Below are 54,184 nucleotides of genomic sequence, written 5' to 3' on the forward strand. Positions count from 1 at the left end.
GTGACGTCCTCACCGCCGCTGTTGGCCCAGCCGTTGTTCAGTCCCTGGGGCGCGACGAAGATGGTGCTGTTGTTCGCCAGCCGCTGCAGTCCGTAGTAGGCCCAGGTGCCCGTCTCCACGGTGCGGCCGGTGGCGACGTCGGTGGCGGTACCGCCGAGCCAGTGGAACCCGAAGACCAGCCGGTAGGGGTGGTTGCGGTCGTAGTTGTCCGGGACCTTGACGATGTAGCTGCGGGTCTTGCCGCCGCTCTGGATCGTGTACGTGCCGCTGGCGAGCGAGGGAGCCTTGCCGCAGCCGGCCGTCGCGGCGGCGGCGTTGCCCGCCGTCGGCGACGCGTCGGCACCGAAGGCGCCCTGTGTGGCTGTGACTCCCATGGCGAAAGCCAGGAGTGTCGCGATCATGACAGACCATAACCTGGACCTTGACATCGGTACTCCTCCGGTCGGTCGGTGTCAGCGGTAGCCGGCGGCCACGACGTTCGCCTGCACGGCGTTCTCGGTGGCGTCGGAGGGGTAGCCGGAGACGATGGCGCCCTCGTAGAACGTGCCGGCGCTGAGGTTGGTGTTTCCGTTGCAGCAGTCCCCGCCGCTGCCGAGGATGATCGCCCCCTGCTTCTTCATGGGGCTGTACCCGCCCGGCAGGGAGCCGTCGTACAGCGTGGCCAGGCTTCCGGACTGGGCGTTGGCCCCCTTCATCGCGAACCGTGACGTGCCGTTGTTCTTCAGCGTCGCGGTGACGAACTTGCTGGTGAAGGCCCGCTGGTTGGGGTTCCAGGAGCTGCTGCCGCCGGGGTACAGGCCCCACTCCAGGTCCGCCTGTACCCAGGGTCCGGAGCCCGAACAGCCTCCGAACCAGCACGACGTGCTGAAGTTGATCGCGTCCATGGCTCCCGGGCCGTCGGCCTTGCGGGTGGTCTCGCTGTTGCCGTAGTCGAAGCAGCAGCCGCTGTTGACGTGCGTGCCGCTGGTCACCATGTACATTCCCTCGGGTGCGCTGCCGGTGGGCACGCCCGTCAGGTGGCCGTCGCGCCAGTAGCTGTTGCCGGGGTTGATGTACAGCGAGTACGCCTTGCTCCCGGCGACGGTGAGCGACTCGCTCGTGGCCTTGGCCGCGGTGTCGGACCCGCCGACGCCGCCCGGGCCCTGGTAGCCGAGCTTGTTGCCGTGCCCGGACTGGTCGTAGACCCAGGTGATGACACACGTGGTGCCGGCGCAGAACGAGTCCTGGGCCGCGGCGTTGGCCGCCCCGCCGGCAGCCACGACGCCGATGTCCCTGGTCGCGTTGTCCGAGGAACGCCGGACCTGGTACAGGGCGCCGTTGTACGACGAGTAGAGGGCGCGCACCGTGCTGTGAGCCGCGATGCAGGGCGTACCGCCCGAGGCGTACAGGTCGCAGGGGCCGGCCCCGGCGGCCGACGCCGGCACCGGCCAGGTCAGTGCGGCCAGCATCAGGGTCAGGACCGCCGCGACGCACGCGGCGGCGGCGGCCACCGGGCGCCGCAAGGCGGACGGGAGTCGCGGTGAGAGGACGGATGAGGGCGGCATCGGTTCGCTCCTTGTCGCTGGATGTCCTGTGGGGGAGGGCATGGCGGTGCCCGGCGGCGTCAGACCGCGGTGATGGTCCACTGCAGGTTGGTGCTGCCGTCGGCGGACCAGAGCTTGACGGCTGTGCCCGAGCTGACGTTGCCGCCCGAGTCGAGGCACGTTCCCGTGCTCCGGTTGGTGATCGTGTAGCGGCCGTTGCCGACACCGTTGATCTTCCACTGCTGGCTGTTGCCGCCGGTCCAGGCGGTCTGCTTCGCGGTGGCGCCGACGGTGGCGTCCCCGAGGCTGTCGGCCACCATGCCGTTGGTGCGGTTCACGATCCGGTGGTAGCCGGTGCCCAGGTCGACCAGCTGCCACTGCAGGTTGGTGGATCCGTCGCTGAAGGTCCACTGCTTCAGCACGGACCCGGAGGCGACGTTGCCTCCGCTGTCCAGGGCCAGGCCGCTGGTGACGTCGCCGATCTTCACCCAGCCCGTGGGCAGCGAACCTGCGTTCAGGGGCGGGATCTGTCCCGAGAACGTCAGCTTGACCACGTATGCCGGGGCGTTGAAGGGTGCGGTGCCCGACGGCATCGAGATGTGCAGACCCGAGCCGTCCTGAGTGCGGTTGGGCAGGTTGACGTAGGAGCCGGCCGTCGAGTCGAGCAACTGCACCGATGCCAGCGTGGACAGGTTGAACCGGCTCGACGTCAGCGTCGTGATGTTCAGGGTGCTGCCGGGCCAGCCGAGGACCGTGGCGTAGAGGACAGTGTTGTCCTTGCTGCGGGTGAACCGGATGTCGGTGTTCTTGCCCTCCACGGGCGTGGTGAAGGAACCGCCGCCCATCTTGGTGGGTCCCTCGCCATAGGCCACCCAGGCTCGCGTGGCGTAGACGGATTCGCCGAAGCGCCGGAGGTAGTCGCCGAATCCCTGGAGGATGGACTTCTGTCCCGCCGGGATGGTGCCGTCGGCCATCGGGGCGATGTTCAGCACCATGGTGCCGTTCTTGCTGACGCGGTCGAGCAGGGCGTGCAGCAGGGCCTTCAGCGAGTAGTAGCCGATGCCGGTGGTGTAGCACCAGCTGGAACTGGAGACCGAGTCGTCCGTCAGCCAGTAGGGGGTCTGGATGTCGGCCGGGCCGCCCCGCTCGAAGTCGTAGACCTCACCGCGGTTGTTGAAGCCGTCCTTGTACGTGGCGACGACGTCCTTGTTCCAGGAGACGGCCTGGTTGTAGTAGTGGGCGAGGAAGTCCAGCCGCTTCGACTCGTCGATGTTGTTCAGGTCGAAGTCCTGGTAGAGGATGTCGGGCTGGTACCCGTCGACGACCTCCTTGAGCTTGTCGAGCCACAGCTGCTGCTCCGCTGCCCGGTCGAGCTGGCCGTAGAGCTTCTTCAGGCCGGCGTCCGACTGCGCGGGCGCGCTGTCGAAGTAGCCCAGGAAGTTGTAGGCGTGGTGCAGGGAGACCCACAGCTTGAGGCCCTTTCCGCGGATGGCGTCGGCGTGCAGCCGCAGCAGGTCGAGCTTGGGCCCCTTGGCGACGGAGTTCCACTCGTTGACGGAGCTGTTCCACAGGGAGAACCCGTCATGGTGCTCGGCGACCGGCCCGGCGAACTTCGCTCCGGCGTCGGCGAACAGCTGCGCCCATTCGTCGGGGTCGAAGTTGCCGCCGGCCGACTTCAGTCTGGGAGCGAACTGGACGAAGTTGCCGGCCTTGTCCCGGGCGCCCTGGATGAAGTTGTGGTACGGCCATGCCGAGGGATCGCCGTACGTCGCCTTGTGATGGGTGTTGCACCCGTCGCCCGCCTTGTACATCAGGCGCGGGTACCACTCGCTGCCGTACGCCGGGACGCTGTAGGCGCCCCAGTGGTAGTAGATGCCGAACTTGGCGTCCTGGAACCATTCCGGCGCGGGCGGGTGCTGGTCGACGGAGGACCAGCTGGGAGTGTAATTGCTCGGACCACTGGTGGCCCTGGCGACACCGCCGGGCAGGAGCCCGGCCGCCGCCGCCCCGGTGAGGCCGCTCAGGATGAGCATGCTGCGACGGCTTGGTCCGGAAGAAGACACGGTGGAAACCTCTCAGGTGAGTGGGGAATGCTTCGATGCGCCCCGGGCGACGTGCGGACGCGTGCGACGCCGGCGGTACGGAGCAAGGGGAGGGCCGGGCGGCCGGGGCGCCACGGAGCGGCCGCACGACAGGTGCGGCGGGTCCCGGGCGGGGGTGTCGGCATGCCGAACTCCAGGCGGTCAAGGGCTGTACGGACGCTCATGCGGTGGTGATGCGTGGTGCCGTCGTGCTTGTACCGCCACACGGGGTGGCTCGGGCGGCGCACGGGCAGCATGTGACCTCGGCTCGCGTTCGTGATATCGAACGATGCCCGGCGCTCCGGACAACTAGATAGCAGCGAGTTGTGGGTGGCCGTCAATACTTGTTACGCGATTCATCGGACCTGTGGGCGCTGTCGATGTCGCTGTGCGCGAAGTGTTGACACGCCTGGGTGGACCCCTAACATCAACGTCTGTCCGGTGAGCCGCCCATTGGTCGAAATATCGAACCGAGGCTGGGGCTTCTTTGGGGTTCCGGCCTGGAACGAAGCGTGAGCGGGTGCCGGAGGAACGCCGGGCTTCCCGTCTGCCGCCCGTCCCGCTCTCAGCTCAGGGTTCCGCCGGCCGTGACATCTCCCTACCCATTCCATGAGGAGAGACCATGTCGTTGATCTTGAGCCGCTTACGGCGGGGGAGAACCCTCGCCGTGCTGGCGTCAGGACTCGCTCTGACCGCAGCGGTGTTCGGTGGCCAGGCATCCGCCACCGGGGCGAGCGCACCGTCCACGACGCAGCACGCCGACGCCCGGACGGCTGCCGTGGCCGCGTCCTCCCAGCCCTGTGACATCTACGCAGGCGGCGGCACCCCCTGTGTGGCGGCGCACAGCACGACCCGCGCGCTGTACGCCTCCTACACCGGCCCCCTGTACCAAGTCCGCCGCGCCTCCGACAACGCCACCCGGGACATCGGCGTGCTCGGCGCCGGGGGATACGCCGACGCCGCCGCGCAGGATTCGTTCTGCGCCGGCACGACATGTCTGATCACCGTCATCTACGACCAGACCGGCCGGGGCAACCACCTCACCCAGGCGCCTCCGGGAGGGTTCTCCGGGCCGGCGGCGGGCGGCTACGACAACCTCGCCGACGCCACCGCCGCGCCGATCACCGTGGGCGGCCACAAGGCCTACGGCGTCTACGTGGCGCCGGGCACCGGATACCGCAACAACCACACCAACGGCATCGCGACGGGTGACCAGCCCGAGGGGATGTACGCGGTCCTCGACGGCACGCACTACAACGGCGGTTGCTGCTTCGACTACGGCAACGCCGAGACCAACAGCCGGGACAACGGCAACGGCACCATGGAGGCCATCTACTTCGGCAACATCAAGGTCTGGGGCTACGGCACCGGCAACGGCCCCTGGGTGATGGCGGACCTGGAGAACGGCCTGTTCTCCGGGGTCAACGCGGGCTACAACGCCAACGACCCCAGCGTCAGCCACCGGTTCCTCACCGCCATCGTCAAGGGTGAGCCGAACCACTGGTCGATCCGGGCGGGCGACGCCCAGTCCGGCAGCCTGTCCACCTTCTACAACGGGCCGCGCCCCAACGTCGCGGGCTACAACCCGATGAAGAAGGAAGGCGCCATCATCCTCGGCATCGGCGGCGACAACAGCCACGGCTCAGCCGGCACCTTCTACGAAGGCGTCATGACGTCCGGCTACCCCTCGGACGCCACCGAGAACGCCGTGCAGGCCAACATCGACGCGGCCGGCTACGCGACGTCGTCGGGCCCCGGCGGACTCACGCCGGGCTCGAAGATCTCGCTGCGGGCGACCACCCCGTGCTGCACCGACGACTACATCGTGCACGACGACGCCGACAGCAATGTCGTCATCGCGCCGGTCTCCGCGTCCAGTACGTCCACCACCAAGGGCGACGCCACCTGGACCGTTCGAGCCGGACTGGCCAACTCCGCGTGCGTCTCCTTCGAATCCGTGAACAAGTCCGGTCAGTACTTGCGCCATTCGAACTTCCAGCTGCACCTGGGCGCCAACGACGGCACCTCAGGGTTCGCCCAGGACGCCACGTTCTGTCCCGAGGCGGGCCACAACGGTCAGGGCTACTCCTTCCGCTCGGTCAACTACCCGAGCGACTACCTGCGCCACTACAGCTACACGGTCTACATCGCCAGTCAGGGCGGGTCCCACACGTGGGACAGCGCCACCTCCTGGAGCGACGACACCAGCTGGGCCGTGGGCCAGCCCTGGGCCTGAACCCTCGCACCACGCCACGCTTCACGGTGACGCCGCGCCGGCGGACCAGCCGGCGCGGCGGAACCTGTTCCCGACGTCGTGACCGCTCGTGTCCAGGGCGGACAGGGGGCGGCGGCCCGGAGGGCGGTCCGGCCGGAAACATGCCGTCGGGTCCGGCCGGCGGGGCATGATCGGGGCCAGAGCCCGTGACGGTCCGACCCTGGGTGGCGCGATGTGCTGGAGTGCGACGGCCGACCTCGTGGCGGGGACCGGGATCGCCGCCGTGGGGGTGGCCTCGGTGGCGCGCACGCGCCGGGCCCGCGACCTGCCGCCGGCCGCGCTGCCGTTGCTGCTCGGCGCCCACCAGCTCGTCGAGGCGGCGGTCTGGCACGCGGGCGGGGGCACCGGCCCCGCCACGTCGCCTGGGCGGTGATCGCCCTGCCCCTGCCGGCGGTATGGGTGCCGGCCGGCGTGCTGTGCGCCGCGCCGCGCCGGGCCCCGCGCCGGCTGATCGTCCCGGCCGTGATCGGCGCCGCGACCGCCGCGGCCCTGGCGTACGCCCTCGCGACCCGTCCGGTGCGGGCCGAGATCCGCGGGCACACCGTCGGCTACGCCCTCGGCCTGCCGCACCCGCAGCTGCTCGTCGCGCGGTACCTCGTCGCGACCGTGGGCGCGCTGCTGCTGTCCGGCGACCGCCGCCTGCGCGTCCTCGGTGTCCTCGCGGGCGCCGGCGCGGCCGTCTGCTGGGAGCTGTGGCGTCTGGAGTTCGTCTCGACCTGGTGCGCGTTCGCGGCGCTGTGCTCGGTGGTCCTGTGGGGATGGACAGGCGGGCGGCGGCCGGCGCGCTGACCGACGGTCCGCCGCCGCGGCAGCCGGGGACCCGGCGGGTCTCCGTCAGCCCTCGGTGTCGCTGCCCAGCAGCCCGACCCAGCTGTCGGCGAGCACCTCGATCAGCTGCTCACGCTCCGTGCCCCAGCGCTCCCGCGTCCAGTTGCGTGCCGCGTGGTCGAGCTGGGCGATCGCGAGTACGCCCCGCGTGTGGCGGCTCTCCGGCGCGAAGCGTCCGGCCTGGTCGAGGCCGTCTTCGACATCGCCGATGGCCTCCTCGATCCACGCGTCCACCAGCCCGCGCAGCTCCGGGTCGGCGGCCGCCGCCTCGAACGCGGCGTTGAGGTAGGGGCGGGCCGTGTCCCAGCGGCTGGAGATGTCCAGCAGCCACCGGGTGATCGCCTGACGGCTGCCGTCGGCGACGACCGCGACCAGATCACGCGCGGTGGAGCCGTGGGTGGGGGAGGCGATCCGTTCCAGCAGCTCGTTCAGCTCGCCGATCAGTGCCCGCATCAGGTCGCTGCGGGACGGGAAGTACGCGTAGAACGTCACCCGTGTGGTGCCCGCCGCGGCCGCGATGTCGTCGACCGTGGTGGCCGCGTACCCCTTTGTGCGGAACAGCTCCAGTGCCGTGCTCAGCAGGAGCTTCCGCGTCATCTGCTTCTGGGCTTCGCGCAGACCGGCCATCTCAGGCCACCCCCTGCCCGGAGGAGGACAGTGCGGCAGGGCGTGAGGGGGCCGGTCGGTGCGTCATGCCCAGATCCTAGCCCGGTGGACAAGAGACCTGGCAGTGCGATTGTCCTGCGTATGTTTCGGATGTTTTATTGATGTGTCGTAAAGGCAGTCCCGGTCCCGGGTGCGGCGGCGACCGGGGTGCGGCGGCGACCGGGGTGCGGCGGGGACCGGGGTGCGGGGGAGAGCGCCTACCGGTCCGGGCCGCGCTCGACGACAGCGGCGAGGTACCCGCGCAGCATGACCTTCGCCTCCTCCAGGAGGCCCGCGTCGCCCTCGGCGTCCCGGCGGAAGGCCTCCTGGGAGAGCGCGTCGGCGGCGAGCACCGCGGCGTGGCAGGCGCGGACGAGGGCCTCGCCGTCGGCGACGCCCAGCGCGAGCAGCACCCGGCGGAGCCCGTCGGCCATGCGGCGTTTGTGCTCGCGGTCCGCCGCCCGGGTCCGCTCGGTCAGGCCGCTGCCGAACCACAGCGCCCGGAACCCGTGCTCCGAGCGGTAGAGCGCGGCGAAGGCGTCCACCAGCACCCCCACCGGGTCCTCCCACCGCTGCGCGGCCGCGGACTCGGCGAAGCCGTCCATGACCGACTCGAGCTTGGTGAAGTACCCGGCCGCGAGGGCGTCGATGATCGCGTCACGGTCGGGCAGGTACTGGTACAGCGACCCGATGGACACCTTCGCCTCCGCGGCCACCCGGGTCGTGGTGAGCGCCTCGACGCCCTCCGCGACCAGGACGCGCTCCGCAGCCTGCAGCACCCGGGCCAACCGCGCTCTGCTGCGCGCCTGTTGGGGTCTGCGGCGCAGCGGAGCGCCCCCTTCGAGTCCGTCGACTCCGTCGAGACCCGCGGTGGGCTCTGCCACGAGAACAACCTCCGAACGTGAACGTGACTTTGTTTCAGGTTTAGGCTACGGTCGCGCTCATGACCGACTCAAGCGCGGCCCCCGACCGGGAGCGGGCCGCCGTGGCGGCCGCCTGCCGCCGCCTCGGGGCCGAAGGTCTGCTCATAGGCACGGCCGGGAATGTCAGCGTAAGGGTGGGGGAGCGGGTCGCGGTCAGCGCGACCGGAGCGGTGCTGGCCGGCCTCACCCAGGACCAGGTGACCGTGGTCGACCTGGACGGCAGGGTCGTGGCCGGGGCCCTGGAGCCGACCTCGGAGCTGGACCTGCACCTCGGTGTCTACCGGCGCTACGGCACCGGTGCCGTCGTCCACACCCACGCCCCGATGGCCACCGCCCTGTCCTGCGTCCTCGACGAACTGCCCTGCATCCACTATCAGTTGCTCGCTCTCGGCGGTTCCGTGCGGGTCGCGCCGTACGCCACCTTCGGCACCCCGGAGCTGGCCGCCTCCGTGGTCGCCGCGCTGGAGGGCCGCAGCGCCGCCCTCATGGCCAACCACGGCGCGCTCACCCACGCGCCGAGCCTCGACAAGGCGGTCGAGCACGCCCTGCTGCTGGAGTGGGCGTGCGGGGTCTACCAGCGCGCGGCCGCGCTCGGCCGGCCCCGCGTCCTCGACGAAGGGCAGCAGCTCGCGGTGATCGAGGCCGCGCTCGCCCGTGACTACGGCACCACCCACCCCGTACCACCCGCGCAGGAGGGACAGCGATGAACGTCGTCACGATGGGCGTGCACGTACTGGACGTGCTGGTGCGGCCGGTGGAGGAGATACCCCAGGGGCAGGGCGCGACCCTCGTCGAGGACATCAGGCTGACCGCCGCCGGGACGGCCGCCGGGACCGCGCTCACCCTCGCCAAGCTGGGCGCCTCGGTGCGCACGGCCGGGGCGATCGGCACCGATCCCACCGGCGACCTGCTGTTGCTGCTGCTGGAGCGGGCCGGCGTGGACACCGGGCTCCTGGTCCGCCGCCCCGACACCTCCACCTCCGCGAGCGTGCTGCCCATCCGCCCCAACGGCGACCGCCCCTCCCTGCACCTCCTCGGCGCCAACATCACCTACGGTCTCGACGACGTGCCCTGGGACGCGGTCGCCGGGGCCGGCCACCTCCACCTGGGCGGCCCCGAGCTGATCGGCGCCGACGTCGCCGCGCGCGTCCTGGCGCACGCCAAGGAGCACGGCGTGGTCACCTCCGTCGACCTCCTCGCGCCCGGCGAACTCGGCACCTTCGACCAGATCGAGGCGGTGCTGCCGTACGTCGACCACCTGCTGCCCAACGACGACCAGGTCCTCGGCTTCAGCGAGGAGACCGACGTCGTGACCGGCGCGAAGAAGTTCCTGGACGCGGGCGCGGGCGCCGTCGCGGTGACGTGCGGCGCGGACGGCGCGCTGCTGGTGACGGCGCAGGGCGCGCGGTCCGTGCCGGCCTTCGACGTCGACGTCGTCGACACCACCGGCTGCGGCGACGCGTTCTCGGCGGGCTACCTGCGCGGGGTGAGCCTGGGGCGCCCCCTGGGCGAGGCCGCCGTCCTCGGCAGCGCCGCCGCGGCCCTCGTCGCACAGGGACTCGGCAGCGATCACGGCGACTTCGACCTCGCCGCCGCCGACGAGTTCGCCGCCACCCACAAGCGCCGCGCGTGAGCCGACGTCACGCGTGAGCCGACGTCACGCGTGAGCCGACGTCACGCGTGAGCCGACGTCGCGCGGGCAGACGCGGGGTGAGCGGACGCGGTATGGGGCGATGGCGCGTCCGCCCGCCCCTGGCCGTGAACCGCTGAATTCCCTAAAGGGCGTGCTACCCTGCCTAAAAGTATTAGGCAGGCTGCCGTCGACCGAAGGGATGCCCATGGCCCGCGCGGGGCTGTCCGCGGAACGCCTGACGCAGGCCGGCGCCGAACTGGCCGACGAGGTCGGGTTCGACCAGGTGACCGTCTCGGCGCTCGCCCGCCGGTTCGACGTCAAGGTCGCCAGCCTGTACTCGCACGTGCGCAACTCCCAGGACCTCAGGACCCGGATCGCCCTGCTCGCGCTGGAGGAGATGGCCGACCGCGCGGCCGACGCGCTCGCCGGACGGGCCGGCAAGGACGCCCTGACCGCCCTCGCCGACGTCTACCGCGACTACGCCCGGGAACACCCGGGCCGCTACGCGGCGGCCCAGCTCAGACTCGACCCGGCGACGGCGGCCGCGAGCGCGGGCGTGCGGCACGCGCAGATGACGCGGGCCATCCTGCGCGGCTACGACCTCGCCGAACCGGACCAGACCCACGCGGTCCGCCTCCTGGGCAGCGTCTTCCACGGCTACGTCAGCCTCGAACTGGGCGGCGGGTTCAGCCACAGCGCCCCCGACACCCAGGAGACCTGGACCCGGATCCTCGACGCCCTCGACACCGTGCTGCGCGACTGGCCGTCCGCCACCTGACCCGGGCCAGGACCCGGCACCTCTTTCCCGACGCGACCCACAGGCTGAGGCAATGGCGATGCACACCACTGACAACTGGACCACCACGCCCATCACGGCGGACCTCCTGCGCGGCGCCCTCGACCTGGAGCGCACCGAGCACGGCCTGCTGCCCCACCGGCTGCCCGCCCGGGCCCGCGCCCAGAACACCGACGCACAGCTCGCCATGGCCGAGTCCCAGCCCTCCGGCGTCCGGCTGGCCTTCCGCACCCGGGCCACCGCCGTCGAACTCGACGCCCTGCGCACCAAACGCGTCTACGTCGGCGCTCCGCCCCGCCCCGACGGCGTGTACGAACTGCTCGTCGACGGCCGACCGGCCGGCCGCGCCGAGTCGACGGGCGGCAACACCCTCACCGTCGACATGGTGACCGGTACGGCCGAGCACCGGCCCGGAACGCCGGCCACCCTGGCCTTCACCGGCCTGCCCGGTCACGACAAGGACGTCGAGATCTGGCTGCCGCACAACGAGACCACCGAACTCGTCGCCCTGCGCACCGACGCGCCCGTCGAACCCGTACCGGACCGCGGCCGTCGGGTGTGGCTGCACCACGGCAGCTCGATCAGCCACGGCTCCGACGCCGCCGGTCCCACCGGCATCTGGCCCGCGCACGCCGCCCGGCTGGCCGGCGTGGAGCTGATCAACCTGGGCCTGGGCGGCAGCGCCGTGCTCGACCCCTTCACCGCCCGCGCCATGCGCGACACCCCCGCCGACCTGATCAGCGTCAAGCTGGGGATCAACCTGGTCAACCTCGACCTGATGCGCCTGCGCGCCTTCGCCCCGGCCGTCCACGGCTTCCTCGACACCATCCGGGAGGGCCACCCCACCACCCCGCTGCTGGTCGTCTCGCCGATCCTGTGCCCCATGCACGAGGACACCCCCGGTCCCGCCGCGCCCGACCTCGCCGACGGCCGGCTGCGGTTCGTCGCCATGGGCGACCCGGCGGAGCGCGCGAGCGGGAAGCTGACCCTGAACGTCATCCGCGAGGAACTGGCCAGGATCGTCGCGCAGCGGACGGCGGAGGACCCCAACCTGCACCACCTCGACGGCCGCGCGCTCTACGGCGAGGCCGACGCAGCCGAACTCCCGCTGCCCGACCAGCTCCACCCGGACGCCGCCACCCACCGCCTGATCGGCGAACGCTTCGCCGCCCTGGCCTTCACCGCCGACGGCCCCTTCGCAGCCCCCGGCGCCTGAGCCAGCCCGTCGGCCGCCGGGCCAGCCCGTCGGTCGCCGGGCCAGCCCGTCGGTCGCCGGGCCAGCCCACCGGCCGGCCGCCCTTCGGGCACCGGCGGACGGCTTTCCATGACAGCCGCCCTAACAGGGCAGCGACGGCGCCGGGATCAGGCCGAGCCGCTGGGCGCGCAGCACCGTGCTGATGCGGTCGCGGGTGCCGAGCTTGCGGTAGATGTTCTCCACGTGCTTGTGCACCGTCCGGTCCGAGATGCCGAGCCGTCGGCCGATCGCGGCGGCGGTCAGGGCGTCCGCGAGCAGCAGCAGGACGGTCGTCTCGCGGGGTGTCAGGGCACAGGACTCGGCCGCCTCCCGCGGGGAGCCCGCGGTGCCGCCCCGACCGGCCGACCGCTGCCAGTGTTCCAGCAGCTGCCGCTGCTGCTCGACTGCCGACAGCAGCGGCTGTATCTGACTGGCGATGCGGAGGTGGTCGTCGGTGAAGTCCGTGCCGGAGCGGTAGACCATGCACCCGGTGATCGGGTTCGACGTTCCGGGCAGCGGGATCGCCAGGACGTGGTCCATGTCCATGACGTCGTCGATCAGACGCGCGGTCCGGCTCGACGACCAGGCGCGGCCGGCCGCGCGGCGGGCGGTGAGCGGCGACCGGTCGGGACCGCTTTCGTAGTGGTGCGCGAACGGGAACCCCGCCCGCAGGACGCCCATGTCCTCCTCGCCGAGCCGGTCGAACTCGGCGGCGACCCCGGGCGACGTGCCGACCGTGCCCGCGCGCTCGCTCCAGTCGTCCAGCTTGTAGACCAGGGTCTCGCCGCCGCACAGGCCGGGCAGCGCGGCCGTCAGCAACGGCCACAGCCGCTCCGGCTGCCGCTCGTGCAGCGCGGCGACCGCCACCGACAGCATGCGCTCGTAGGCCCTGGCTTCGCCCAGCCCCTGTGCCACGTTCCCTCTCCGCTCGTCCGCCGCGTACGCAGTTGTACCCATACCGGCGTCGTCAAGCATTGCTCAGACTTCAACCGAGCAACAGCGACGTTCTCGGATGAACTCCAGCACATCGGCGCTGCGGCGGCCACGGTGGGGGAGGCCGGGCGGGAGGGGGCCCGGCCTCCGCCCCCGGACCCGACGGCCGGTGGGCGACATCCAGAACGCGTCATCACGCCTCGCGGACACGGCTGCGGCGTGGGCGATTGCCGTCCGCGCGCGGCTGCGCGGACCCCGTGCGGGCCGCCGGCACGGGGGACCGGCGGCCCGCACGGCGCGGGAGGGTGTTACGCCGGGCGCACGGCGATGCGGATCGCCGACTCCCCTGCGTAGAAGACCGATTCCTCGCGCACGTAGGTGCCCGGACCCGGCGCGTGGATCATCGTGCCGCCGCCGGTGCAGAGGCCGACGTGGGTGAATTGGTCGTTGAAGAAGATCAGGTCACCGGGCCGGGCCTCGGCGAGCGGAACCACCGTGCCCGCGTTCGCCTGCTCGGACGCGGTACGCGGCAGGGCCACCCCGGCGGCCTTCCACGCGGCCTGGATGAGGCCGGCGTCGTCGTACGACCCCGGGCCTGCCGCTCCCCACAGGCAGGGCCTGCCGATCTGCGCGCGGGCGAAGGCGACCGCCCGCTCGGCCTTCGTGCCGGGACCGCTGTCCGGGGTGGCGGCGACGGGCAGGACACCCGTGTCGAGGACGCTGGGCCGCAGCAGCCGCCGGTCCTCCTCCACGCGGCGGGCCTGCTGCGCCGGGTCGGTCCATGGGGCCGCGGCGGGTTCGGACGTGATCGCCGCGACGGGCGCGGTCTGCGGGACCGCGTACCCGGCCAGCGACTCGCGGGCCGCGGCGAGCTTGCGCCGGTTCCGCTCCTTGGCCACGCCCAGCCCGGCCTGCCGCACCCCGGCCGCCGCGCCGCCCGCCCCGGCCTGTCGTGACGCGGCCGACGCGGCGCCCGTCCAGGCCTGCGGTGACGCGGCCGACGCGATTCCGGCCATGGCCTGCGGTGACGCGGCCGGCGGGGTACTCAGCCAGCTCTGCTGTGTGCCGGTTGTCGGGGTGTCGGCCAGGGGCTGCTGTGCGCCGGCGGGGGCGGTGTTCGGCCAGCTCTGCTGTGTGCCGGTTGCGGTGGTGTCCGTCCAGGGCTGCTGTGTGCCTACCGGGGTGGTGGCCGACCAGCTCTGCTGTGTGCCGGTTGTCAGGGCGCCGGCCCAGGTCTGCTGCGTGCCGGTCGTCGTGGTGTCGGTCCAGGTCTGGAGCGAACCGGTGGCTGTCGGGTCTGGTGAGATCCCCAGGGAACCGGTGGCTGTCGGGTCTGGTGAGATCCCCAGGGAACCGGTGGCTGTCGGGTCTGGTGAGATCCCCAGGGAACCGGTGGCTGTCGGGTCCGGTGAGATCGTCAGCGAACCGGTCGCCGTCGGGTCCGGCCACTGCTGTCGCGTGCCGCCCGTCGAGGGCCGGGCCGCGGGCAGGGCGGGGGTGGCTTGTGTCCGGGGCCCGGGCACGGAGGGAAGCGCGGCCGTGGGCCCCGCGGTCAGTTCCGCCGCCGGACGGGAGGCCGGTCCGGCGGGGAGCTCCGTGACGGGCCGCTGCTCACGCCCGCGCTCCAGGGCGGCCGCCGCCGGACGCGCGGGCCTCGACTGCACCGGGCGGGCCGGCGCCCGCCCGGCCGGCAGGGCCGCCGGCACCGTCGGACCCAGTGACGCACGCGCCACGTCGAACCACTTCCGCGCGACCTCGTCGAGGGAGGGATCGGTACGCCTGCGGCCCTCGCCGCCCGCAGAGGCGGCACGCCCGCGCGTCCGCGCCGTCATCGCGCGCGTCGCGTTGAAGGTTCCGGTGTCACTCTCGGCCCGGTCGTACAGCATGCGTACCCGCTGCTGAACCTCTTCGCGGCTCGGGCCGTCACCGTCGGCTCCGGGCGCGGCGTCGGCGGCCTGCGAGAACAGGGCCACCGAGGTCGAGTCGGCCGTCGCGACAGCGGAGTCGCGCATGCCCGGGAGGCCGAGGCCGCCCGCGCGCGGGGTGCGTTCCGGCGCCATGGGAGCCGTACTCCTTCCGTACTCCGCCTACCGGGTCAGCGGCGGGGGTTCCCAGGCCGTCAGGCCCTGGGAGAGGGTTCGGGCGGTCGATTCGGAAGGCTTGCCCTACGGCCCTGCCCCTACGGGCGGTCGGGCCGATCCACCCCAGTCGTTCGGTCGGGTTCCCGGCTCCGGCTGCCACGTGGCGCACCGGACTCGGCGGAGGCCGCCCGACCCGGCGCGGTTCGCCGGAGGCAGTCGAGCAGCCTGGGCGTCAACTTAGCCAACTTGTGCACCTCGTGTGAAGATTGGAGTGCGGAATGTCCGATACGCTTTTGTGACCTTTCCGTTGACGAACCGTCAGGTGCACGGGAGGTGCCTCGACGGTGACGGAACGTGGTTGCGGGCGGTGTCAGGAACCGGCGGCGCGCTCGGCGTTCCGCTTCTTGATGCGGGCCGCCTCCTTGCGGACCTCGGCCTGGGTCGCCCGCTCCTTTTCCAGCCACTCCGGGCGTTCCCGCTTGAGTTCTTCGATCTGCTCGGTGGTGAGGGGCTCGGTGACGCCGCCGCGGGCCAGCCCCGCGATGGACACGCCCAGCTTCGCCGCGACCACCGGACGCGGGTGCGGGCCCTTGGCCCGCAGCTCGCGCAGCCACTCGGGCGGATCGGCCTGCAACTCGTCGAGGCGAGCGCGTGAGACGGGCCCCTCCCGGAACTCGGCAGGGGTGGCCTCGAGGTACACACCCAGCTTCTTCGCCGCGGTGGCGGGCTTCATGGTCTGGGCGGTCTGGTGCGACTTCATGACGCCCAGGGTATCGATCGGGTGCGGGACCTCCGACCACGGCCGGTAACCTGGCTGGCGTGACAGGCACCGAAGCATCCCCTGAGTTCCGGCTTGCGTACGTCCCGGGGGTGACGCCCGCCAAGTGGGTGCGGATCTGGAACGAGCGCCTGCCCGACATCCCGCTCACCCTCGTCGCCGTGGCGGCCGCCGAGGCGGCCGGCGTCCTGCGCGCCGGTGAGGCCGACGCGGGATTCGTCCGACTCCCGGTCGACCGGACGTACTTCAGCGCGATCCCGCTCTACTCCGAGACGACGGTGGTCGTGGTCCCCAAGGACCACGTGATCACGGCGGCCGACGAGGTCACCCTCGACGACCTCGCCGAGGAAGTGGTCTTCCACCCGCTCGACGACGTCCTCGGCTGGGAGCGGCCGCCGGGGGAGCCCGCGTTCGAGCGCCCGGCCACCACCGCCGACGCCGTCGAGCTGGTCGCCGCGGGCGTGGGCCTGCTCGTCGTCCCCCAGTCGCTGGCCCGCCTGCACCACCGCAGGGACCTCACCTACCGGCCGGTCGTCGACGCGCCCCGCTCGGAGGTCGCCCTGTCCTGGCCGGAGGAGGCCACCACGGACCTGGTCGAGGACTTCATCGGCATCGTCCGCGGTCGTACGGTCAACAGCTCCCGGGGCCGCAGGACCGCCGAGGAGTCCCCGAAGGACAAGCGCGCCGACAAGCCCGCGGCCCGCCGCAAGCCCGCGCCGGCGAAGGCCACGGGCAGGACGGCGGGCCGCAACCCGAGGACGGGCACAGGCGGCGCGAAGACCCCGAAGCGCGGAAAGCCCCGCCGCCGCTCGTGACCCCGCGCGACAGGCCCCGGCCTGCGCACCGGCCGCCCCGCCGCCACACCCCCGGCGCACCCGCGCCGACGGGCCGGACCCGCGTCGGCGCGCCTGCGTCGGCGGTCGGACCCGCGCCGCCGCGCCTGTGCCGCCGCCGCGCCCGCACCGCACCCAGCCGTAGTCCCGCTGTCGTCACCTCACCACGTGTCGACGAAGGGGCGGTGCCCCGGCGCCGGGCCCGCGAGTCGGCCGGATCGATCACCGCGCCCGGAGCCCGAGTACCGGGTCACGGGGACGAAACGGACCGTGCCAGCCACTCGTACGCCCCCTGGGCCGTGAACTCCGACTGGCCGCCCCGCAGCAGCAGTCCCGCGGTGGCGAACTCGGGGGCGTCGGCCTGCGCGGCGAGGTAGGGCACCGCGATGCAGCGCATCCCGGCGGCGTGCGCGGCGGCGACACCGGGCGCCGCGTCCTCCACCACCACGCAGTCGGCCGGGGGCGTGCCGAGCCGTCGGGCCGCCTCCAGGAACACGTCCGGCGCGGGCTTGCCGGCGGCGACCTCGTCGGCCGACACGACGGTGCGCAGCCAGGCGTCGAGCCCGGTGCCGGCCAGGACCGCCTCGATCGCGCCGGGTGAGGACCCCGAGGCCACGGCCATCGGCACGCCCTCGCCGGCGAGCAGCTTCACGAACGTGCGCATCTCCGGGTAGGCGGGCGTGGAGAGACGGGCCAGCTCCAGGTAACGGGCGTTCAGCTCGTCGAGCAGTTCGGTACGGGGCGCGCGGATGCCGTAGCGCGTCCGCAGCAGCCCGAGCGTCTCCCACGTGCTGAGACCGACGTACCGCTCGTGGTCCGGCCAGGTGAAGCCGGGGACGCCGTGCGCGGCGAGCAGCCGGCGTGACGCCTCGTAGTAGTTCGGCTCGCTGTCCACCAGCGTTCCGTCGAGGTCGAAGATGACCGATACGCCGCCCAGGCCGCTCATGGGGCCAGGATGTCAGAACGTCTGGTCTAGACCTGAACCGGCCGGCTGCTACCGTCACCCCGGACGGCACAGGACCGAGAGGGGACACAGCGGTGGTGGACGGCAGCACGCGGCGGGCGTTCATCGGGTCGTTCACGGCGGCCGGAGGTCCCGGGATCGTGACGGCGGCCGTGGCTCCGGACACCGGCGCGCTGACCTGCCTGAGCAGTACGGCCGGCCTGTCCGACCCCTCGTACCTGGCGGTGGCGCCCGACGGGGAGACGCTGTACGCCGTGAGCGAGACCACGCGCGGCGCGGTGGCCGCGTACCGGGTGAAGGGCGACCGGCTCGAACAGGCCGGGCCGCCGGTGCCCGTCGACGGGGGCGGGCCGACGCACCTCAGCCTCTTCGCCGGTCACGTCCTGACCGCCAACTACGGTTCCGGCAGCGTCACCGCCGTTCCGGTGCGCGCCGACGGCACCCTCGCGCCGGCCGCGTCCGGGGTGCTCCGGCACACCGGCTCGGGTCCGCACGTCCACCGTCAGCAGGGCCCGCACGCCCACCAGGTGCAGCCCGACCCGAGCGGGCGGTGGGCCGTCAGCGTCGACCTCGGCACGGACTCCGTCCGCGTGTGCGCCCTGCGCCACGGCCGCCTCGAACTGCACCGGGAGATCGCCCTGCGCCCCGGCTCCGGACCGCGCCACCTGGCCTTCCACCCGGACGGCGAGCGCGCCTACGTCGTCAACGAGCTCACGCCCACCGTCACCGCCTGCCGCTGGGACGCCGCCGCCGGCTCGCTCCAGCCGCTGACCGAGACGCGGGTGCTGCCCGCCGCGCCCGCCGGGGACGCCTACCCGTCGGGCATCGCCGTCTCTCCCGACGGCCGCTTCCTGTGGACCGCCACGCGCGGCGAGGACGTGCTGTCCGCGTTCGCCGTCGAAGGGGAGCGGCTGCGGCTGCTCGGGACGGTGCCCTGCGGCGGCCGCTGGCCGCGGGCGCTCACCGAGCACGCCGGATTCCTGTACGCCGCCAACGAGCACTCCGGGCGGGTCGTCTGGTTCGCCGTCGACCCGGCCACCGGACTGCCGCACCGCCGGGGCTCACTCGAGGTACCGGCCGCGTCCTGCGTCGTCTTCGGCTGAGCCGCCCGCGGGGCGTCGGGCGTCCGCGGGGCGTCTGCTGACCGTCGGGCGTGGGGCGTCCGCGGGACACCGGCCGCTCGCGGGGGCGTCAGCCGACCGTCGGGCTTCGTTCGTCCGCTGGGCGTCAGCCGACCGTCGGGCTTCGTTCGTCCGCTGGGCGTCAGCCGACCGTCGGGCTTCGTTCGTCCGCTGGGCCTCAGCTGGCCGTCGGGATCCGGTCGATCGCGGTGCTTCGGTCGTCCGCCGGCCTTCGTTCGTCCGCCGGGCTTCGGCCGTCCGCCGGAGGCTGCGGCCGGTCGCTGCCGCTTCCGCCCGGTGCGGGCCGCTGACGCCGAAGGGCCCGCTCCTCGCGCGGAGCGGGCCCTTTCGGTCTTTCCCAAGGCTTCGGTCTTTCCCACGGCTCGGTCTTTCCCACGGCCGTGGGGCGTGCGGGTCAGCGGACCGGCGCGCCCTGCGGCTGCTGCGGGGCGATGCCCAGCGCGGACGTGTACTTGGCGAGGGCCAGCTTGCCGATCGCCGGGTAGGGGCCGAGCGCCTCGGCGGCGGAGCAGCCCACCTCCTTGGCCGCCTCCTCGATCAGGCCCGCGTCGATCTCCGGCCCGATCAGGTACGGCGCGAGCGCCAGCTGCTGCGAGCCCGAGGACCGCAGCTGCTCGGCGACGTCGGCGATGGAGCCGTCCTGGTCCAGGGCCGCCGCCATCACCGGCACGGCCAGGCGCGCGGCGAGCAGCATGCCGGTGATCCCGGCCGCCTGCACGGCCTCGTCGCCGCCCACGGACGCCAGGATGATGCCGTCCGCCGCGGTCGCCACGGTGAACAGACGGGCGCGGTCGGCGCGTGCCAGACCGGCCTCGGACAGGCGTACGTGCAGCCCCTCGGCCAGCAGCGGGTGCGGGCCCAGCACGTCGGTCAGGTCGGCCGCGACACGGCTGTCCATCACGGCCTGGCGGATCCGGCGCAGCAGCGCGCTGTCCGGTCCGGCGAGCAGCGGCACGACGACGGCGACGGGGCCGTCGGGCTCCTTGACGTCCTCACCGGCGGCCTTGGCCTGCTGGTAGCGGGCCGTGCGCTCCTCGCCGGCGTGCGCGAGCACTGCCTGGAGCGTCGGGAAGTCCGCGTCGTCCCCGTCCAGGTAGCCGATCCTGGCGTCCAGGCCGGGCAGTTCGGAGCGGGCGATGCTCACGACCTCCTCGGCGAGACCGCGGGTGACCTTGCCGGGGGTGCCCGGAACCGCGAGGACGAGCGCGGGCGCGCCCTCGGGAGCCGCCACGGGTTCGGGGCGACGGTGCCGCCCGGGCTGGCGGGGGCGCGGCATTCGTACTGGCAGGCCGGACGCGGGCCCAGTGGGGGAGCTCATGGCGCCGCATGTTACTGGCTTCCCGGGTTCCTCTGTTCGGGGAGGGTGCAGGTGAGCGGTATCCGTCCGGTTTTGTCTGATGACTTACGTGCGGATCACCGCTGATCCCCGTGTGAACCAGGCGGATTGCGTATCACAGGGATCAGTCTCCCTTTGCGGTCACTACGGACAACAGCGCCTCATCGCCCGGCAGTGGGAGCGCGCCGGCCGCCAGGTCCGTCGCCATCCGTACACAGCCCCGCAGCGGATCGCCCGCGGCGGGCACCTGGCGTGCGTGCGGCAGCAGCTTCGACAACTCCTCCCGCAGCGGTACCAGGAGAGCGTCTCCGATCTTGAACAGGCCCCCGGTGAGGGCGACTTGGGGTTCGCCGTCGGCCGGGCAGACGGCGGCGGCCGAGTCCGCCATGTGCCGGGCCGCCGTGCGCAGCACGTCCGCGGCGACCGGGTCGCCGTCCGCGCAGGCAGCCACCTGGGGTGCGAAGGAGGCCAGGACGGCGGGGCGGTCCGGGCGCGGATACAGCTTGCCCGGCAGTTCCGGCACGGGTCCGAACGACTCCTCGGCGCGGGCCAGCAGCCGGGCGGACCCGCCGGGCCGGCCGTCGTACGCGCGCAGCGCCGCCTCCAGTCCGGCCCGCCCGATCCAGGCGCCGCTGCCGCAGTCACCCAGCAGATGCCCCCAGCCGTCCGCGCGCCGCCACCGAGTCAGGTCCGTGCCGATGACGATCAGCCCCGTCCCGGCGGCGATCACGGCGCCGGGCCGGGGACCGAGGGCGCCGACGTACGCGGTGACCGCGTCGGCGGCCAGCGCGACCGTCCGCACGCGGAACTCCCGCCCCAGCGCGGCCGGCAGTTCCGCGCGCAGCGCGGCGCCCAGGGTGGCGAACCCGGCGGCGCCGACGACTGCCGTGGCCGGGGCGGCGATCCCGGCCTCGGCGGCCAAGTCACGCACCATGGGCACCAGTTGTTCCATCAGGTGCCCCGGTTCGATGCCCCGGGCGCCGGTGCGCACCGGCTCGCGGGACTCCCGCCGTCCGAGCTCCCCGCGGTCCACGGTCCCCAGGACGACCCGCAGTCCCGAACCCCCGGAGTCGACGGCGAGGAAGCCGGCCGGACCGCGACCGCTCACAGGGGCAGTCCCGGGTCCGTGGTCAGCTCGCGGTGGATGTCGAGGAGACTGCCGGGCAGCGGGCGCGCCTCCGGCGCCACGGAGAACGACGGGCCCACCGAGTGAGCGGGCGTTCCGGGGTCTGCGTGTCCGGCACGAGGGACCGACCGGGCATGATGACCGTGGCGGAGTGGCTTGATCGCTGGTTGCAACGGGCTCCCCTCCTTCCCGGTGACCGGCTGCCCGATCCGCTGGATCGGCTCGATGGAGCTTGATGAGGCGATGGAGCCTGATGAGGAGGAAGACTAGCGTCGAGTGCGGGCTCCGTGCGTGGAGGCGTCCGCGTTTGTGCGGACCCCCGGTGCGTGCCAGTAGGGTGACGCGCTGTGGCACCACGACCTTTGCATGAACTTGTTGAAGCGGGCTGGGCGAAGGCGCTTGAGCCTGCGGCCGGACGTATCGCCGCGATGGGGGACTTCCTCCGGGCCGAGATAGCGGCCGGCCGGACCTACCTTCCGTCCGGTGCGAATGTCCTGCGGGCGTTCCGGCAGCCCTTCGACGACGTACGCGTCCTGATCGTCGGTCAGGATCCCTATCCCACGCCGGGGATGGCGATCGGGCTGAGTTTCGCGGTGGCGCCCGAGGTGCGCTCGTTGCCCGGCAGCCTGGAGAACATCTTCCGGGAGATGCACACCGACCTGGGGCTGCCCAGGCCTTCGAACGGGGATCTGACGCCGTGGACGCAGCAGGGCGTGCTGCTGCTCAACAGGGCGCTCACCACCGCTCCCCGCAAGCCGGGCGCGCACCGCGGCAAGGGCTGGGAGGAGGTCACCGAGCAGGCGATCCGGGCGCTGGCCGCGCGTGGCAAACCGCTGGTGTCCATCCTGTGGGGGCGCGACGCACGTAATCTGCGGCCGTTGCTCGGGGATCTTCCGGCGATCGAGTCCGCTCATCCCTCGCCGATGTCGGCGGACCGTGGTTTCTTCGGTTCGCGGCCGTTCAGCCGGGCCAACGATCTGCTGCTGCGGCAGGGTGCCCAGCCGGTGGACTGGCGACTGCCGTAGGCCACGGCCACCGTGGCGTCCGAACCCGGCTGGCCTGCCTGCCGGCAGCAGCAGTGCGCCATCGGCACCGGAGGCCGGTCGCCCGGCCGCCGGCATCGCAGCGGTGCCGGCGACCCGGCAGGGTGCTTCCGGCGCCCATCCGGGTGCGCCGTGATCAATGTGCCGATCGCGGCCGGGGGCCACCGTCCGGCACCCTCGTAGCCGCCGCACACCGCAGCGGACCCAAGGGCGGCGGCCGGCGCCGGAGCATCGGGCGAACCCGGTGGCCGAAGATCGCTAGGCATGGAGCACTGTCGCGTAGTTGGCGACCGCGAGACCGCCCATGTTGTGCACGAGACCGGTACGGGGTCCATCGAGCTGCATGTCACCGGCCCTCCCGGAAAGTTGCAGAGCCACGAGCGCGTGCTGCGAGACCCCGGTCGCCCCGACCGGGTGTCCCTTGGCCTTGAGGCCCCCGGAGACGTTGACGGGCAGCCGGCCGTCCCGGTGCACCCACCCCTCCTCCACGGCGCGACGGCCCTGTCCCCGCGGGGTGAGTCCGAGCATCTCGTAGACGAGGAGCTCGGCGATCGTGAAGCAGTCATGGACCTCGGCGAGATCGAGGTCGCCCAGGCCGATCCCGGCCATCCCGAGGGCTCGCTCGACGGCGAGCCGGCCCCCCGCGAACTCGAGGATGTCGCGCCGGGAGGTGTCGAGGTGGTCGTTGGCGTGCCCCAGCCCGGCGACGACCGCGAGCGGGTCGGCCGGATCCCGGCGCAGTACGAGGGCCGCGGCTCCGTCGCTGACGAGTGAACAATCCGTACGCCGAAGCCGTCCGGCCACCACGGGGTTCGCGTCGGAGACCGTCGAGCAGAACTCGGCGCCGAGGTCTTTGCGCAGCTGCGCCCACGGATTCGAACACCCGTTGTGGTGGTTCTTCGCGGCGATGGCACCGAGGACGTCACCGAGCCAGTCGGATGCGGCGTACCGCTCGGCGTAGGCCTCTGCGACGTCCGCGAAGAGGCCGGCGAAGCCTGCGGGCGAGTCCGTCCCGGCGAGCCGCGGGTCGGCTCCGAGCAGAGCCCGGGACACGTCCGCGCCGCTCGCATGGGTCATCTTCTCGACCCCCACCACGAGCACGGTCTCGGCGAGCCCGGAGAGGACGGACCGGATGCCCCGGTGCACCGCGGCGGAGCCGGAGGCGCACGCGTTCTCGACTCGGGTCATCGGCAGCCCCCACAGCCCGTCGGCCGCCCCGAGCGGGAGGGAGGACGGGAACGCGAACGGCGTGAGCCCGCTGTTGAACTGCGCGGTGAAGACCTCGTCGACCTTCTCGGGCTCCACGCCCGCGTCGGTCAGGGCCTCCGTCGTCACCCGCTCCACGAGGCTCGTCACCGTCTCCGTCGTCAGCTTGCCGAACGGCGTGTGAGCCACGCCGACGACGCCGACGCGGCCGAAGAGGGGTGAGGGTACGGTCATGACGTCTCCTGGGACTCGGACTGCGGCGCGGGGGCGAGGCGGAAGCGGCGTATCTTCCCGACCGGGGTGCGCGGCAGCGCGTCGACGACGGTCCAGGTCCGGGGCCGGGAGGCAGGGGTGAGATGAGCGGCTGACCAGGCGTCGAGCCGATCCCGGGTCGGTGGGTGCTCCGGGTCGCTCGGGACGACGTAGGCAGCGGGGACGTGGTCGCGGACGGCGTCGGGGACGGCTAAGACGGCGGCCTCCAGCACCCCGGGGGCACGCTCGCGACCGGGGGCTTCGGGAGCTGTGGCGTCCCCGGTTCCCGGACACGTCCCCGAGGGCGTCCACATCGTGCTCCAGTCCGAGAACGGCATCCTGGGGCTGGGCCCGTACCCGTTCGACGGGGAGGAGGACGCCGACCTCGTCCACGCCGGCACGGAGACCGTGACCACGACGGCCGGGGCGAGCTACTTTCGACTCGGCGACGAGCTTCGGCATGATCCGCTCGGGAAAGGTCGACGCGGCGATCCTCGGCGGGATGCAGGTGGTGCACGCGAGAAGACCTCCGGGCCTCGCGAGCGCACCGCAGGCAGGTTGCTCGCAGCCCGGGAGCCTCACCTCCCGTCGCTTGTCTCCGCACTCGTCCCCACCCGTCCGCTCAGCCGGTCGGCGTGACGAATTCCGGCTGGTCCAGCACGCGCCGCCGGCTTCCGTCCGGCTGCCGCCGCACCACCTGGGCACGGGCGCCTGCCCCGTCCTTCGGCGGGGTCGAGGTGAGCGCGAGGTCGCCGCTGAGCTCCGACGATCAGGACCGGACCTCGTCGTACGGCTGCCGGAAGGCCCGCAGGAGGTTCGGCCCGGCCGGGAGACAGGTGCGGTCCCGCGGCGATCTCCGCGCGCAGGAGGTCGCCCGTCTCGGCGATCCGTCCGGCGACGGGTTCGAGGGCGTTCGCCCAGCCCGGATCGACGACACGGGCGTCACCCTGCCGGCGTACGGCAGCGGCGATCAACCGGTGGCCGAGAGCGCGCGGTCCCCCCGTGCGGCTCATCCCACCACCGCGGCCCGCACGCACAGCACATCCGGCAGGTGGGCCGCCAACTGCCGCCAGCTGTCGCCGTCGTCGGCGGACGCGAACACCTCGCCGTTGCGGTTGCCGAAGTACACGCCCGCCGGGTCGGCGTCGTCGGTGCACATCGCGTCGCGCAGCACGGTGCCGTAGTGGTCCTCCTGCGGCAGGCCCGCCGACAGGGGCTCCCAGCTCCGGCCCGCGTCCGCGGTGCGGAAGACCCGGCACCGGTGGCCGGCGGGCACCCGGTCGGAGTCCGCGTTGATCGGGAAGACGTAAGCCGTGTCGCCTCGGCTCGGGTGGGCGGCGACCGCGAAACCGAAGGTGGACGGCAGGCCCTCGCCGATGTCCGTCCACTGCCCGCCCGCGTCGTCGCTGCGGTACACACCCCAGTGGTTCTGCAGATACAGGCGGTCCAGGGTCGTCGCGTCCCGCGCGACCTTGTGCACGCACTGGCCGAACTCCGGGTTCGGATCCGGCAGGAACACCGCCGACACACCGGAGTTGGACGGTGCCCAGGTCGCGCCGCCGTCGCTGGTGCGGAACACGCCGGCCGCCGAGACGGCGACCGTCACCGACCGCGGGTCGCGCGGGTCGGTCAGCACGGTGTGCAGGCCCTCACCGCCCCCGCCGGGCACCCACTGCGACCGCGTGGGGTGCTCCCACAGCGGACGGACCAGTTCGAAGCTCTCCCCGCGGTCCTCCGAGCGGTACAGCGCGGCCGGTTCCGTGCCCGCGTACACCACGTCCGGCTCCGCGGCGGCCGGATGCAACTGCCAGACCCGCTCCAGCGAGGCGCCGGTGTCCTCGGGGAACTTGACGGCCGGCCGGGACGGCTCGGTCCAGGTGCGGCCGAGGTCGTCGGAGCGGAACACCGACGGACCCCAGTGCGAGCTGTCGCCGCCGGCCAGCAGCCGCGGACGGTCGCCGCGCGTGTCGATGGCCACCGAGTACACGGCCTGTGCGTTGAAGTACGGGCTGTCGTCGAACGCCCAGGCGCCTCCCCGCCTGCGCGCGATGAACAGGCCTTTTCGTGTGCCCACAGCGAGCAGTACCTCGGTCATGCCGATCACCTCCGGGACGTCTTCGTCTCCATCGCGATCAGTCTGCACCCCGCCACTGACAGTCACCTCGCCGAACGGCGTCACCGCAGGCGGGGGCGGTGATTCCGGCGTGAAGCGACGGGCGGCGGGGCGCTTCGGCGACGACGCTCGAGCGGGCGGCGGGCGTGTGCGGCCCCGAGCCGGGGGACTCGGCCTGAGCATCCGGGGAACCTCGCCCGTATGGGAAGGCGGTCGGGGGAGGGTCGTGCGCTCATGAGGAGGGTGCCTTCGATGGCGTTGCGTGGTCCGAAGGTGTGGCTGTGGCGCTGGCGGCGCAACCCGCTCAGGCGCCGCGCCGACGCGGTGGAGGCCTGGGCGGTGCTCGGCACCTGGATGCTCACCGTCCTGGCGGGGGTGCTCGCCGGTCTGACGGCGACCGGGTCCGTCGAGGACGGGCTGGCCCGGGAGCGCGCGGAGTGGCGTCCGGTGGTGGCACGGCTGGCGGAGAAGGCGCCCGGCGCGGCACCCGCGCACCCCGGCGCGGCGAACCCCGAGCAGGTGTGGGGGAAGGTGCGCTGGACGGCTCCGGACGGCTCGGCGCACACGGGCCGGGTCCGGGTGCGGCCCGGCAGCGCCGCCGGCAGCACCGTCAGCGTGTGGACCGACGCGCGGGGCCGCCTGGTGGCCGAGCCCGCCACCGTCTCGCAGGCCAGGCTGCGGGCCTCGCTGATCGGCGCCCTCGTGGGGGTGAGCGCCGCCATGGCGCCCCTGGCCTGCGGCCGCGTCCTGCGGGGCCGCCTGGAACGCCGCCGGATGGACCAGTGGGACGCCGAGTGGGCGCGCTTCGGCCCCCTGTGGGGACGCAAGACCAGCTGACCGCGGCCCGCCGGACGAACGCGGTGCGGCGCCGGTCGGCGGCGCACCGCAGGCGGGTCGGCGCCGCCGGCCCGCCGACCCGGAGACCTGGAAACACAGTGCGTCAGGAGCCCTGCGGCAGCGAGCGTTCCAGGATGGCGTCCAGGGCGGCCCCGTCGGGCAGCGTGCCGAAGGCGTGCCCCCAGTCGCCGCCCAGCCGGGTCGCGCAGAAGGCGTCGGCGACGGCGGGCGGGGCGTGCCGGACCAGGAGGGCGGCCTGCAGCGTCAGGGCCATGAGCTCCACCAGCCGGCGCGCGCCGGCCTCGGAGCCCGTGGCCAGCAGACCATCGAGCCGGGTGACGGCGGCGTCCAGCCGGGCGTCCGCCCCCCGTGCCAGGGCCAGTTCGTCGAACAGGGCCTGGGCGGTGGCCGGTTCGCGCCGGAGCGCCCGCAGCACGTCGAGGGCGTTGACATTGCCCGAGCCCTCCCAGATCGACAGCAGCGGGGCCTCGCGGTAGTGGCGGGGCATGCCCGACTCCTCCACGTAGCCGTTGCCGCCCAGGCACTCCAGGGCCTCCGCCGTGAAGGCCGGACCCCGCTTGGTGACCCAGTACTTGCCGACGGCCGTGGCGATCCTGCGGAACGCGGTCTCGGCCGCGTCCCCGCGCACCGCGCGGTCGGCCGCGCCGGCCAGCCGCAGCGCGAGCGTGGTGGCCGCCTCCGACTCCAGCGCCAGGTCGGCCAGCACGTTGCGCATCAGCGGCTGGTCGATCAGCCGCGCGCCGAAAGCGCTGCGGTGGCGCGCGTGGTGGCCGGCCTCGACCAGGGTCTTGCGCATCAGCGCTGCCGACATCATCACGCAGTCCAGGCGGGTGCAGTTGACCATCTCGATGATCGTCTTGACGCCGCGGCCCTCGGGCCCGACGAGCCAGGCGACGGTCCCGTCGAACTCGGGCTCGGAGGAGGCGTTGGACCGGTTGCCCAGCTTGTCCTTCAACCGCTGGATGCGGAAGGTGTTGCGGCTGCCGTCGGGCAGGATGCGCGGCACCAGGAAGCAGGACAGCCCCTGCGGGGCCTGCGCCAGCACCAGGAAGACGTCGCACATCGGCGCCGACGTGAACCACTTGTGCCCGCGCAGCGTGTAGACGCCCTCCTCGGCGGTCGGCGTCGCCGTGGTGGTGTTCGTACGGACGTCGGAGCCGCCCTGCTTCTCCGTCATCCCCATGCCCGCGAGCAGGCCCCGCTTCTCGGCCGGCACCTTCAGGCCGGGCTCGTACTCGCGGCCGGTCAGCAGGGGTTCGTAGACCTTCGCCAGGTCCGGCTGCGCGCGCAGCGCGGGCACGGCCGCGTACGTCATCGACGTCGGACAGCCGTGCCCGGCGTCGGTGTGCCCCCACACCAGGCCCCCGGCGGTGCGGGCGACATGGGCGCCGGGCCGGTCCTCGGCCCACGGCGTGCCCGCCAGGCCCTCGGCCACCGCGGCCCGCATCAGGTGGTGCCAGCTCGGATGGAAGTCGACCTCGTCGACGCGGTTGCCGTACCGGTCGTGCGTGCGCAGCACCGGCTCGTGGACGTTGGCCAGTTCGGCCCACTCCTGCACCTCGGCGCTGCCCGCGCGCAGCCCCAGCCGCCTGATGCCCTCCTCGGCCCAGCCCGCCCCCTCCCGGCGCAGCCCCTCCAGCAGGGCAGCGTCCTCGGCGGCGTCGTACGGGGTCAGGGGCGGCGGCTGGTTGGTGACGTCGTGGGTGGCGTACGGCGGCTGCGGCTGCGGTGGCGCGGGCATCGAGACCATGCCGTCATGTTGCACCTCTTCTGCGGCTGTAGCAACGACGCAACAAAGCCCGGCACGTACAGTACGTGCCCATGCGGATGAACGTGCCGGCGCCGCCCGGCGAGGTGGACCTGCGGCCGCTGTCCGCGCGCTCGGTCGTGCTCAGCCTGCTGCTGGGCGCGCATCCCCCTCAGCTCGCGGTCAAGGACCTCGTCCGCGCGGTGGAACCCTTCGGGATCGGCGGCTCCACGCTCCGGGCCGCGCTCAGCCGGATGGCGGCCGCCGGCGACCTGCGGCGCACCGATGGCGTCTACCGGCTCAGCGACCGCCTGCTGGAGCGCCGACGGCGCCAGGACGAGGCGGTGCGGCCGCGCACGCGCGCGTGGGACGGCGACTGGGAGACGGTGGTCGTCACCGCCACGGGCCGCGGCGCCGCCGAACGAGCAGGCCTGCGCGCCCGCCTGGCCGAGCTGCGCCTGGCCGAGCTGCGGGAGGGCGTGTGGCTGCGCCCCGCCAACCTGATCCGGCCCGTGCCGGACGACCTGGAGCCGGTGGCCCAGCGCTTCACCGCCCGCCCCGAAGGGTCCGCGACCGCACTCGCGGCCCGGCTGTGGCCGCTCGACGCCTGGGCGGCCACCGCCCGCGCCCTGCTCGCGCACCTGGCCGGCGCGCACGGCCCGGCCGACCGCTTCACCGCCTTCGCGGCGGTGGTACGCCATCTGCTCGCCGACCCCGTCCTGCCCGCCGAACTCCTGCCCGCGGACTGGCCGGGCGCGGCCCTGCGCGCCGCCTACGCGGAGTACCGGCGCGAGATCGCCGGCTCGCTGGGACAGTGAGGCCCTCCGCGGGACCCGGTCGCGCGGGGCGTGGGCGATGACGGGACGGCCGTACGAAGCGCCGCGCGGAGGCGCTTCGTACGGCCGGGATCACCGTGGGGGCGGTGGGGCTACTTGTAGGTGATGTCCGAGGACGAGTACTTGCAGTACGTGCCGTCGGCGTCGCTGCCGTTCTTGGTCGGCTCCGCGCCCGTGTTGTTGCCGATGTACTTCTGGCAGGGCACGATCTTCTTGCTGCTGTCCCCGACGATCGTGATCTTCTTCAGCGTCGCGCTGTCGCCGTAGTTGGTGTTGATCCCGACGAGCGCGCTGCCCTTGTAGGTGGCCTCGATGGTGTTCAGGTTGATGGTCCGCTTGTACTGCTTGGAGCAGTTGCCGCACGAGCGGACCAGCTTGCCGAAGTTCTGCACGGCGAAGTTGGAGACGTTGAGCGTCCCGGCGCCGTTGAACTGGAACACCTTGTCGCTGGCCTCCTTCGCGCCGCCGCCGGAGACGGTGTACACGTTGGACGACGACGAGCCCAGGAACGTCGCCGCGTCCTCGCCGACGTCCTCCCACCACACGTTCTGCAGCGTGCAGCTGCCCTCGCAGTGGATGCCGTCGGCGGCGGGCGCGCCGATGATGACGTTCTTCAGGACGGTGCCGGGAGCCAGGTCCAGGATCGGGTCCTGGCTCTCGCTCTGGCCGCCGGTGCCGAGGTCGCCGCTGCCGTAGAGGCGCTTCATCCCGTAGTCCTTGGTACCGGAGACCGAGATGGTGGCGGTGACCGCCTGGCTGCCGTTCGCGGTGGGCCAGGTGGCCGCGGCCGCCGGGGTCAGCGCGCCCTCTGCCATGATCATGACAGCAGAGAGCCCGACGGCGGTCAGTGCCCCGGTCAGGGTGCGCCGACGGGCGCGTACACGTGCTGGTGAAGCCATGTCCCGATGCCTTCTTCCAGTTGGGGGGTGGACAAGTGGGGGGTGGGGTGGAGCAGTGGGGGGTTTGTGGGGGCGGGTCAGATCTTCCCGGTGCCCGCGCCGGCCGTCACCGAGGCCACCACGCTCGAGGCGGGCTCGGCGGTGTAGCTGTAGGGCGGGCTGGTGAAGGTGCCGACCTGCGAGATCTCGGTGGTGGCTCCGCCGAGGTCGTTGCCGCGCAGGTTGGCGTACCCGTCCTGGTCGCTGTCCCGGTTCGTGGTGACCGCGACCTGCGTCGAGCGGAAGACGTTGTTCTCGACCAGCATCTGGGCGCCCATGCGTGAGTGGCAGGCGGTCGAGGCCCCGACGACGTAGTTGTCGTAGAAGTGCCCGGTGCCGAAGCGCAGGCTGGGGATGCGCGAGTTGACGTTGTTGAACCAGTTGTGGTGGTACGTCACGTGCAGATGCCCGGTGTCCTCGCTCGCGTTGTTGTCGCTGTGGCCGACGAGCGAGCCCTTGTAGTGGTCCTTGAAGGTGTTCCAGGACACGGTGACGTTGTCCGAGGCGTGCGTGATGTCGAGCAGGCCGTCGTAGTAGTCCTTGCCGTGGTCCAGGTCGGAGGACAGGGTGTTGTGGTCGATCCACACCTTGGTCGACTGCTGGACGGTGATGGCGTCGGTGCCGACCGCCTTGCTGATGTTCAGGTTGCGGACGACGACGTTGGTCGCCTTCTTCAGCCGCAGCCCGCCGCCGGTGAACCCGGACGACGAACCGACGCCCAGGACCGTGGTGTTGGACCCGACGTCGACCTGACCGCTGAGCGAGATCGTGCCGTTGACCTTCACGACCTTCGCCGTGCTGCCGCTCACGGCCGACTTGAAGGCGTCCAGCGTCGAGACGGTGACCGCGGTGGCGCTGCCGCCGCCGGTCGTCCCGGCGCCGTAGCCGATCGGCGACGACTCGGCCGCGCCGGCCGACTGCGGCAGGGCGAGGACGGCCGCCGTCGCGAGGGCGGCCGCGGCGGCCGTCACCAGTGAGGCCCTTTGCGCGTGTGTACGTGGGGGGCGAGTACGCATGCGGGTGCGTCCTTTCGGAGGACTTGATCGACGTGTACGTGAACGATGTACGCCATGTTGAACTCCGCGCGCGAGCAGAGTGGCCATTCGGGCCCTGTAGGGCGCCTGCCGGTCACTCTGTTGAACGGACCGTAAGGGGTAAGCGCTTTCTGGTCAACGCTTCGCGCGGAACACATTCGGCCGACCCTGGTCAGGGCGGCGGCGGGGCAGGAGGTGCGGGGTCGCCTCTGGGGCGCAGGTGTGGGAGCGCTCCCCCGGTCCCGGGTGGTCCGGCGCCACGAGCGCTCCCGCCTCCGCCCTCCGGACGAGCGGTCGGCGGCTGCGGCTTCACGGTCGCCAAGGGAATTCCGACCAGCGCGGATGGGGTCGCGCATCCCGGGAACCCGGCTGACCCACGACCCGGATCAGCTCGGGAGGCGACGACGTCATGGCAGGGGAGAAGTCGACGAGTGACCTGCCGGAGCCACTGCGCACCACCGTCTCGGCACTGCGCAGGGTGCCCGGCGTCGGGCTGCTGGAGAGGGCGGCCCAAGGAACGCTCGACAAGGTCGAGGCGATCACACCCCGGCGCCGACGGCTGGCGGTGTACACCGGAGCCGGAGTCCTCGGCGTCGCGGGCGTGGTGGAGTGGCCCGTGGCGATCGCCGGAGCGGCCGTGGCCTGGCTGACCCAGCCGCGCCCGGAAGAGGAGCACGGCCCTGAGGAGGGGGCGGCCCAGGCGTCCGAACCGTCCGAACCGTCCGCCACGACCGAGCCGGCGGCCGAGGTCTCGGAGGCCCCGGAGGCAGAGAAGACCAGCGAGACCACCGAGGCAGAGGAGACTGCGAAGGCGCCGAGGACCACCGAGACCACCGAGACCATCGAGACCACCGAGGCCGCGGGGACGCACGCGCCGACCCCCGCGGTGCTGGCGGCCCAGTCCTCCGCCCACCACCCCAAGGCGGCACCGATGGCGTCCACGCCGTCCGACAAGCTGCCCACGCTGCCCGCCGAGACATCGGCCCCGAAGCCGTCCCAGACGCCGGCCGCGAAGACCCGCGCCAAGCGGGCCGGCGGGACCAAGACCAAGACCAGGGCCAAGACGGCCGCCGCCGAGACCGCCCCGACCGCGCGGCGCGGCCGCGGCAAGGACTGAGGTCCGCCATGGCGCTCGGACTGCTGAGGGTGTCCTCGGCCGCGGCCGGCCTGGCGCTGGCGGGCCCCCGGCTGCTGGCGCGGGGCACCGCGCCGGCCGCCGGGGCGGTGGCCGCGGCAGCGGCCGGGACGGCCAGGGCGGGCGTGCGCGGCGCGGACGCCACCGTCAGGGTCACGCGGGTGGCCCGCAACGCCCTGCCGGGCGGCCATCGCCACTGGCGCTCCGGGCGGCGTGCCCACCTCGCGCTGCGGCCCGCCGCGCCGGACGTCGTACGGCGCGCGGGCGGGACGGCACAGGTGGCGCGGCGGGTGGCGAAGGCGCTGGCCGAACGGCCGGACGTCGCCTACGCCTACTGGGACGGGGGCCTGGCCCGCCTGGTGGTGGCCGCGGGGGAGGACGCCGTGACCGACCGGGTCCTCGAGCGGGCCACCGACCTCGCGGAACAGCACGGCCTGGGCGCGGACGACGAGGCGGTGGAGGAGTTCCCGCACCCGGGCGACCCGGCCGGAGTGCGCACCGCCGCGGCGGCCCTGCTGGCAGACGCCGTCGGCATGGGCGCCGGGCTGGCCGGATACGCCCTGCGCCTGCCTGCCTCGCCCCGCCTGGCGACGGCACTCGTGACGCTGCTGCGCGAGAACCCGCGCTTCCGCCGCCTGCTGCGGGAACGTTACGGCCGCTCCCGCATGGACCTGATGCTGGCCTACGTGAACGCTGTCGTCCACGGAGCGGGCCAGACTCCCACCGCCCTGGCACTGGACGGCGCCCTGCGCGCCTGCCAGCTGGGCGAGACCGTGGCGCGGGCCGCCGCGTTCGACGCGTTGCACGACCGGCTGTGCGTCCCCGACCGTCCCGGCGTGCCGGCGGGCGCCTGCCCGCGTCCGCCCCTGCGCGGCTCCCCGGCCCAGGAGTACGCCACCCACGCGGGCACCGGCAGTCTGCTGGGCGCCGCGGCGACGCTGCTGGTCAAGCACGACGTGGCGGAAACCGCCGAGGCGGTGCTCGCGGGCTCGCCCAAGGCCGCGCGCTACGGCCCCTCCGCGTTCAACGCCGTCCTGGGCGGCATGCTCGCCCGCGCGGGCATCCTCGTACGGGACACCGAGCGGCTGGGGCAGCTGGAGACGACCGAGTCGGTGCTGTTGCACCCCAGCGCCCTGCGCGGCGCGGGCGCGGGCGCCGACCCGTGGGTCGAGGCGGTCCTCGACGCGGCCCGCACCGCCGGACTGCGCGTCGTGGTGGTGGACGACCCGGCGCTGGCGGACTTCACCACCATCGCGGACCACCTGATCCCGGCCGACCGTCCGCTGCGTGAGGCGGTGGACGTCCTGCGCCGGCGCGGCGGCGTGCTGACCGTCGCCCGGCCGGAGCGGGCGGAAGCCGCCGACGTGCTGTCGGGGCTGCTGGCCGGCGACGTGGCCGTCGCGCTCGCGGACGCGGACGCCCCGGTGGTGTGGGGCGCCGACGTGGTCGCCCCCGGCGGCCTGCCGGACGTGTGGCGGCTGCTGACCGCGGTGCCGGCCGCCCGTGCCGTCGGCCACAGGTCGCAGACCCTGGCCAAGTCCGGTGCGGCCCTGTCCGGGTTGCTGGTGGCCATCGGCGAGGCCCGCCGCGGTCGCCGTGGCCGCGTCATCCCCGGACTGCGGCACATCCCCGTCGACGCGAGCGCCGCCGTGGCCCTGCTCAGCGGCACCCGGGCCGCCCTCGGCGTGGCGGTGGCCCGTGCCCCCCGTCCCCGGCCCCGGGTGGCCTGGCACGCCCTGGCCTCGGGGGACGTGGAGAGCAGGCTGGCGGCCACCCACGAGGAACCGCCGGGCACCTACGGGGACGCGGCCTCCCGGGTGCGCCGTGCGGCCGGCGCCGCGGGCCGCGTCCCCGTGCTGGCGCCGGCGCGGTGGACGTTCCAGCTCGCCCGCGCGGTACGCAGCGAACTCCACGACCCGCTCACCCCCGTCCTCGCCGTCGGCTCGGCGGCCGAGGCGATCCTCGGCTCCGCCGCGGACGCCCTGCTGGTCGTAGGCGCACTCGATGTGAACGCCCTCGTCGGCGGCGTCCAGCGGCTGCGCGCCGAGCGCGCGCTGTCCGGGCTGTTCGCGGAACACAAACAGAAGGCCCGCATCGCCCCGGAGGACGAGGAAAGGGCGACGCGCACCGTGGACGCCGCCAAGCTCCACCCCGGCGACGTGATCGCGCTGCAGGCGGACGACGTCGTGCCCGCCGACGCGCGGCTGCTGTGGGCGGACGCCCTGGAGGTCGACGAGTCGGCCCTCACCGGCGAGTCCCTCCCCGTCGACAAGCAGACCGAGCCGACCCCGCGCGCCGCCGTGGCCGACCGGCGGTGCATGGTCTTCGAAGGCACCACCGTCGTCGCCGGGCACGCCCGGGCCGTCGTGGTGGAGACCGGTGAGCGCACCGAGGCGGCCCGCGCCGTCCACCTCGCCGCCCGCACCCCGCCGGCCGCCGGGGTCCAGGCACGCCTGCAGGAGATCACCCGCAAGACACTGCCGCTGACCATGGCCGGCGGAGCCGCGGTGACCGGGCTGTCGCTGCTGCGCGGCACACCCATCCGCCAGGCAGTGAGCGGCGGTGTCGCGGTGGCCGTGGCCGCCGTCCCCGAGGGGCTGCCGCTGGTGGCCACCGTGGCGCAGCTGGCCGCCGCCCGCAGGCTCAGCCGGCGCGGCGTCCTGGTACGGGCCCCTCGGACGCTGGAGGCGCTGGGCCGGATGGACACCGTCTGCTTCGACAAGACGGGCACCCTCACCGAGAACCAGCTGCGCCTGGTCCGGGTGGCCGACGCCGACGGCGCCGTCCACTCCCCGCGGGAGGCGGCCGACAACACCGTGCTGCGGACCGCGGCACGCGCCTGCCCCCGCCTCAACGGCGGCTCCGGCCGGCCCGTGCACGCCACCGACGGGGCGGTTCTGGACGCGGCCGGCGAGGACCCGGAGTGGACGCAGACCGAGGGCCTGGCGTTCGAGGCCGGCCGGGGCTACGCCGCCGCGGTGGGGCACGCCGCGGACGGCATGCGCCGGCTGGTGGTCAAGGGCGCCCCGGAGACGGTCCTGCCGCTGTGCGCGGACCTGGCAGGCACGGCGTCCGACACCGCCCACGCGCTGGCCCGCGACGGGCTGCGCGTGCTGGCGGTCGCCGAACGCGTCCTCGACGACGCCGAGAAGGACCCGGACGTGCTCGGACAACCGCTGGAGCGGCTACGGTTCACCGGGCTGGTGGCGCTGGCCGACGTGCCGCGGGCCACGTCCACTGAACTCGTGCGCGGGCTGCGCGAGGCGGACGTGCGGCCGGTGATGCTGACCGGCGACCATCCGCAGACCGCCCGGGCCATCGCCGTCCACCTGGGCTGGCCGGAGGACACCGAGGTGGTCACCGGCGACGAACTGGCCGCCGCCGACCGCTCCGAGCGGGCCCGGATGCTGCGCGACACCGGCGTCGTGGCCCGGGTGGCGCCCGAGCAGAAGCTCCAGGTCGTGGAGGCCCTGCGGGACGGCGGCCGGGTGGTCGGCATGGTCGGCGACGGCGCCAACGACGCGGCCGCCATCCGTACCGCCGACATCGGCGTCGGCCTCACCACCCGTGGCTCCGCCGCCGCCCGCAACGCCGCCGACATCGTCCTGACCGAAGACGACCTGACAGTGCTCGTCGAGGCCGTCCGTGAGGGGCGCGCCCTGTGGCACAGCGTCGCCGACGCGATCGCGATCCTGATCGGCGGCAACGCCGGCGAGATCGGCTTCGGCATCCTCGGCACCGTCCTCGGCCGCTCCGCCCCGCTGTCCACCCGGCAGATGCTGCTGGTGAACCTCTTCACGGACCTGTTCCCGGCGATGGCCGTGGCGGTCACCCCGCGCGAGGATCACGAGGACCCCGAGCATCCGCTCGGCGCCTCCATGCTCGGCGTCCCGCTGATGGAACAGATCCGGCACCGCGCCCTGACGACGGGTCTCGGGGCCACGGCCGCCTGGCTGTTCGGCCGCTTCACGCCGGGCACCGCGCGGCGCTCCACGACGATGGCGCTGTGCGCGCTGGTGGGCACCCAGCTCGCCCAGACCCTGGCCGACCGCCGCGACAGCCCGCTGGTGCGCGTCACCTCGCTCGGCTCCGCCGCCGCCCTGGTCGCGCTGGTGCAGGTCCCGGGAGCGAGCCATCTGTTCGGCTGCACGCCACTCGGCCCGTTCGCCTGGGCCGGTGTGCTCGCGGCGATCGCGCTCGCCGTCACCGGTCAGCGCGCCCTGCCGCGGCTGGAGGAGACGGTCCTGCGGCTGGCCGGCCGCCCCGCCGCCACGGCGCCCGCCGCCGCCCGGTGACACCGGTGCCGGCCGCCGGACGTCCTCACGTCCGACGGCCGGCACCTGGTTGCTCGGCTGCGGTCCTGCGGTTTGAGTGGAGGTCAGGCCGTCCGCGGCGTCTCGGCCGTACTCGGCGCCTCAGCCGTCCGCGGCGCCTCCGCCGTACTTGGCGCCTCCGCCCCGGCGGCCTCCTCCGGTGACGTCCCGACCGGTTCCTCGCCGCCGCCGACCGGCAGGCCTACGGAGGCGGGGAGGGCCGGACCGGCCTTCGCGGGGAGGTGGTTGAAGAGCAGGTTCAGGACGATCGCGGTGAGGCAGCCGGCGCTGATCCCGCTGTTCATGACCGTCTGGAACCAGTCCGGGAACTTCTCGTAGGCCGTCGGCACCCCGACCGGCAGGACGCCCATGGCCACCGAGACGGCCACCACCGTCAGGTTGCTGTTGCCCTTGAAGTCGACCTGGGACAGCGTCCGCAGGCCGCTCGCCGCGACCGTCCCGAACATCACCAGACCGGCGCCGCCGAGCACCGGCGCCGGGATCGCCGCGACCACCGCGCCGAGCTTGGGCAGCAGGCCGAGCAGGACCAGGATGCCGCCCGCGGTGGCGACGACCCAGCGGCTGCGCACCCGGGTCATGCCGACGAGGCCCACGTTCTGGGCGTACGCGGTGTACGGGAAGGTGTTGAAGACGCCGCCGAGGACCGTGGACAGGCCGTCGGCGCGCAGCCCGTCGGACAGCGAACGCGGCTGCACCTTACGCCCCGTCAGCTCGCCGACCGCGATGAGGTCCCCGGTCGTCTCGGTCATCGTCACCAGCGCGACCACCAGCATGGAGACGATCGCCGACGCCTCGAACGCGGGCGTGCCGAAGTGGAACGGCGTGCTGATGCCGGCCCAGTCGGCGTCGGCGACCGCGCCGAAGTCCGTGAACCCGAAGGGCACGGCCACCACCAGACCCACCGCGATGCCGGTCAGCACCGCGATCCGGCTCAGGAACGCCGGCGCGAACCGCTGCACGCCCAGCACCACCAGCAGCACGAAGAGGGCCAGGGCGAGGTTCTTCGGCTGCCCGAAGTCCTTCGAGCCGACTCCGCCCGCGGCCCAGTTGCCCGCGACCGGCAGCAGCGAGATGCCGATGATCAGGATGACGGTGCCGGTGACCAGTGGCGGGAAGAAGCGCAGCAGCCTGCCGAAGACCGGCGCCAGCAGCATGATCGCCAGCCCCGCGACGATCACGGAGCCGTAGATCGCGGGCAGTCCGCCGCCCGTCGTGCCGATGAGCACCATCGGCGACACCGCCGCGAACGTGCAGCCCTGCATGATCGGCAGCCGCACGCCGAACCGCCAGAAGCCCACACACTGAATGAGCGTGGCGATGCCGCACACCAGCAGGTCGGCGGTGATCAGGTACGCCAGGTCCGCGGGCGACAGCTTCATCGCGCTGCCCACGATCAGCGGAACCGCGACGGCGCCCGCGTACATCGCGAGCACGTGCTGCAGGCCGAAGGCGGCCAACTGCCGTGCGGGCGGGATTTCGTCGACGGGGTCGGCGGGATGCGGGGGAGCGGTCGTCGTCATGGGCACGGTCTGTGTCCCGTCCGCCGGTCCGGTCCGGTCCGTCCGTCGGCCCGTCCGCAGTCCGCCCCTGCCCGCCCCGGTCCGTCGGCGCTCCGCCGGCAGGGTGCCGTGCGCGGTGCGGCAGCGCGTGTTCGTTCGTGCGTTAAGTGATCATGCGGTTACGTTGCGTATGTGCTGAACGCATCATTTCTTGATCTCTCCGCTCGTCGCCCCACGGACGGCACGGTGTCCGTGCGGCCCGCCTGGAGGGTCCGGGAGAGCCAGGGACCGGTGACGACGGCCTGGTTCGACGTCCGGCTGGCGTTCGACGACGGCGCCCGGGTCGACGCCCTCGCCGTGGTCCGGGACGGAGGCGTGTGCATCGAGGACGTGAAGGCGCAGCCCGCGCTGTCCCTGGACGACCTCGCGGTGCTCGCCGACTGGCTGGAGGAGCCGCTGGCCGAGGCGTGCGGCGCGGACGGCGAGCCGCTCTGCGCCCCGGGCGAGCCCTCCGGAGCACACCGGGCCCGTCCGGCGCCGCGCGGGATCGAGGAGCGGTGGCTGGTGGCACGGGAGTACCGGGCGGCCCAGGAACGGGGCGCCGATCCGGTCCTGGCGGTGATGTGCGCGACCGGCCACAGTCGACGCACCTCGCTCCGGCTGATCGGCCGGGCCCGCGACGCGGGCCTGCTGACGCCGCGCCACCTGCGACGCTGAAACCGCCGGCCGAGTCCCATGTCCGGGCGCGGCCGGGCTACTTCCGCGGAACCGGCTCGCCGTCGGACTGCCCGGCGTCCGGCCGCCCGCCGTCGGACTGCTCGCCGTCGGACTGCTCACCGTCCGGCTGCTCGCCGGTGGCGAAGTACCGTGACAGGTCCGTCTCGCACGGCGTGCCGCCGGACGCCGCCCCGGCATCCGGCGGGAAGCCCATCTCCCAGTCGAGCCGGTAGCGCTTGAACAGCTCGGCGCGCAGGGTCACCGACGGCATCGGCACGTTCGGCACCACCATCGTGTAGACGGCGCCCATGAGCAGCGAGCGCAGCATCGGATAGTCCGCGTCGACGTCCCGCGATCCGTGCCGGGCCGCCGTGTCCCGCAGCAGCTCCGCCAGGCGTTGCTGCTCCGGGCACTGCACGAAGCCCTCCGCCTGCAGCAGCCCCGCCATGTGCTGGCGCATCAGCACCGGCCGGTCCCGGGCCAGGCCCAGGATCGCGTCGATGGCCCGCGCCATCCGCTCGCGGCCGTCCTCGGTGCGCGGCTCGCGCTCCAGCCCCTCCTCCAGCGTGCGGTGCATCAGCCGGTGCACGGCGGACTGCACGAGCTGGCGCTTTCCCGGGAAGTAGTACGACACCAGGCCGCGAGCCGAGCCCGCCCGGTCCGCGATGTCGGCGAGCGTCGTGGCCTCGTAGCCGCGCTCTCCGACCAGCTCGACGGCCGCCTGCAGGAGCCGCTCCCGGGAACGTCTCCGCAACTCTTCATTGACCGAGGCGCTGCGCGGGGACATGCTGTAACTCCTGCGTTGACTGGCTGCCAGCCAACTATACTCAGCTGGTCCGCACCGGCCCCCAGAGGGCTGTTCAGGGCTGCCGTCCGTCTGGGGCGACGCGGGGGATCGTCTCAGGCGGGCGGCTGTTTCATTCGCAGCGGCCGGTAGGTCGGTCCATGCCGGCCCGGAGGGCCGCGAGCGCGAAGCACCGTCCGGAGCGCGCGCGGCCCCGGGGTCAGCCCACGAGGTCCAGCACCGGCCGCAGTCCGTCCGGCCGCTGCCCGGCGGGCAGATGGTCAACGAAGTGCACCCGGCACCCGAGCGCCGCCGCTCCGCCGTCCGCCCGCCGGTCGTCGCCGACCATCAGCGTCGCGGCCGGCTCGGCGCCCAGCGCCTCGCAGGCGGTCGCGAACAGCCGGGGGTCGGGCTTCTGGACGCCGTGCTCGTACGACAGGACGTAGGCGTCCACGTACCGGTCGAGGCCGTGCTCGCGGAAGACCGGGCGCAGGTCCCAGCCGATGTTGCTGACCACGCCCACGGCGATCCCGCGCTCGCGCAGCGTGCGCAGCACCTCGGGGGCGTCGGGGTAGCAGGTCCACGCCTGCGGCGTCATGTGCCGGTCGTAGAGGGCGTCGTAGAGCCCCGGCTCGGGGAGCGGGACCTGCCGGGCGAGCGCGGTGTAGGCGGCGCGGTGTTCCTCGGCGCTGCGGTCGCGCACCGTCCACAGTCCGGCCGCCTCGGCAGGCACCCGCACCGGCGCCGGCCCGCCCGGCAGCGCCCCCGCCGCCTCCAGGGCCCGCGCCGTCCGCGTCACCTCCGCCTCCGCCGGCGCGATCCCGGCCTCGTCCAGGACCGCACGCAGCCAGGACTCGGCGGACTCGATACGGAACAGGGTGCCGGAGAAGTCGAACAGCACGGCGGTCATGAGCGGATCCTACGGGGAGCCGGGCCCGCCGCCGGGCCTCACGGCCGCCACCGCTGGTGAGCCGCCACCGCCAGCGCCACGAGCATCGCGCCCAGCAGCCAGCCGCCCAGCACGTCCGACGGCCAGTGCACCCCCAGCCACACCCGGGTCAGGCCCACCCCGGCCACCGACACCACGGCGACCGTCACCGCCGTACGCCACAGGGCGCGGCCCACGCCGTAGTGGTGGAGCAGCCACAGCAGGAGGCCGCAGACGACGGTGGCGGTCAGGGCGTGGCCCGAGGGGAAGGCCGCGTAGTGAGCGGAGTCGACGGGGTCCCGCCACACCGGCCGCGGGCGGTCCACCGCGGCCTTGAGGGACTGCTGCAGCACGGTGCCCACCGCGCTCACGGCCACCAGCCAGCCCGCCGTCCACCACGCCGAGCGCCGCCACACCAGCCACACCGCGGCGGCCGCGCACAGCAGGCGCATCGTCGTCGGGTCCCAGACCCAGTCCGTCAGGATGCGGCAGACGTGGGTCAGGCCGGGATCGTCGACCGCCCAGCGGTGGGTGGTGCGGGAGACGTCCCCGTCGAACCAGGTCAGCGGACGCCAGCGGGCCGCGACCAGGATCAGCAGCAGCGCCGAGCACAACGCGAGGACGGTCGCGGCGCGGAGGGCGGTACGCGGGGCCGCGGGAGGGGGCGGGGAGTCGACGGACTGGGTGTGCATGGGCTGATCCTCGTCGACGTCCGGGGCGGGAGGCGAATGCCGCCTGGGATCCCGGCTACCCCGAGGCCCGCGATACAGGCCCGGACGCCACCCGCACCGGCGCCGCGGGCGGCACCGCGCCGCTCTGCCCAGAAGCGGCCGGCGGCCGGAGCGGCGACGGCCGCGAAGCGCGGACACGTCACGGCCGGCCGGCACCGGATCACAGAGCGATCAGCATCGCCACCATCGCGATCCCCATCGACAGCCGGCACGCCCGCGACAGCTCCGGCCGGTCGCCCCACCCCGCCGCCGCGCTGCCCGCGCCGGCGGGTACCAGCCGGACACCGGAGTGCAGGACGTAGCCCGTGAAATACAGCAGCAGGGCACCCGTCACGAGCGGCACCCCCGACGTGGCGCCGTGTTCCGCATGGTGCCCGGGGGAGCCGGCCATCACGACCGCCATATAGACCATGGCCGAGGCGCCGACCAGGTGGTGCAGATGGTGCACGCTGGTCCGCGCCGCCCACAGGGCGCGCAGCGCGGCCACGCCGAACACGCCCGCGTAGACCGGCCACGTCCACGCCGGCGGGCTGAACGCGGCCGCCGGCACGGCCATCGCCGCCATGCCGAAGCCCATCAGCGCCTCGCCGCCCGCGGCCCGGCGCTGCTCCTCGACGGTGCTGCGCATCCGCAGCAGGCAGTAGGCGCCGGTCGCCGCGCACAGCGCGACCAGCAGCCAGCCGTACGAAGCCGCTCCGTGCACTCGCGCCTCCCCGCTCGACGGTGTCGGTGTCGGTGTCGGACAGTGCGTCGATGCCCTCACGAAGCGGCGCGCACGCGAGCGCAAGGGTGTACACGGGGAGCGTTGGACGGAGCACGGCAGGTCACGGTAGATGCTTTACAGGTAAAACACCTGCTAATCTTGTACGTGTGATCAGTGCGCCCCCTGCCTCCGCGACTCCGCGCGTCCGCCGCCTCCCGCTCGCCGGCGTGCTGCGCGTGGGCCGGCCCTCGGACATCTGGTTCAAGCCCGCCCTGAGCGTGATCGTCTCCGTCGCGCCGCCCAACCTGCTCCTGCTGGCGCTGGGCCGGCTCGACCTGGCGATGTACACGATGGCCGGATCCCTGTGCGCGCTCTACGGGCACAACCGCCCGTACGCGGCCCGGGCCCGGGCACTCGCGTGGGTGGTCCTCGGCATGGTCGGCGGCCTCGCCGTAGCCCTGGTCACGGCCTCCGTCACGACCGGCGCCGTCGTCCCCGTGGCCGTCGGCGCGCTGCTGGCCGCGGCGCAGAAGGCGCTGTGCGACGCGACCCGCATCGGCCCGCCCGGCAACGTGGTCCTCACCTTCATCACCTCCGCCTCCCTCTTCGCCCCGCAGACCCTCGGCCAGGTCCCCGGCCACCTCGCGCTGGCCCTCGCGGCGGGCGCCTGGGCCTGGATCGTCGGCATGGCGCCCGCCCCGGTGCGTCCGCACGGCCCGGAGCGCCGGGCCACCGCCCACGCCCTGAACGCCGCCGCCTCCTACGCCGAGAGCCACCGCGAGGACCCGCACGGCCGGGCCCGCGCCGCCGCGGCCGCCGCGGTCCAGGCCGCCCGGCACACCCTCCTCACCCTCGGCACGCGCTCCACGGGCACCCGGCACGCCCTCGAACGGCTTGTCGTCCGCGCCGAGGTCGCCCTCGCCGCGCCCGCCGACACCGACCCGGGGCGGCTACGCGAGTGGGCCCGCGGCCTGCGCGGCACCGGCCGCATCCCGCAGCCCCAGCCCGGCGCGCCGCAGGCCGACGCCGACGACGTCCTCGGCACGGACGCCGAGCCGGCCGCGCCGCACCGCGCCTGGTGGCACCGCCTCGGCCCGCTCGCCCCGATCGCCGCGCGCACCGCCCTGGGCTGCGCCCTCGCCGGCTACGCCTCACTCGCCCTGGGCGTCGGCCGCCCGTACTGGGCCCTGGTCACCGCCGCCTCGCTCTACCAGGCCAACCTCACCCTCACCTTCGGCAGGGCCGTCCAGCGCGTCGTCGGCAACCTGGCCGGCGTCCTCCTCTTCGCCGCCGTCGTCCCGCTGGCCCACCTGGGGCAGGCCGCCCTGGTGCTGTGCTGCCTCGCCTTCAACTTCGGCGCCGAGGCGCTGATCGGCCGCAACTACTGGCTCGGCAACGTCTGCGTGACACCGATGGCGCTGCTCATCACCGAGTTCGCCGGCTTCCAGCAGCCGGGGCGGCTGATCACCGAGCGGGTGGCGGACACCGTCGTCGGCGCGCTGGTCGGGTTCCTCGCCGGGGTGGCCGTCACCAACCGGCGCGTGGCCGACCGCGTCGAGCCGGCCCTGACCGCCGTCGAACGCTCCCGCGAGCGCACGGCCCGCCTCCTCGCGGAACCGGCGCCCGCCCCAGCGGCCCTGGAGGCCGCCCGCCGCGGCCTCGCCGCCGCGCTGACCGACCTGCGCGCCACGGTCGACGCCGCGTCCGGCGAATGGTGGCAGCGCGCGCTGCCCCAGGAGAGGGTGATGCGCGCCGAACAGGCCGGACACCGTACGCTCGCCGCGACGGTACGACGCCAGGGACTGCACCTGGACGGGGACACGGCAACGAGCACGGAGGACATTCGGCCATGACGGGGACCGCAGCGGGCGCACGGAACACGACCGGGGGCGACACCGTCTCGGCGGTGGTCCGGCAGTGGCGGGCCGTCCATCCGGAGCTCGACACCGGGCCGATGGAGATCATCGGCCGCATCAACCGCTGCTCCGCCCTCCTGCAGCAGGCCGAGGACGCCCCACTGCGGCGGGCCGGGCTCAGCCGGGCCGAGTTCGACCTGCTGGGCGCGCTGCGCCGCACCGGCCACGAACTGACCCCCAGCGAGCTGGCCCGCGAGACCTTCTCCTCCGGCGCCGCCGTCACCAAGCGCCTCAAGCAGCTGACCGAGCGCGGGCTGGTCGAGCGCCGCGGCGACACCCGCGACCGCCGCGTCGCCCACGTGCGCCTCACGGACGCCGGCCGCGACCTGGTCGACGGCATCCTCCCTGAGCAGCTCGCCTACGAGACCGCCGTGCTGTCCGTGCTCGACCCGCAGGGCAGAGGGGAACTCGCCGGCCTCCTCGGCGAGCTGCTCGGCCGCCTGGAGGGCCGCCTCGACGCCCTGCGCGCCTGAGCCGCCGCTGTCCGCCGTCGCCGTTGCCGTCGCTCTCCGCTGTCGCCGTCGCCCTCGCCGTCGCCCTCGCCCTCGCCCTCGCCCTCGCCGGGAGTGTTCCTCCTCGCCCCTCGCGGAGAGAAGCCGGATCAGATGCCCGGCCGGTAGCGGATCGGGTGGTCGGCCGGCACCTCCACCAGGACGATCCGCGTCCCGTCCGGGTCCGCGATCCACATCTCGATCAGCCCCCACGGCTCCTTCACCGGACGCCGCACGATCTGCACGCCCTCGCCGCGCAGCTCCTCGTGGGCCGCGGTCATGTCCTCGACCTGGAGCCAGAGCCGCAGGGACGGGGACGGCGCGGTCTCGGCACGGCCCGAGACCTCCAGGAAGCCGCCGCCGAGGAAGTAGACCGTGCCGCGGTCCGGGCCGGTGCCGAACTCGCGGTAGACGGCGAGGCCGAGCTGATCGCCGTAGAAGGCGCGGGACCGCTCGGGGTCGGTGGGGCGCAGGAGGACCCGGCTGCTCAGTACGTGCACCATGCACCGGGAGCCTAGCGGCAGGGTTACCCTCATTCCTGCCCAGCCGTGCCGGAGAGTGGAGAAAGCACCCATGGAGACCGCTGAGACCGCCGCGTCCGCCGCCGGACTGACCTTCCGTGACGCCACCGACGCCGACGTGGACACGCTCGTCGCGCTCATCGAGTCGGCGTACCGCGGGGACGCCAGCCGGGCCGGGTGGACCACCGAGGCGGACATCCTCCAGGGGCAGCGGACCGACCCGGAGGGCGTGCTCGAGGTCGTCAAGTCGCCCGACAGCCGGCTGCTGACGGTGGAACGGGACGGCCGCGTCGTCGCCTGCTGTCAGCTCGAACACCGCGGCGACCACGCCTACTTCGGGATGTTCGCGGTCAGCCCGCGGCTGCAGGGCGCGGGCCTCGGCAAGGTGATCATCGCGGAGGCGGAGCGCACGGTCCGCGAGACCTGGGGCGTGAAGGAGATGCACATGACCGTGATCTCCGTACGGGAGGACCTGATCGCCTGGTACGAGCGGCGCGGCTACCGCCGTACGGGGAAGACGTCCCCCTTCCCGTACGGCGACGAGCGCTTCGGCATCCCGCAGCGGGACGACCTGGAGTTCGAGCTGCTGGTCAAGGAACTCGGCTGACTCCCAGGCCGTGAAGGCGGCCCTGAGGCCGTGAAGTCGGCCCCGAGGCTGTGGTGAAGCCGGCTCTCAGGCCGTGAAGCGGCCGGTGCGTTTGATCTCCGGGAAGTCGGTGGTCACGCCGTCCAGCCCCAGGGCCCGGGCGAGCCGCAGGTGGTCCTGGGTGTTCACCACCCAGCCGACGATCCGCAGGTCCGCCTTGCGGGCCGCCTCCACGATCTCCAGCGTCAGCCGGCGGATGTTGAGGCAGACGGTCGAGGCGCCGGCCTCGACGGCGCGTTCCACGATGTCGGTGTGGTACCGGCTGCCGATGAGAGCGGTCCGCACGCCGGGCACCAGCCGGGCGATCTCGGCGACCGCCTCGTCGTGGAACGAGGACACCTCCACCCGTGGGACCAGGTCCCGGTCGAGCATGACCTGCGCCAGCGCCCGTGCCGCCCGCACGTCCTTGATCTCGGCCTGCAGCGGCGCCGCCACCGCGTCCAGCACATCCTCCAGGACCGGGACGCGCTCCCCGCGCCCCGCGTCCAGGAGGCGCAGCTCGGCGAGGGTCTTCCCGGCGATCGGGCCGCTCCCGTCGGTCGTGCGGTCCACGTCGGTGTCGTGCATGACGACGAGCGCGCCGTCCTTGCTCAGGTGGAGGTCGAGTTCGATGACGTCGAGGCCGGCCTGCTCGGCGGCGACGAAGGACCGGAGGGTGTTCTCGGGTTCGACACCCATCACTCCGCGGTGACCGATGGTGAGGAAGTTCAACGTTCGACTCGCTTCCCGTCGACGGCGGCTCGGAGCCCGCCCGGACCGGAGCGGGCGGCCGCGCGGGCAGATCCGCAGCCTAACCGCCCCGCCCCGCGTTGAACCCCGGTCGGAGAGCGGATTGCCGTCTCGGGGCGGCCGAGGGGTTCGGATACCCGTAATCGTCGCGTTCACCGTGACTGACAGGAAAAAGTTCGGTGACGGCGGGGGGTGAGCAGGATAATTTGCTGAGGCTCCCCTTGCTGAGGGAAACCTCATGTGTATACCGTCTTCGTACGCGAGGTTCTCCCGTGGAGGATGAGACATGACGGAAATTCTTGTGCAGGCGGCTGTGGAGGAGCAGGTTCCTCCCGCGACCAGGGTGGTCGAGCACCCGGCGTGGCCTGTGCTCAAGGATGCCGTGGAGCTGATCCGGCCATGGCAGTCCAAGGACGGGTCGATCGACTTCGCGGCCGAGGGCGCCCCCGGCCGCGCGGACGCCGAAGCCGCCGTACGGCGTGTCGCCGCGGCGGTGGAGGAGCTCTCCCCGCTGCTCCCGCACGACCGCGCCTACCACGAGGCGCTGGTCAAGGACCTGGAGCGGTGGATCACCGACGGCTTCCAGGTGCCCGACTTCCTCGACTCGCTGCTGGCCTTCCAGCCCGCCGCGAACCGCGTCGACGGCCTGCAGCACCTGGTCGTCTTCCCGATGTACACGCAGAACGGCAACCCCGACCGCAACCTGGAGGCGGTCGTGCTGCGCATGGTGTGGCCGGACTGGCTGGCCGAGCTGGAGCGCACCCGCTACGACAACCCGCTGTTCTGCGGCATCACGTTCGAGGACTTCACCTCCGGCTACGACACCAACTCCGCCGTGCTCTTCCCGGAGACCATAGCCGTGCGCGAGGCGCCGGAGCGCTTCACCTGGGGCGCGATCTTCTGCGACCGCGAGGCCGCCCGCTTCCGCCGCGTCACCGCGGCCGCCGTCGACATCCTCGGCCTCGAACTGCCCGAGGACGTCGCCGCGATGGTCCACGACCAGAAGCGCTGCGAGGAGGCGTTCGTGCTGTGGGACATGATCCACGACCGCACCCACAGCCACGGCGACCTGCCCTTCGACCCGTTCATGATCAAGCAGCGCCAGCCGTTCTGGATGTACGGCCTGGAGGAGCTGCGCTGCGACCTGACCTCCTTCAAGGAGGCCGTCGAGCTCCAGGCCGAGGGCGTCCCGCAGGCCCGTGACGTGCAGTACGCGGTGCTGTTCGACCGCATGTTCCGCTTCCCGGTCACCGGCGAGCGCGTCCGCAACTACGACGGCCTCGGCGGCCAGCTGCTCTTCGCCTACCTGCACCGGCACGACGTCGTCCGCTGGACCGACAACAAGCTGTCGATCGACTGGGAGCGCGCTCCGCAGGTCACCAACCAGCTGTGCGCCGAGATCGAGAAGCTGTACCGCGACGGCATCGACCGCCCCAAGCTCGTGCACTGGTTCGCCGGGTACGAGCTGGTCTCCACCTACCTCGCCCCGCACCCCGCCTCCCGCTGGGCCAAGGGTCCTGAGGCCCTGGACCTGAACCAGCCGCCGCGGAAACTCGTCGACGACGTGCTTCCGGACGAGTTTCCGCTGAGCATGTTCTATGAGGCCCTCTCCAAGAAGCTGAAGAATGTGATCTCCTCGACCAAGGGCATCACGGCGGAGAGTGCCGAGCGGATCGCCGCGTGAGCGATCGCGCCGTCCGGAGTGAGCCGGAGGGGCGCGTCAGCAGCGGCCGGGGCGCGAGCACACTCGCGCCCTCGCCGCCGACTGCGGCGCCCCTCCGGCGAGCGGGCAAGCAACAGCGGAACACTGCTCAGGAGGCGAAGAACATGGGGAACGGGGCTCTTGGCGGCGCGGTGATCGCGGTCGCCGGTGCGGGTGGACCCGCGGGGCGGGCGACGCTGCTGCGGCTGGCCGAGGCGGGCGCGACCGTCGTCGGCGCGGACAACGACCCCGAGCGGCTGGCGGAGGCCGTGGACGCCGCCCGGTACGCCTCCGGCGGCGCCACCGTCACCGGCGAGCCGGTCGATCTGCTGGATCTGGACTCGACCCGGGAATGGGCCGCGCACATCGAGAAGGACTTCGGACGCGTCGACGGCCTGGTCCACCTGGTCGGAGGCTGGCGCGGCAGCGAGACCTTCGTCAAGACCAGCCTCGACGACTGGGACTTCCTCGAACTGCTGCTCATCCGCACGGTGCAGCACACCTCCCTGGCCTTCTACGACGGCCTCCAGCGCAGTAACCGCGGGCGGTACCTGCTGATCAGCGCCGCCGGCGCTTCCAAGCCGACCGCGGGCAACGCCTCCTACGCCGCCGCCAAGGCGGCCGCCGAGGCATGGACGCTGGCGCTGGCCGACGCCTTCCGCAAGGCCGCGGGCGCCGAGGGCCCGACGTCGGCGGCTGCGATCCTGGTGGTGAAGGCGTTGGTGCACGACGCGATGCGCGCCGAGCGCCCCAACGCGAAGTTCGCGGGCTTCACGGACGTCAAGGACCTGGCCGAGGCCATCGTCGACGTCTGGAGCAAGCCCGCCGCGGAAGTGAACGGAAAGCGTCTGTGGCTGACCGAGCAGCCGTGAACCCCCCGAAGACCGACGCGCGCCGCCGGCACGACCCGGAGGTCCGCGGTTTCGCCAGTGACAACTACGCCGGCGCCCACCCCGAGGTGCTCGCCGCCCTGGCCCTGGCCAACGGCGGGCACCAGGTGGCGTACGGCGAGGACGTCTACACCGACAACCTCCAGCGGATCATCCGCAGCCACTTCGGCGCCACCGCCGAGGCGTTCCCGGTCTTCAACGGCACCGGCGCCAACGTCGTCGCGCTCCAGGCGGTCACCGACCGCTGGGGCGCGGTGATCTGCGCCGAGAGCGCGCACATCAACGTCGACGAGGGCGGCGCCCCCGAGCGCATGGGCGGCCTGAAGCTGCTCACCGTGCCCACGCCCGACGGCAAGCTCACGCCCGACCTGATCGACCGGCAGGCGTACGGCTGGGAGGACGAGCACCGCGCCATGCCGCAGGTCGTCTCGATCACCCAGAGCACCGAACTCGGCACCCTCTACACGCCGCAGGAGATCCGCGCGATCTGCGAGCACGCCCACGCCCGCGGCATGCGGGTGCACCTGGACGGTTCCCGGATCGCCAACGCCGCCGCCAGTCTGGACGTGCCGTTGCGGACCTTCACCAACGCGGTCGGCGTCGACATCCTCTCCCTGGGCGGCACGAAGAACGGCGCGCTGTTCGGTGAGGCGGTCGTCGTCATCGAGCAGGACGCGGTGCGGCGGATGAAGCACCTGCGCAAGATGTCGATGCAGCTGGCGTCCAAGATGCGTTTCGTGTCGGTGCAGTTGGAGGCCCTGTTCGCCAAGGACCTGTGGCTGCGCAACGCCCGCCACGCCAACGAGATGGCCCAGCGGCTGGCCGAGGGCGTGCGCGCGGTGCACGGCGTGGAGATCCTTCATCCCGTGCAGGCCAACGGCGTCTTCGCCAGGCTCCCGCACGACGTGGCCGAGCGCCTGCAGCAGCGGTTCCGCTTCTACTTCTGGGACGAGGCGGCCGGCGTGGTGCGCTGGATGTGCGCGTTCGACACCACCGAGGAGGATGTGGACGCGTTTGTGTCGGCTCTCAAGGAGGAGATGGCGGGCTAGCGCGCATGAATGCATAGATATGCGGTCACCTGAAAAGTCATTGACTCTCGGGTGATCGCATTCCTATGCTCTGCGGGCATGGAGCTGATCCAGAACACCGCTGACCTGTCCGCGTATCTGGCCGCTGACGAGGTCATCGACCACCATCACCCAGCGGTGCGGAACGCGGCCGCACGGCTCGCCGGAGGCGTCGAGGATTCGTATACCTATGCGCGCGCCGCCTACGAATTCGTACGCGACGGCGTCCCGCACTCCGGCGACAGCGGCGATCCGCGCGTCACCTGGCGCGCCTCCGACGTCCTGGAGCGACGCACCGGCATCTGCTACGCCAAGGCCCACGCCCTGGCCGCCCTGCTGCGGGCCGAGGGCATCCCCACCGCGCTGTGCTACCAACGGCTGCGGCACGACGACGGCAGCGGGTACGCCGTCCACGGCCTGGTCGCCGTCCGCTTCGACGGCGCCTGGCACCGACAGGACCCGCGCGGCAACAAGCCGGGCGTGGACGCCCGGTTCTCCCTGGAGGGTGAACGCCTGGCCTGGGTCCCCGACCCGAAGTGCAGCGAGGTGGACTATCCGGTTCTGTATGCTGAACCGCACCCTGCTGTGCTCGGCGCGCTCCAAGCCGCGCCGGACCGGCCCTCCCTGTGGCGGAACCTCCCCACCGAACTCTGAGGCAAGGCGGACCAGGACCATGACCCTCACGCTCACCGTGTCCGACGAGGTGCGCGCCCTCGCACCCGGCTTCACCCACGTCGCGATCGAGGCGCACGGCCTGGTCAACGGCCCGAGCACGGAGGCCGGCGCGGCCCTCCTGGACGACGCGGCCCGGCGTCTCGCCGCACGCCTGGACGGACGCCCGCCGCACGAGGACCCGCACATGGCCGCCTGGCGCGCCGTCTACACGGCGTTCGGCTCCAAGCCGTCACGCACCCGCAACTCCGCGGAGGCGCTGGCGAAGAGGGCCCTGTCCGAGGCCGGCCTGCCCCGCATCAACCTGCTCGTCGACCTCTACAACGCCGTCAGCGTCGCCCACCTGATCCCCGTCGGCGGCGAGGACGTCGACCGCATCGAGGGCGGCATGCGCCTCGTGCGGGCCGCGGGCGACGAGGACTTCGTGACCACGGCGGGAGGCGAGGAGGTCGTCGAGCACCCGGACGCGGGGGAGGTGGTGTGGCGCGACGACGCGGGCGTGACCTGCCGCCGCTGGAACTGGCGCCAGGGCCCGCGCACCCGGCTGACCGAGGCCACCACCTCGGCGATCTTCCTCCTGGAGAGCCTGTCCCCGGTGCCGGTCGTCGACGTCGAGGCGGCCGCGCAGGAACTCGCCGAACTGCTGGAGAAGTTCAGTCCGGGCGCGCGGATCGAGGTGCGCGCGCCGCGGTCCGCGGTCTGAACCGGCGCCTCAGCGCGACTCCGACTCCCGCACCTGCTCCGGGGTCGGGGCCGTGCCGCCCAGATGCGCCGGCATCCACCAGGTGTCGTCGGCGTCCTTGGGGCGCACCGGGTAAGCGCGCTGAGCGGCCTCCAGCAACTCCTGGACGCGTTCGCGCAGGCGGCGGGTGATCGCCCCGGCGTACTGGTCGCGCGGGGCCTCCACCGGCTCGCCCACCCGGATCGTGATCGGGGTGTGGCTGCGCTTGAAGTTGCGCGGGTGGCCCTTGGTCCACAGCCGCTGGGTGCCCCACAGTGCCATCGGGATCAGCGGCACGCCCGCCTCCTGGGCGAGGCGGGCGGCACCCGACTTGAAGCTCTTGAGTGTGAACGACTGCGAGATCGTGGCCTCGGGGAAGACGCCCACCACCTCACCGGACCGCAGCGAGTTCAGCGCGTGCTCGTAGGCCGCCTCGCCCTGCTTGCGGTCCACCGGGATGTGCTTCATCCCGCGCATCAGCGGGCCGGAGATCCGGTGCCGGAAGACGGACTCCTTGGCCATGAAGCGGACGAGGCGCTTCTGCGGGAGCGCCGCCAGTCCGTCGAAGATGAAGTCGAGGTAGCTGATGTGATTGCTCACCAGGACAGCGCCGCCCGAACGCGGAATGTTCTCCGACCCCTTGCAGTCGATCTTCAGGTCCCACGCCTTGAACAGGGTGAGCGCGAGGCCGATGACGGGACGGTAGACAAGCTCTGCCATGGACGGGGTGAGCCCTTCCTTCTCTGCCGGGCAGGGGATGTCCCGGCGGAAAGTTACGCTGCCGTAGGTTTACGGCCTGTGGCAGATCGTGCCCGAAGAACGGCCCGGGGGCCAGCCTAAGTGTCGGGGCGCGGCGAGATCCTCGTCACGCCCGCCCCAGTGGCCCACCTCGCGGTCCTTCCCGCCCTCACTCCGCGCGCACCGTCACCCGCCGCAGTAGCAGATATGTCTCGCACCCCAGGCAGTAGCCGAACGCGGCGTTGAGGAAGGCCGCCGCGAGCGCGGCCCCCGTCGCGGCCAGGCCCAGCCAGCCGGGTCCCAGCCCGTAACCGACCAGACCCACGCCCGCGAAGACCAGTCCCACCGCCTGCGCGAACCGCGGCGGCTCCGGCGGCTCCCACTCGCTCGGCGGCCCGAGCCGCGGGCGCACGTACCGGCGGAACAGCCAGCCGTACGGCGAACGCCCCACCCCGCCCGCCGCGCCCAGCGCGAACGCCAGCGTCTGCCAGGCCAGCAGCCACACGCTCCCGGTGATCAGCACGACCGCCAGGACGACGGTCGTCACGGTGGCCCCGAAGCGGGGTCCCCTCACATCGATGTCCATGAATCAAGCATTCCGCAGCGGAAAAGATGACGGGAGACGGGAATCTTTGCAGTCTCGTGAACGCTTGTGCAGGTCATGACCGGACTGGTGGTGTGTGTGGCGGTGCTCGCCGCGGCGAGCGGCTACGGAGTGCTGCATCGGCGGCGGAGCGGGAGGGTACGCGTGCGAGGACGCGACGACGGCAGGCGGCTCGGCCCGGCCGAACTGGGCGAGCGACTCGGGGAGCGCGCCACCCTGGTGCAGTTCTCCAGCGCCTTCTGCGCGCCCTGCCGGGCCACCCGGCGGATCCTCGGCGAGGTGGCCGGCCTGGTCCCGGGCGTGACCCACGTCGAGATCGACGCCGAGGCCCACCTCGGCCTCGTCCGCGAGCTCGACATCCTCAAGACGCCGACCGTGCTGGTCCTCGACGCCGACGGCCGCGTCGTCCGGCGCGCCACCGGCCAGCCCCGCAAGGCCGAAGTCATCGCCGCGCTGGGCGAGGCGGTCTGACGGGTGCGGCCCCGGGTGAGGCTCCCACATGACGGGACGTACTTGACTGTGCGCACCACCTATCGCCAGCCTGACCGTATGCCGTCAGAACTCCTTCTCTACGGGCGGGTCCACGTCGACCTCGCCCGCACCGCGAGCGCGCGCTGTCCGGGCTCTTGAGCAGCCACGGACCCCGACGCCACTTCCCGCAGAAGGACAGCCCCTTGACGGCCACACCCGATCTCACCACCCCCCAGCTCGCCTCTCCCGACCTGCTGCGCTCCGTCTTCCGGCGGCACGCGGCCGGAGTCGCGGTGATCACCGCACGCGGTGCCGCGGGCCCGGTCGGCTTCACCGCGACCTCCCTCACCTCCGTCTCCGCGGAGCCCCCGCTGCTGTCCTTCGGCATCAGCACCGGCGCCTCGAGCTGGCCGGCGATATCCGAGACCGAGCATCTCGGGGTCCACGTACTCGGCGAGCACCAGCAGGAGCTGGCTGCCACCTTCGCCCGCAGCGGAGCCGACCGCTTCGGCCCGTCCACCGCCTGGCGCGACGGGCCCGAGGGCGTCCCCGTCCTCGACGACGTCCTCGCCTGGCTGGTGTGCCGGGTCGTCGCACGGGTGCCCGCGGGCGACCACCGCATCGTCGTGGCCGAGGTCGTCCTCGGCGATCCCACCGGCCCCGGACGGCCTCTCCTCTACCACCAGGGGCGCTTCAGCGGCCTGCGCGACTGACCGGCCGCTCCCTCGTCTCGCAAGGCTCCGCGGTTCCGATTACGCTGCGTTGCACAGGTCACAGTTCAAAGCGCTTGCTTAGCGGGAATCAACTGGGTGTACTGGCGAGTAATATTTCGCTCGGAGCGCGGATCGCCCCGATCGGGATCGGCCGCTTGTGGCGCCTATGCTGCCTTGCAAGCAGGCAGCACTGAAAAGACGATGCAGTAGGAGAGCCGGCGTGAGCTTGAGGATCGTTGTCACTGTGAAGTACGTGCCCGACGCCACTGGCGACCGGCACTTCGCCGATGACCTGACCGTCGACCGGGACGACG

47 protein-coding genes and 9 pseudogenes (1 of these 56 running past the window's edge) are annotated in these 54,184 nt (G+C 73.2%); 27 read left to right on the top strand and 29 right to left on the bottom strand.

Going from position 1 to position 54,184, the window contains the following annotated elements; all coding sequences use genetic code 11:
• The 3 genes and pseudogenes from AB0G63_RS10380 to AB0G63_RS10390 all read right to left on the bottom strand — a co-directional run.
• Nucleotides 1–401, bottom strand: a pseudogene (locus AB0G63_RS10380) (hypothetical protein); its annotated part reaches 487 nt to the left of the window's first position; the annotation flags it as partial.
• Nucleotides 402–452: 51 nt separating this feature from the next.
• Nucleotides 453–1,406: pseudogene (locus AB0G63_RS10385) on the bottom strand (arabinofuranosidase catalytic domain-containing protein); the annotation flags it as partial.
• Nucleotides 1,407–1,603: 197 nt separating this feature from the next.
• On the bottom strand, nucleotides 1,604–3,556 hold the full coding sequence (locus AB0G63_RS10390; protein ID WP_360747290.1) for an alpha-L-fucosidase: 1,953 nt from the start codon (nucleotides 3,554–3,556) through the stop codon (nucleotides 1,604–1,606).
• 670 nt (nucleotides 3,557–4,226) lie between these two features.
• On the opposite strand from AB0G63_RS10390, the gene AB0G63_RS10395 reads away from it, so the two are divergent.
• Nucleotides 4,227–5,840: an alpha-L-arabinofuranosidase B gene (locus AB0G63_RS10395; RefSeq protein ID WP_360747293.1), complete on the top strand. Its 1,614-nt coding sequence runs from the start codon at nucleotides 4,227–4,229 to the stop codon at nucleotides 5,838–5,840.
• A 211-nt stretch (nucleotides 5,841–6,051) separates the two neighbouring features.
• Nucleotides 6,052–6,668, top strand: a pseudogene (locus AB0G63_RS10400) (DUF6629 family protein).
• Nucleotides 6,669–6,713: 45 nt separating this feature from the next.
• On the opposite strand, the gene AB0G63_RS10405 reads toward AB0G63_RS10400, so the two are convergent.
• Entirely contained in the window at nucleotides 6,714–7,334 is a 621-nt protein-coding gene (locus tag AB0G63_RS10405) for a helix-turn-helix domain-containing protein (protein ID WP_360747296.1), read from the bottom strand.
• 236 nt (nucleotides 7,335–7,570) lie between these two features.
• The gene (locus AB0G63_RS10410; RefSeq protein WP_360747299.1) at nucleotides 7,571–8,236 is read right to left on the bottom strand and encodes a TetR family transcriptional regulator; all 666 of its coding nucleotides are present in this window, start codon (nucleotides 8,234–8,236) and stop codon (nucleotides 7,571–7,573) included.
• Between the two features lie 59 nt (nucleotides 8,237–8,295).
• On the opposite strand from AB0G63_RS10410, the gene AB0G63_RS10415 reads away from it, so the two are divergent.
• From AB0G63_RS10415 to AB0G63_RS10430, 4 genes are all read left to right on the top strand, one after another.
• Nucleotides 8,296–8,982, top strand: a complete 687-nt coding sequence (locus AB0G63_RS10415; protein WP_360747302.1) for a class II aldolase/adducin family protein — start codon at nucleotides 8,296–8,298, stop codon at nucleotides 8,980–8,982.
• On the top strand, nucleotides 8,979–9,908 hold the full coding sequence (locus AB0G63_RS10420; RefSeq protein WP_360747304.1) for a carbohydrate kinase family protein: 930 nt from the start codon (nucleotides 8,979–8,981) through the stop codon (nucleotides 9,906–9,908). The genes AB0G63_RS10415 and AB0G63_RS10420 overlap by 4 nt, the downstream gene beginning before the upstream one ends.
• Nucleotides 9,909–10,113: 205 nt before the next feature.
• Nucleotides 10,114–10,686: a WHG domain-containing protein gene (locus AB0G63_RS10425; protein ID WP_360747307.1), complete on the top strand. Its 573-nt coding sequence runs from the start codon at nucleotides 10,114–10,116 to the stop codon at nucleotides 10,684–10,686.
• A gap of 58 nt (nucleotides 10,687–10,744) precedes the next feature.
• Nucleotides 10,745–11,920: a GDSL-type esterase/lipase family protein gene (locus AB0G63_RS10430; RefSeq protein WP_360747309.1), complete on the top strand. Its 1,176-nt coding sequence runs from the start codon at nucleotides 10,745–10,747 to the stop codon at nucleotides 11,918–11,920.
• 120 nt (nucleotides 11,921–12,040) lie between these two features.
• Here the strand turns inward: AB0G63_RS10430 and AB0G63_RS10435 are convergent, their stop codons facing one another.
• From AB0G63_RS10435 to AB0G63_RS10445, 3 genes and pseudogenes are all read right to left on the bottom strand, one after another.
• A complete protein-coding gene (locus AB0G63_RS10435; RefSeq protein WP_360747433.1) occupies nucleotides 12,041–12,814 on the bottom strand; it encodes a LuxR C-terminal-related transcriptional regulator in 774 nt (257 codons plus the stop codon).
• Nucleotides 12,815–13,179: 365 nt separating this feature from the next.
• Nucleotides 13,180–13,536 (bottom strand): annotated as a pseudogene (locus AB0G63_RS10440) (C40 family peptidase); the annotation flags it as partial.
• A 1,786-nt stretch (nucleotides 13,537–15,322) separates the two neighbouring features.
• Entirely contained in the window at nucleotides 15,323–15,712 is a 390-nt protein-coding gene (locus AB0G63_RS10445) for a DUF5997 family protein (protein WP_324785029.1), read from the bottom strand.
• A gap of 59 nt (nucleotides 15,713–15,771) precedes the next feature.
• On the opposite strand from AB0G63_RS10445, the gene AB0G63_RS10450 reads away from it, so the two are divergent.
• Complete coding sequence (locus AB0G63_RS10450) at nucleotides 15,772–16,545, top strand: LysR family substrate-binding domain-containing protein (RefSeq protein WP_360747312.1); 774 nt, start codon at nucleotides 15,772–15,774, stop codon at nucleotides 16,543–16,545.
• 268 nt (nucleotides 16,546–16,813) lie between these two features.
• On the opposite strand, the gene AB0G63_RS10455 is transcribed toward AB0G63_RS10450, so the two are convergent.
• Complete coding sequence (locus AB0G63_RS10455) at nucleotides 16,814–17,509, bottom strand: HAD family phosphatase (protein ID WP_360747315.1); 696 nt, start codon at nucleotides 17,507–17,509, stop codon at nucleotides 16,814–16,816.
• Between the two features lie 92 nt (nucleotides 17,510–17,601).
• Here AB0G63_RS10455 and AB0G63_RS10460 point away from each other — a divergent pair, with 92 nt between their 5' ends.
• Nucleotides 17,602–18,630 (top strand): lactonase family protein, encoded by a 1,029-nt coding sequence (locus AB0G63_RS10460; RefSeq protein ID WP_360747318.1) that lies wholly within the window; start codon nucleotides 17,602–17,604, stop codon nucleotides 18,628–18,630.
• Between the two features lie 433 nt (nucleotides 18,631–19,063).
• On the opposite strand, the gene AB0G63_RS10465 is transcribed toward AB0G63_RS10460, so the two are convergent.
• The 3 genes and pseudogenes from AB0G63_RS10465 to AB0G63_RS10475 all read right to left on the bottom strand — a co-directional run.
• A complete protein-coding gene (locus AB0G63_RS10465; protein WP_360747321.1) occupies nucleotides 19,064–19,987 on the bottom strand; it encodes a hypothetical protein in 924 nt (307 codons plus the stop codon).
• Nucleotides 19,988–20,129: 142 nt separating this feature from the next.
• On the bottom strand, nucleotides 20,130–21,113 hold the full coding sequence (locus tag AB0G63_RS10470; RefSeq protein ID WP_360747324.1) for a BadF/BadG/BcrA/BcrD ATPase family protein: 984 nt from the start codon (nucleotides 21,111–21,113) through the stop codon (nucleotides 20,130–20,132).
• 2 nt (nucleotides 21,114–21,115) lie between these two features.
• A pseudogene (locus AB0G63_RS10475) lies at nucleotides 21,116–21,226 on the bottom strand (uracil-DNA glycosylase); the annotation flags it as partial.
• A gap of 252 nt (nucleotides 21,227–21,478) precedes the next feature.
• Here AB0G63_RS10475 and AB0G63_RS10480 point away from each other — a divergent pair.
• Complete coding sequence (locus AB0G63_RS10480; RefSeq protein WP_360747328.1) at nucleotides 21,479–22,156, top strand: uracil-DNA glycosylase; 678 nt, start codon at nucleotides 21,479–21,481, stop codon at nucleotides 22,154–22,156.
• Nucleotides 22,157–22,432: 276 nt separating this feature from the next.
• Here AB0G63_RS10480 and AB0G63_RS10485 read toward each other — a convergent pair whose 3' ends face one another.
• Nucleotides 22,433–23,614: a thiolase domain-containing protein gene (locus tag AB0G63_RS10485; protein WP_360747331.1), complete on the bottom strand. Its 1,182-nt coding sequence runs from the start codon at nucleotides 23,612–23,614 to the stop codon at nucleotides 22,433–22,435.
• Nucleotides 23,611–23,865 carry a hypothetical protein gene (locus AB0G63_RS10490; RefSeq protein ID WP_360747334.1) on the bottom strand — a complete coding sequence of 85 codons (255 nt, stop codon included), beginning with the start codon at nucleotides 23,863–23,865 and terminating at the stop codon, nucleotides 23,611–23,613. Before AB0G63_RS10490 ends, AB0G63_RS10485 begins: the two co-directional genes overlap by 4 nt.
• Before the next feature lie 37 nt (nucleotides 23,866–23,902).
• Between AB0G63_RS10490 and AB0G63_RS10495 the strand changes: the two are divergent.
• A pseudogene (locus AB0G63_RS10495) lies at nucleotides 23,903–24,143 on the top strand (CoA-transferase); the annotation flags it as partial.
• A 111-nt stretch (nucleotides 24,144–24,254) separates the two neighbouring features.
• On the opposite strand, the pseudogene AB0G63_RS10500 reads toward AB0G63_RS10495, so the two are convergent.
• The 3 genes and pseudogenes from AB0G63_RS10500 to AB0G63_RS10510 all read right to left on the bottom strand — a co-directional run.
• Nucleotides 24,255–24,398: pseudogene (locus tag AB0G63_RS10500) on the bottom strand (DUF4440 domain-containing protein); the annotation flags it as partial.
• Nucleotides 24,394–24,603: pseudogene (locus tag AB0G63_RS10505) on the bottom strand (hypothetical protein); the annotation flags it as partial. The pseudogenes AB0G63_RS10500 and AB0G63_RS10505, both read right to left, overlap by 5 nt.
• A 38-nt stretch (nucleotides 24,604–24,641) precedes the next feature.
• Nucleotides 24,642–25,727 (bottom strand): exo-alpha-sialidase, encoded by a 1,086-nt coding sequence (locus AB0G63_RS10510; RefSeq protein WP_360747337.1) that lies wholly within the window; start codon nucleotides 25,725–25,727, stop codon nucleotides 24,642–24,644.
• A gap of 270 nt (nucleotides 25,728–25,997) precedes the next feature.
• Here AB0G63_RS10510 and AB0G63_RS10515 point away from each other — a divergent pair, with 270 nt between their 5' ends.
• A complete protein-coding gene (locus AB0G63_RS10515) occupies nucleotides 25,998–26,582 on the top strand; it encodes a hypothetical protein (RefSeq protein ID WP_360747340.1) in 585 nt (194 codons plus the stop codon).
• Between the two features lie 103 nt (nucleotides 26,583–26,685).
• Here AB0G63_RS10515 and AB0G63_RS10520 read toward each other — a convergent pair whose 3' ends face one another.
• Nucleotides 26,686–28,353 (bottom strand): acyl-CoA dehydrogenase family protein, encoded by a 1,668-nt coding sequence (locus AB0G63_RS10520; RefSeq protein ID WP_360747343.1) that lies wholly within the window; start codon nucleotides 28,351–28,353, stop codon nucleotides 26,686–26,688.
• A gap of 71 nt (nucleotides 28,354–28,424) precedes the next feature.
• Between AB0G63_RS10520 and AB0G63_RS10525 the strand changes: the two genes are divergently transcribed.
• On the top strand, nucleotides 28,425–29,168 hold the full coding sequence (locus AB0G63_RS10525) for a PaaX family transcriptional regulator C-terminal domain-containing protein (RefSeq protein ID WP_360747346.1): 744 nt from the start codon (nucleotides 28,425–28,427) through the stop codon (nucleotides 29,166–29,168).
• 110 nt (nucleotides 29,169–29,278) lie between these two features.
• On the opposite strand, the gene AB0G63_RS10530 is transcribed toward AB0G63_RS10525, so the two are convergent.
• Both AB0G63_RS10530 and AB0G63_RS10535 read right to left on the bottom strand, forming a co-directional pair.
• Nucleotides 29,279–30,085 carry a pectate lyase gene (locus tag AB0G63_RS10530; protein ID WP_360747349.1) on the bottom strand — a complete coding sequence of 269 codons (807 nt, stop codon included), beginning with the start codon at nucleotides 30,083–30,085 and terminating at the stop codon, nucleotides 29,279–29,281.
• A gap of 77 nt (nucleotides 30,086–30,162) precedes the next feature.
• Nucleotides 30,163–31,140 carry a polysaccharide lyase family 1 protein gene (locus tag AB0G63_RS10535; protein WP_360747352.1) on the bottom strand — a complete coding sequence of 326 codons (978 nt, stop codon included), beginning with the start codon at nucleotides 31,138–31,140 and terminating at the stop codon, nucleotides 30,163–30,165.
• A 427-nt stretch (nucleotides 31,141–31,567) separates the two neighbouring features.
• Here AB0G63_RS10535 and AB0G63_RS10540 point away from each other — a divergent pair, with 427 nt between their 5' ends.
• Together AB0G63_RS10540 and AB0G63_RS10545 are read left to right on the top strand one after the other, a co-directional pair.
• The gene (locus AB0G63_RS10540) at nucleotides 31,568–32,275 is read left to right on the top strand and encodes a hypothetical protein (protein WP_360747355.1); all 708 of its coding nucleotides are present in this window, start codon (nucleotides 31,568–31,570) and stop codon (nucleotides 32,273–32,275) included.
• Between the two features lie 8 nt (nucleotides 32,276–32,283).
• Nucleotides 32,284–36,588, top strand: coding sequence for a cation-translocating P-type ATPase (locus AB0G63_RS10545; protein ID WP_360747358.1), 4,305 nt, complete (start codon nucleotides 32,284–32,286; stop codon nucleotides 36,586–36,588).
• A gap of 83 nt (nucleotides 36,589–36,671) precedes the next feature.
• Here the strand turns inward: AB0G63_RS10545 and AB0G63_RS10550 are convergent, their stop codons facing one another.
• The gene (locus tag AB0G63_RS10550) at nucleotides 36,672–38,147 is read right to left on the bottom strand and encodes a nucleobase:cation symporter-2 family protein (protein ID WP_360747361.1); all 1,476 of its coding nucleotides are present in this window, start codon (nucleotides 38,145–38,147) and stop codon (nucleotides 36,672–36,674) included.
• A gap of 225 nt (nucleotides 38,148–38,372) precedes the next feature.
• Here AB0G63_RS10550 and AB0G63_RS10555 point away from each other — a divergent pair, with 225 nt between their 5' ends.
• Nucleotides 38,373–38,843: a DUF6214 family protein gene (locus tag AB0G63_RS10555; protein WP_360747364.1), complete on the top strand. Its 471-nt coding sequence runs from the start codon at nucleotides 38,373–38,375 to the stop codon at nucleotides 38,841–38,843.
• A gap of 37 nt (nucleotides 38,844–38,880) precedes the next feature.
• Here the strand turns inward: AB0G63_RS10555 and AB0G63_RS10560 are convergent, their stop codons facing one another.
• From AB0G63_RS10560 to AB0G63_RS10575, 4 genes are all read right to left on the bottom strand, one after another.
• The gene (locus tag AB0G63_RS10560) at nucleotides 38,881–39,630 is read right to left on the bottom strand and encodes a helix-turn-helix domain-containing protein (protein WP_360747367.1); all 750 of its coding nucleotides are present in this window, start codon (nucleotides 39,628–39,630) and stop codon (nucleotides 38,881–38,883) included.
• 217 nt (nucleotides 39,631–39,847) lie between these two features.
• On the bottom strand, nucleotides 39,848–40,537 hold the full coding sequence (locus tag AB0G63_RS10565) for an HAD-IA family hydrolase (RefSeq protein ID WP_360747370.1): 690 nt from the start codon (nucleotides 40,535–40,537) through the stop codon (nucleotides 39,848–39,850).
• A gap of 38 nt (nucleotides 40,538–40,575) precedes the next feature.
• Complete coding sequence (locus tag AB0G63_RS10570) at nucleotides 40,576–41,247, bottom strand: phosphatase PAP2 family protein (RefSeq protein WP_360747373.1); 672 nt, start codon at nucleotides 41,245–41,247, stop codon at nucleotides 40,576–40,578.
• Between the two features lie 199 nt (nucleotides 41,248–41,446).
• On the bottom strand, nucleotides 41,447–41,989 hold the full coding sequence (locus tag AB0G63_RS10575; RefSeq protein WP_360747376.1) for a DUF5134 domain-containing protein: 543 nt from the start codon (nucleotides 41,987–41,989) through the stop codon (nucleotides 41,447–41,449).
• 167 nt (nucleotides 41,990–42,156) lie between these two features.
• On the opposite strand from AB0G63_RS10575, the gene AB0G63_RS10580 reads away from it, so the two are divergent.
• Both AB0G63_RS10580 and AB0G63_RS10585 read left to right on the top strand, forming a co-directional pair.
• Nucleotides 42,157–43,842, top strand: coding sequence for an FUSC family protein (locus AB0G63_RS10580; RefSeq protein WP_360747379.1), 1,686 nt, complete (start codon nucleotides 42,157–42,159; stop codon nucleotides 43,840–43,842).
• Entirely contained in the window at nucleotides 43,839–44,378 is a 540-nt protein-coding gene (locus tag AB0G63_RS10585) for a MarR family transcriptional regulator (protein WP_360747382.1), read from the top strand. Before AB0G63_RS10580 ends, AB0G63_RS10585 begins: the two co-directional genes overlap by 4 nt.
• 128 nt (nucleotides 44,379–44,506) lie before the next feature.
• Here AB0G63_RS10585 and AB0G63_RS10590 read toward each other — a convergent pair whose 3' ends face one another.
• Entirely contained in the window at nucleotides 44,507–44,899 is a 393-nt protein-coding gene (locus AB0G63_RS10590) for a VOC family protein (RefSeq protein ID WP_360747385.1), read from the bottom strand.
• A 70-nt stretch (nucleotides 44,900–44,969) separates the two neighbouring features.
• Here AB0G63_RS10590 and AB0G63_RS10595 point away from each other — a divergent pair, with 70 nt between their 5' ends.
• Entirely contained in the window at nucleotides 44,970–45,524 is a 555-nt protein-coding gene (locus AB0G63_RS10595) for a GNAT family N-acetyltransferase (protein WP_360747388.1), read from the top strand.
• Between the two features lie 66 nt (nucleotides 45,525–45,590).
• Here AB0G63_RS10595 and AB0G63_RS10600 read toward each other — a convergent pair whose 3' ends face one another.
• Complete coding sequence (locus AB0G63_RS10600; RefSeq protein ID WP_360747391.1) at nucleotides 45,591–46,274, bottom strand: glycerophosphodiester phosphodiesterase family protein; 684 nt, start codon at nucleotides 46,272–46,274, stop codon at nucleotides 45,591–45,593.
• Nucleotides 46,275–46,578: 304 nt separating this feature from the next.
• Between AB0G63_RS10600 and AB0G63_RS10605 the strand changes: the two genes are divergently transcribed.
• The 5 genes from AB0G63_RS10605 (at nucleotide 46,579) to AB0G63_RS10625 (ending at nucleotide 51,326) form a co-directional block, all read left to right on the top strand.
• Complete coding sequence (locus AB0G63_RS10605; protein ID WP_360747394.1) at nucleotides 46,579–47,976, top strand: DUF6421 family protein; 1,398 nt, start codon at nucleotides 46,579–46,581, stop codon at nucleotides 47,974–47,976.
• 143 nt (nucleotides 47,977–48,119) lie between these two features.
• The gene (locus AB0G63_RS10610; protein WP_360747397.1) at nucleotides 48,120–48,866 is read left to right on the top strand and encodes an SDR family oxidoreductase; all 747 of its coding nucleotides are present in this window, start codon (nucleotides 48,120–48,122) and stop codon (nucleotides 48,864–48,866) included.
• A complete protein-coding gene (locus AB0G63_RS10615) occupies nucleotides 48,863–49,933 on the top strand; it encodes a low specificity L-threonine aldolase (RefSeq protein WP_360747400.1) in 1,071 nt (356 codons plus the stop codon). The genes AB0G63_RS10610 and AB0G63_RS10615 overlap by 4 nt, the downstream gene beginning before the upstream one ends.
• Nucleotides 49,934–50,011: 78 nt before the next feature.
• The gene (locus AB0G63_RS10620; protein WP_360747402.1) at nucleotides 50,012–50,605 is read left to right on the top strand and encodes a transglutaminase family protein; all 594 of its coding nucleotides are present in this window, start codon (nucleotides 50,012–50,014) and stop codon (nucleotides 50,603–50,605) included.
• A 19-nt stretch (nucleotides 50,606–50,624) separates the two neighbouring features.
• Entirely contained in the window at nucleotides 50,625–51,326 is a 702-nt protein-coding gene (locus tag AB0G63_RS10625) for a phenylalanine--tRNA ligase beta subunit-related protein (RefSeq protein ID WP_360747405.1), read from the top strand.
• Between the two features lie 9 nt (nucleotides 51,327–51,335).
• On the opposite strand, the gene AB0G63_RS10630 is transcribed toward AB0G63_RS10625, so the two are convergent.
• Both AB0G63_RS10630 and AB0G63_RS10635 read right to left on the bottom strand, forming a co-directional pair.
• The gene (locus AB0G63_RS10630; protein WP_360747408.1) at nucleotides 51,336–52,064 is read right to left on the bottom strand and encodes a lysophospholipid acyltransferase family protein; all 729 of its coding nucleotides are present in this window, start codon (nucleotides 52,062–52,064) and stop codon (nucleotides 51,336–51,338) included.
• Nucleotides 52,065–52,251: 187 nt separating this feature from the next.
• The gene (locus AB0G63_RS10635; RefSeq protein WP_360747411.1) at nucleotides 52,252–52,668 is read right to left on the bottom strand and encodes a DUF4395 domain-containing protein; all 417 of its coding nucleotides are present in this window, start codon (nucleotides 52,666–52,668) and stop codon (nucleotides 52,252–52,254) included.
• A 75-nt stretch (nucleotides 52,669–52,743) separates the two neighbouring features.
• Between AB0G63_RS10635 and AB0G63_RS10640 the strand changes: the two genes are divergently transcribed.
• The 4 genes and pseudogenes from AB0G63_RS10640 to AB0G63_RS10655 form a co-directional block, all read left to right on the top strand.
• A complete protein-coding gene (locus AB0G63_RS10640) occupies nucleotides 52,744–53,157 on the top strand; it encodes a thioredoxin family protein (RefSeq protein WP_360747413.1) in 414 nt (137 codons plus the stop codon).
• 78 nt (nucleotides 53,158–53,235) lie between these two features.
• Nucleotides 53,236–53,316, top strand: coding sequence for a putative leader peptide (locus tag AB0G63_RS10645; RefSeq protein WP_360747436.1), 81 nt, complete (start codon nucleotides 53,236–53,238; stop codon nucleotides 53,314–53,316).
• Between the two features lie 44 nt (nucleotides 53,317–53,360).
• Nucleotides 53,361–53,870 carry a flavin reductase family protein gene (locus tag AB0G63_RS10650; RefSeq protein WP_360747416.1) on the top strand — a complete coding sequence of 170 codons (510 nt, stop codon included), beginning with the start codon at nucleotides 53,361–53,363 and terminating at the stop codon, nucleotides 53,868–53,870.
• A 220-nt stretch (nucleotides 53,871–54,090) separates the two neighbouring features.
• Nucleotides 54,091–54,184: pseudogene (locus AB0G63_RS10655) on the top strand (electron transfer flavoprotein subunit beta); the annotation flags it as partial.

The sequence above is a fragment of the Streptomyces sp. NPDC020996 genome (assembly GCF_040641355.1).
In the GTDB taxonomy this organism is placed as follows: Bacteria; Actinomycetota; Actinomycetes; order Streptomycetales; family Streptomycetaceae; genus Streptomyces.

Excerpts from the sequence above, each read along its gene's own strand:
- AB0G63_RS10540 (WP_360747355.1), top strand. The coding sequence starts at position 31,568 with ATGGCAGGGGAGAAGTCGACGAGTGACCTGCCGGAGCCACTGCGCACC.
- AB0G63_RS10520 (WP_360747343.1), bottom strand. The coding sequence starts at position 28,353 with ATGGTCTCGATGCCCGCGCCACCGCAGCCGCAGCCGCCGTACGCCACC.
- AB0G63_RS10590 (WP_360747385.1), bottom strand. The coding sequence starts at position 44,899 with ATGGTGCACGTACTGAGCAGCCGGGTCCTCCTGCGCCCCACCGACCCC.
- AB0G63_RS10395 (WP_360747293.1), top strand. The coding sequence starts at position 4,227 with ATGTCGTTGATCTTGAGCCGCTTACGGCGGGGGAGAACCCTCGCCGTG.
- AB0G63_RS10530 (WP_360747349.1), bottom strand. The coding sequence starts at position 30,085 with ATGGCTTCACCAGCACGTGTACGCGCCCGTCGGCGCACCCTGACCGGG.
- AB0G63_RS10515 (WP_360747340.1), top strand. The coding sequence starts at position 25,998 with ATGGCGTTGCGTGGTCCGAAGGTGTGGCTGTGGCGCTGGCGGCGCAAC.
- AB0G63_RS10390 (WP_360747290.1), bottom strand. The coding sequence starts at position 3,556 with ATGCTCATCCTGAGCGGCCTCACCGGGGCGGCGGCGGCCGGGCTCCTG.
- AB0G63_RS10640 (WP_360747413.1), top strand. The coding sequence starts at position 52,744 with ATGACCGGACTGGTGGTGTGTGTGGCGGTGCTCGCCGCGGCGAGCGGC.
- AB0G63_RS10565 (WP_360747370.1), bottom strand. The coding sequence starts at position 40,537 with ATGACCGCCGTGCTGTTCGACTTCTCCGGCACCCTGTTCCGTATCGAG.
- AB0G63_RS10630 (WP_360747408.1), bottom strand. The coding sequence starts at position 52,064 with ATGGCAGAGCTTGTCTACCGTCCCGTCATCGGCCTCGCGCTCACCCTG.
- AB0G63_RS10535 (WP_360747352.1), bottom strand. The coding sequence starts at position 31,140 with ATGCGTACTCGCCCCCCACGTACACACGCGCAAAGGGCCTCACTGGTG.
- AB0G63_RS10545 (WP_360747358.1), top strand. The coding sequence starts at position 32,284 with ATGGCGCTCGGACTGCTGAGGGTGTCCTCGGCCGCGGCCGGCCTGGCG.
- AB0G63_RS10455 (WP_360747315.1), bottom strand. The coding sequence starts at position 17,509 with ATGAGCGGCCTGGGCGGCGTATCGGTCATCTTCGACCTCGACGGAACG.
- AB0G63_RS10610 (WP_360747397.1), top strand. The coding sequence starts at position 48,120 with ATGGGGAACGGGGCTCTTGGCGGCGCGGTGATCGCGGTCGCCGGTGCG.
- AB0G63_RS10620 (WP_360747402.1), top strand. The coding sequence starts at position 50,012 with ATGGAGCTGATCCAGAACACCGCTGACCTGTCCGCGTATCTGGCCGCT.
- AB0G63_RS10595 (WP_360747388.1), top strand. The coding sequence starts at position 44,970 with ATGGAGACCGCTGAGACCGCCGCGTCCGCCGCCGGACTGACCTTCCGT.
- AB0G63_RS10465 (WP_360747321.1), bottom strand. The coding sequence starts at position 19,987 with ATGAGCTCCCCCACTGGGCCCGCGTCCGGCCTGCCAGTACGAATGCCG.
- AB0G63_RS10430 (WP_360747309.1), top strand. The coding sequence starts at position 10,745 with ATGCACACCACTGACAACTGGACCACCACGCCCATCACGGCGGACCTC.
- AB0G63_RS10605 (WP_360747394.1), top strand. The coding sequence starts at position 46,579 with ATGACGGAAATTCTTGTGCAGGCGGCTGTGGAGGAGCAGGTTCCTCCC.
- AB0G63_RS10560 (WP_360747367.1), bottom strand. The coding sequence starts at position 39,630 with ATGTCCCCGCGCAGCGCCTCGGTCAATGAAGAGTTGCGGAGACGTTCC.
- AB0G63_RS10550 (WP_360747361.1), bottom strand. The coding sequence starts at position 38,147 with ATGACGACGACCGCTCCCCCGCATCCCGCCGACCCCGTCGACGAAATC.
- AB0G63_RS10645 (WP_360747436.1), top strand. The coding sequence starts at position 53,236 with ATGCCGTCAGAACTCCTTCTCTACGGGCGGGTCCACGTCGACCTCGCC.
- AB0G63_RS10405 (WP_360747296.1), bottom strand. The coding sequence starts at position 7,334 with ATGGCCGGTCTGCGCGAAGCCCAGAAGCAGATGACGCGGAAGCTCCTG.
- AB0G63_RS10525 (WP_360747346.1), top strand. The coding sequence starts at position 28,425 with ATGCGGATGAACGTGCCGGCGCCGCCCGGCGAGGTGGACCTGCGGCCG.
- AB0G63_RS10425 (WP_360747307.1), top strand. The coding sequence starts at position 10,114 with ATGGCCCGCGCGGGGCTGTCCGCGGAACGCCTGACGCAGGCCGGCGCC.
- AB0G63_RS10435 (WP_360747433.1), bottom strand. The coding sequence starts at position 12,814 with ATGCTGTCGGTGGCGGTCGCCGCGCTGCACGAGCGGCAGCCGGAGCGG.
- AB0G63_RS10585 (WP_360747382.1), top strand. The coding sequence starts at position 43,839 with ATGACGGGGACCGCAGCGGGCGCACGGAACACGACCGGGGGCGACACC.
- AB0G63_RS10485 (WP_360747331.1), bottom strand. The coding sequence starts at position 23,614 with ATGACCGTACCCTCACCCCTCTTCGGCCGCGTCGGCGTCGTCGGCGTG.
- AB0G63_RS10510 (WP_360747337.1), bottom strand. The coding sequence starts at position 25,727 with ATGACCGAGGTACTGCTCGCTGTGGGCACACGAAAAGGCCTGTTCATC.
- AB0G63_RS10420 (WP_360747304.1), top strand. The coding sequence starts at position 8,979 with ATGAACGTCGTCACGATGGGCGTGCACGTACTGGACGTGCTGGTGCGG.
- AB0G63_RS10570 (WP_360747373.1), bottom strand. The coding sequence starts at position 41,247 with ATGCACACCCAGTCCGTCGACTCCCCGCCCCCTCCCGCGGCCCCGCGT.
- AB0G63_RS10635 (WP_360747411.1), bottom strand. The coding sequence starts at position 52,668 with ATGGACATCGATGTGAGGGGACCCCGCTTCGGGGCCACCGTGACGACC.
- AB0G63_RS10415 (WP_360747302.1), top strand. The coding sequence starts at position 8,296 with ATGACCGACTCAAGCGCGGCCCCCGACCGGGAGCGGGCCGCCGTGGCG.
- AB0G63_RS10625 (WP_360747405.1), top strand. The coding sequence starts at position 50,625 with ATGACCCTCACGCTCACCGTGTCCGACGAGGTGCGCGCCCTCGCACCC.
- AB0G63_RS10445 (WP_324785029.1), bottom strand. The coding sequence starts at position 15,712 with ATGAAGTCGCACCAGACCGCCCAGACCATGAAGCCCGCCACCGCGGCG.